Genomic DNA, 57,671 nt, shown 5'->3' on the forward strand with positions numbered 1-57,671 from the left:
CGTTCCCGAAACAGCTCCGTCACGAAACCGTTCCCGCCGATCCACCCCCATTAGTCTTCACAGTGCTCACCAGCCGGTGGCTCGGTAACCAGCGTTCCCGAAACAGCTCCGTCACGAAACCGTTCCCGCCGATCCACCCCCATTAGTCTTTTCGGAGGTCGGGCCCGCCGAAAAGACGCACGAGCGGCGTAGCCGCATCAGAGAACGGCGATGAGCACCAGTGCGATCAACGGGGTGCTGCCCTGCATGATCGCGGCGCGGAAATACTTGGCCCCGCCGACCGCGAGGACGAGCGCGGCGCCGACGATGCTGGCGCAGCCGAACACGACGAGGGCATGACCAGCGTCCCCGCCGATGATCAGTCCGACGACGATGCCGATCGCGAGAAACAGGTTGTAGAACCCCTGGTTGAATGCCATGGGCCGCAACACCTCTGCGTCCGCCTGACTGGCCACCGAGAACCGCTTCCAGACCTCGGGCTTGGTCCACAACACGCTCTCCATCACGAAGATGAGCACGTGTAGCGCGGCGGCGATGGCCGCGAAGATTCCGGCTGCGATCGGCATGTGACAAGGCTCTCACAACTGTGCGCCGAATTTGGTTTCTCAGCAGTGCTCGACGCCGTACCTTACTCTGGAGTAAGATAGCTACCGACCATGCCGGCCACCGAGAAATGGTGATCATGAGTAAGCAGAACAGCGCGACGAAGCGCAGGCCCCGCGACACGTCTGCGGTTGGCCTCACCCCTACGAAGCGGGATTGGATGGGTGCGGCAATGCGCGCCCTGACAACCATCACGGGATCGGAACTGGCTCAGAAGTACAAGCTGAGCGATCCGATCAACCGTGTCACCTACGAAGGCACCAAGACTGGTTTCCGCACCCTCGGTGCCGCGACTCGCGCATTCGAGAAGGTTGCAGGAAACGGCAAGCCGAACCGCCTCCCCGCGTCGGCGAGCAAGGGTGCCGACTACTTCGACATCACTCCTGACGAAGATCAGAAGATGATCGTCGAGACGGTCAAGGAGTTCGCTGCCGAGATCCTGCGTCCCGCCGCGCACGACGCGGACGCAGCGGCGACAGCCCCGAAAGACCTGCTCGAGCGCGCCGCCGAACTCGGCATCACGCTCATCAACGTCCCCGAGGAACTCGAAGGCGCAGCCAGCGAGCGTGGCGCAGTCACGAACTCCCTTGTCGCAGAAGCGCTTGCGCACGGCGACATGGGTCTCGCACTGCCGATCCTCGCACCGAGCGGTGTCGCCGTCGCCCTGACCCAATGGGGTTCGGAGACGCAGCAGAAGACCTACCTCCCCGCCTTCACAGGCGAGAACGTCCCGGCGGCAGCTGTCGTCGTCTCGGAGCCGCGTGCGCTGTTCGACCCGTTCGCGTTGCAGACCAAGGCCGTTCGCTCACCGAGCGGCTACAAGATCAACGGCGTCAAGAGCCTCGTGCCCGCTGCGGGCGATGCGGAACTGTTCATCGTCGCGGCAGCACTCGACGGTCGCCCGACCTTCTTCATCGTCGAGGCGAAATCCAAAGGTGTTGTCGTCGAGGCAGATCCGAGCATGGGCTTGCGGGCAGCCGGCCTCGGCCGTCTGATCCTCACCGACGTCGCCGTTTCCGAATCCGCGATCCTCGGTGACAGTGACGCCGACGAGCGTGCGCACGAGTACGCCGACGCGATCCGGCTTTCCCGTTTGGGTTGGGCGTCGATGGCAGTCGGCACCGGCCAGGCCGTACTCGACTACGTCATTCCCTACGTCAACGAGCGCGAAGCGTTCGGCGAGCCGATCAGCCATCGTCAGGCTGTCGCATTTATGGTCGCCAACATCGCCATCGAACTCGATGGCATGCGTCTGGTCACGCTGCGCGGCGCTTCCCGTGCGGAGCAGGGCCTTTCGTTTGCACGCGAAGCGGCGCTCGCGCGTCGTCTCGCATCCGAAAAGGGCATGCAGATCGGCTTGGACGGCGTCCAGCTGCTCGGCGGCCACGGCTTCACCAAGGAACACCCGGTCGAGCGCTGGTACCGCGACCTTCGAGCCATCGGCATCGCCGAGGGCGTTGTCCTGATCTGACGCCGTCGCTGCTGCTTGCCTACTAAGGAACCCCAAACATGATCAATCTCGAAATCCCCAAGAAGCTGAAGTTCTCGGCCAACCAGGCCCATCAGGTCGCGACCGAGATCTTCCGCCCCATTTCCCGCAAGTACGACCTCGGAGAACACGACTACCCCGTCGAGCTCGACACGATGGCCGCCATGATCGAAGGCCTCGGCGACTCCGGCACCCAAGACATCGGCGGCGCCGCCGGTGGCCGCAGCGACGAGACCGCCGAAGACAAGAAGCACGCGACGGAGCTGCTCGGCAACTCCAACGGCGGCAACATGTCTGCACTGCTGAACGCACTCGAAACCTCGTGGGGCGACGTCGGCTTGATGCTGTCGATCCCCTACCAGGGCCTCGGCAACGCCGCGATCGCAGCGGTTGCCACCGACGAGCAGCTCGGCCGCTTCGGCAAGGTGTGGGCCTCGATGGCCATCACCGAGCCGAGCTTCGGCTCCGACTCGGCAGCTGTCAGCACCACCGCGGTGCGCGACGGCGACGAGTGGGTCCTCAACGGTGAAAAGATCTTCGTCACCGCCGGTGAGCGCTCGACGCACATCGTCGTCTGGGCGTCGGTCGACAGGAGTCTCGGCCGCGCGGCTATCAAGTCGTTCGTCGTACCGCGCGATGCTCCTGGCCTCTCCGTTGCACGTCTAGAGCACAAGCTCGGCATCAAGGCGTCCGACACCGCGGTGCTGCTGCTGCAGGACTGCCGAATCCCGGCGGACAACATCCTCGGTAGCCCGGAAGTCAACGTGGAGAAGGGCTTTGCCGGGGTCATGCAGACCTTCGACAACACCCGTCCGCTCGTTGCGGCCATGGCAGTCGGTGTCGCACGCGCAGCGTTAGAGGAGCTTCGCAAGGTCCTCACCGATGCCGGCGTCGAGATCGACTACGACGCACCCGCCTACACCCAGCATGCGGCGGCTGCCGAGTACCTGCGTCTCGAAGCCGACTACGAGTCTTCCTACCTACTGTCGCTGCGTGCAGCGTGGATGGCGGACAACAAGAAGCCGAACTCGTTGGAGGCCTCGATGTCGAAGGCCAAGGCAGGCCGCACCGGCACCGACGTCACCCTCAAGGCGGTCGAGCTTGCAGGCGCGATCGGCTACTCGCAGCGCACCTTGCTAGAGAAGTGGGGCCGCGACTCGAAGATTCTCGACATCTTCGAGGGCACACAGCAGATTCAGCAGCTGATCGTGGCTCGTCGCATCCTCGGAAAGTCCTCGGCGCAGCTCAAGTAGAGCCGTCACGCTGCACCCAATCGGGTCAGGTTGCATCCAACTGGGTGCGGCCTGACCCGATTTCGTGCATTCTGACGCGATGGCTCTTCAGCGCATCGCGGCGCAATTGTCCGAAACGGTCGGCGCCCTCGGCGCGATGCGGCGAGCCGGATTGGTGTCGTTCGGCAAGCTCGGCCACGCCGCCGTCACAGCAAAGGCGGCGCGCGCATATGGACCGCTCGCAGGCCCGATCCATGCCCACGCGATCAACGGGATCGACCGCGTTGCCCTGATCGACGATCTCGGGTCACTCACCTATCCCGAACTCGACCAGCAATCGAACGCACTCGCGCGCGCCTGGCAGGAAGCCGGGTTCGACGACACCTCGGTCATCGCGTCGATCTGCAGAAACTCACGGTGGTTCGTCCTCGTCGGTTTGGCGGCTGCGAAGCTCGGCGCTCGACTCGTCCTGATGAACACAGGGTTCGCCGCGCCTCAACTTGCCGCTGTCGCGGAGCGCGAGGGGGTCGGCGTATTCGTCTACGACGCCGAATTCGCCGCCCTCGCAGCAGCGCTACCTGCGACGACGACCAAATATGTCGCGTGGGTCGAGGACCCGACGGACGACCCGTCGTTGGAGCACCTCATTGCAGGCCAGCCCACGAATCCGCTACCTCCGCCCGCCAAGGCCGGCGTCGCCACTCAGCTCACCAGCGGCACCACCGGTACGCCGAAAGGTGTTCCGCGAGCGGTGGTGTCACCGCTTGCCTCGGCTCAGATCCTCGACCGCATCCCGTTGCGCACCGAGCAGACGATGTTCGCGGCGGCACCGGTATTTCACGCCACCGGGCTCGGCCTGATGGTGATGGGCTTCGCGCTTCGCAACACGATCGTGTTGACACGCCGCTTCGAGGCTCGCGATGCACTCCGCATCATCGCCGAGAACCGTTGCGACACTGTGATTGTCATTCCGACCATGCTGCAGCGAATCGTCGACCTCGGTCCCGATGTGATCGCCGAATACGACACGTCCGCACTGAAGGTCGTGTTCGCAGCGGGTTCGTCCATCTCCCCCGATCTGAGTCGTAAGACGTCGGAATACCTGGGTGAAGTCCTCTACAACCTCTACGGCTCGACCGAGTGCGCCGTCGTGACGGTCGCAACCCCGGCCGACCTCAAACGCTCACCGGGAACAGCCGGGCTCGCACCGGTGACCTGCCGTGTTGCTCTCTACGACGACGCCGGAACCAAAATCACCGAACGCGGAACGGTCGGCAGAATCTTCGCCGCCAACGGCGCGAGTTTCGCAGGCTATACCGACGGGCGCGACAAGGAACGGATCGACGGTCTGCTCTCGACCGGCGACCTCGGCCATTTCGACGACAACGGCATGCTGTTCATCGAGGGCCGCGACGACGACATGATCGTCTCGGGTGGCGAAAACGTCTATCCGATCGAGATCGAGAATCTGCTCGCCGACCGCGCCGACGTGCTCGACGTATGTGTCATCGGCGTCCCCGACCCGGAGTTCGGTCAGCGGCTGCGCGCCTTCGTCGTCGTCGCCCCCGGCTTCGAGCCCGATCCGCAAGGCCTCAAAGATCACGTGAAGGCGCACCTCGCGCGCTACAAAGTACCGCGTGACGTGGTGTTTCTCGACGAACTGCCACGCAACACCACCGGCAAACTCCTACGGCGAGTGCTTGTGGAGATGAACGAAAACCCCTGACCGCGGCCTTTGCTAGTCTGCGTTTGCTCACATTCTCATGACAACGCGGTCATCCTCGAGAATTCGAGGTCCGCCGGAGGTACCGACGTGACTGGATCTTTGCCCTCACCGTTAGCGAAACTTCGCACGGTCGGCGACCTCGTTCAGGGCGTCGGCGTCCTGCGACGCCGCGGAATGTTCAATCCCCTCCGTCCCGACGAGGCACTCAAGTCGACTCGCGACGCCCTCAAATTCGGTCCGACTGCCGGAGTCGTGATGCACGGCGTCCGTCGCCATGCCGCCGCACCGGCCATCGTCGACGAGCGTGGCTCGGTCAGTTTCGGTCAGCTCGACAAGCAGTCCAACGCGCTCGGCCGCGGTTTGCAGGCCGCCGGTGTCAAGGAGGGTGACGTCGTCGCCGTTCTGGCTCGCGACCACCGTGGCCTCGTCCTGACCATGCTTGCCGCGGGCAAGATCGGCGCACGCCTGGTGCTGATGAACACCGGCTTCGCCAAGCCACAGTTCGCGGACGTCACCAAGCGCGAAAACGTCAAGGCCGTGCTGCACGACAGCGAGTTCATCGACCTGCTCAGCGCCATCCCGACCGAGATCCCGCGTGTGCTCACGTGGGTCGACGAACAACACGAACTTCCTGCCGACTCGAAGACGATCGAAGACCTCACGGTGGGTCGCTCGACGGACGGCATCGCGGCTCCTGCCAAGCCCGGCGGCATGGTGATCCTGACCAGTGGAACCACCGGAACGCCGAAAGGCGCCCCGCGCGACAAGGTTTCGCCGTTGCAGTCGGCACAGTTCCTCGATCGTGTCCCGCTCCCCCAGAACGAGACCATGTTCATGGCCGCGCCGATCTTCCACGGCACCGGCCTCTCGCAGTTTCTGCTCGGCCTCTCCCTCGGCAACCGCATCGTGTTCCAACGCCGGTTCAACCCGGAAGCGACCGTGCGCGGCATCGCCGAGAGCAAGGCGACCGCGCTCGTCGTAGTACCGACCATGCTGCAGCGCATCATCGACCTCGATCCCGCGATCCTCGCCAAGTACGACACGTCGTCGCTGAAGGTCATCTTCGCAGCAGGCTCGTCGCTGTCGCCCGACCTCTGCAAGCGAACCAGCGAGATCTTCGGTGACGTCCTCTACAACCTCTACGGCTCCACCGAGGTTGCCGTCGCGACCGTCGCAACGCCGCAGGACCTGCGCACTGCCCCCGGCACCGTCGGCAAGCCGCCGGTCGGCTGCCGCGTTCAGCTCTACGACGCGGATCGCAACAAGGTCAGCACGCCGCACACCATCGGCACGATCTTCGTCTCGAGCGGCCTGAGTTTTGCCGGATACACCGACGGACGCAACAAGGAGATCGTCGACGGCATGTTGTCGAGCGGCGATGTCGGCCATTTCGACGAGAACGGCCTCTGGTTCGTCGACGGCCGTGACGACGACATGATCGTCTCCGGCGGCGAGAACGTCTTCCCGCTCGAGGTCGAGAACCTGCTCGCCGACCGCGCCGACGTCCACGACGCCGCCGTTGTCGGCGTCGACGATCGCGAGTTCGGAAAGCGCTTGCGCGCCTTCATCGTTCCTTCGCCGGACGCAAAGCGTGACGAGAAGGAGATCAAGGAGTACGTGAAGAACAACCTCGCGCGCTACAAGGTCCCTCGCGAAGTTGTCTTTCTCGACGAACTGCCGCGCAACGCCACCGGCAAGCTGCTTCGCAAAGTCCTCGTCGACATGGACATTTCGACCGACTGATCGACGGTCCCGGCGTCGTTGCGAACAGCAAACTGCCGGTAAAGTCCTCTCCGTGAATTCGGCATCCGGCGTGACGCGTGTTCGTGGCGCGTCCGTCGGTGCCGTTTCGGGATCGTTCTCCCTTGCGGCACATGCTGCTGCGTCCAGCGAAGCCCCGTCCGAGGGCGCAATCACCCTGCTGCTCGCGATGAGCGCCGGCCTCGGCGCGCTGGTCGCCACCCGGTCGAAACGCCACCGATCGCTGCGCGACAGCTCTACGGCGCTGGTCGGTGCCCTTGTCCTCGGCCAGGCGCTCGGTCACCTCACGCTGTCGGTCGCTTCCGACCACCACCACGGTCCGTCGCTGCCACCGACCATGCTCGGCGCCCACGCGGCAGCAGTGCTGGCAATCGCCGTCGTCATCCGTTACGCCGAGCAGGGCTACCGGGTTGCGGCCAATACGCTCGCCCGGATCGTGCCCCGGCTTGTGGCACCTGGACCGATCGCGGGCCCGGCCCGCAGGTTCGACACCGACTACCGCGATGACATCATCGCGCGTCTACTCGTCGCACCGACGCTGCGCACCCGGGCACCGCCCGCCCTCGCCTGACCGGATCGAAGTCCATTCACCTCGCTTCGAGGTAACTCTTCCCTGCGCCAACCAGCGCACAGCGCTGCGCGCACACACCTGAATCGAGCATGTTGTGACGACCCCTGAACTCGACCGGAAAGCACCGGTCGAGCAACCTGACGTACCTCCCCCGACCCCGAAATCCACGACCCGATCCAGATCCACCCTTCCCGCCTGGCGCGGCCTGATCTACCGCCTGCATTTCTACGCGGGAATTGTTGTCGCACCGTTCATCCTGATCGCCGCGCTGAGCGGCGGCCTCTACGCGATCGCGCCGACGATCGAGAACATCGCCTACCGCGACTACCTGCACGTCGACTCGACCGGACCTGACGTTCCCGTCGATCAGCAGGTGCGCGCGGCCGAACAATTGCGACCCGACCTCGAACTCGTCGCGGTCCAGCCCGCGACCGAATCGGGTGCCACCACGCGAGTCCTCTTCGCGGACCCCACACTCGGCGAATCCGAACGGCACGCGGTGTTCGTCGATCCGACGACGGCGAATCCGGTCGGCGAATCGACGGTGTACGGCAGCTCCGGCGCACTCCCTTTCCGGGCGTGGGTCGGCCAACTGCACAGACATCTGCACCTCGGTGAGCCCGGCAGGCTGTACAGCGAATTCGCAGCGTCGTGGATGTGGGTGATCGCGCTGGGAGGTCTCTTCCTGTGGGTCGTTCGTTACCGTCGGCGGCGCACGGCCAACGCTGCCGAGGCCAGGTTGCTGACCCCGGGACGCGGCGGCAAAGGGCACTCTCGGACCGTCAATTGGCATGGTGCGGTAGGGGTCTGGATTCTGCTACCGGTGCTGTTCCTCTCGGCGACCGGTCTCACCTGGTCGACCTACGCGGGCGCAAACGTCGACGAGATGCGGGCCGCGTTCAACTGGAAGACGCCCGTCGTGGATTCCAGTCTTGGCACCGGCGCTGCTGCACCGGCACACGGTGATCACGGTGGCGCGAAGGCAACCGGCACCGGTCCCTCGGAAACCACTGTCGCACAAATCGACTCGGTGCTCCGAACTGCCAGAGCGGCCGGTATCGACGGACCCGTCGAGGTGAGCATTCCCGCTGCCGAGTCGACAGCGTTCGTCGTGAAGGAGCAACGGTTGTCCGGGGTGTTGGCCATCGACTCAGTCGCGGTCGACGGCGCTACCGGCCAGATCAGCGACGAACTGCGATTTGCCGAATGGCCACTCGCCGCGAAGCTGTCCTCGTGGGGCATCCAGCTGCATATGGGCATGATGTTCGGCCTGGCGAACCAGTTGTTGCTGCTCGCGGTGATCGTCGCCTTGGTCAGCGTGGTGATTCGGGGCTACGTCATGTGGTGGCGTCGCCGCCCGACCCGCGGTTCGACGCTCGCCGTCGGCCGAGTTCCCACCCGCGGCTCGATTCGCAAGATTCCACCACTCGGCATCGCGGCGATCGTCGTCGTCGGTCTCGGCGTCGGCTATTTCGTACCTCTGCTCGGTCTCGGGTTGCTTGCGTTCCTGTTCGTCGACCTCACGGTGTCGGCCTACAAGTGGGCGGCGTCGACGTAGCACGGACGAAGAACACACGACCGCGCACCCGCTGGATGAGGGCGGGTGCGCGGTCGTTGTGCTTCGGTCGTGTGCCGAAGGCTCAGAGCAGCACTGTCAAACCAGTGAGGTGATCTCGAGTTCACCCTCGCCGTACTGGGCGCGCAGTCGCTTCTTGTCGAATTTGCCGACGCTGGTCTTCGGAACCTCTTCGATGAAGGTCCAGCGTTCGGGCAACTGCCACTTGGCAACCTTGTCGGAGAGGTAGTCGCGCAACTCTTCCGCGGTTGCGGCCTGCCCGGGCGACAGTACGACGCTCACCAGCGGTCGCTCGTCCCACTTCTCGTCCGGCACCCCGATGACAGCAGCTTCGGCAACGGCGGGATGGGACATCACCGCGTTCTCCAGATCGACGGAGGAGATCCACTCGCCACCCGACTTGATGACGTCCTTCGAGCGGTCGACCAGGGTGAGGAAGCCCTTGGCGCTGATCTTGCCGACGTCGCCGGTGCGCAGCCACCCGTCGTCGAACTTGTCGGGATCGATCGTCGCGCCATCGGGCGAATAGTAGGACGCGGTGATCCACGGACCGCGGACCTGCAGTTCACCGAGTGCCTCACCGTCGTTGGCGACGACCGTGCCGTCGTCGTCGACCAGACGCGCCTGGACGTTGGACGGGAAGCGGCCCTGGGTGTAGCGGTAGGGCCACGCTTCCTCGTCGGACAGTCCCGCGGGCGGCCACGCGACGCTACCGAGCGGCGAGGTCTCGGTCATGCCCCACGCGTGCAGGATGTCGACGCCGTGCTTTTCCTTGAACGCATGCATCAGCGACGGCGGAACTGCCGAGCCGCCGACGACCACGTTGCGCAGATGGGTGATGTCCTGCGGGTTCGCATCCAGGTGTTGCAGCAGACCGAGCCATACGGTCGGAACCGCAGCGGCGAACGTCGGCTTCTCGGCGGCAAGGATCTGGGCGATCGGGCCGGGCTGCAGAAAGCGGTCGGGCATGACAAGCGATGCACCGACCATCAGCGCCGCATGCGGCAGACCCCACGACATGGCGTGGAACATCGGAACGATCGCGAGCGTCTTGTCCGCGTCGGAGAGCGCCATGCCGTTGGACGTGCAGACCTGCATCGAATGGAGGTACATCGACCGGTGTGAGTAGACGACGCCCTTGGGATCGCCGGTCGTCCCGGACGTGTAACACGCTGCTGCAGGGGCTCGTTCGTCGATCTCGGGCCACTCGAAGGTGTCCGGCTGTGCCGCGAGCAGGTCGGTGTAGGAGTGCACCTCGACACCGGCGGGTGCCTCGAGCGCACTTGCGTCGCCGTTGGCCACGATCACGTGCTGGACCGTTTTCAGCGACGGCAGATATTTGCCGAGCAGCGGTATCAGGGTGCCGTCGACGATGACGACCTTGTCCTCCGCGTGGTTTGCCACGAAGATCAGCTGCTCGGGAAACAGCCGAATGTTCAGCGTGTGCAGAACGGCGCCCATCGCCGGAACGGCACCGTAGGCAGCCATGTGCTCGTTGTTGTTCCACATGAAGGTGGCGACGCGATCACCCTCGCCGACGCCGAGTCCACGCAGGCCGTTGGCGAGCTTGGCAGCCTCGACGCCGAGTTCGCCGTACGTCATCCGTCGCAGGTCGGTACCCGTCCACGTGGAGACTTCGGAATCGCTGTGAAAGGTAGTGCCGTACTTCAGCAGTGTCGCCAGAGACAGCGGCTCGTCCTGCATTGTGCTGATCATCGATTAAGGCTCCTCGGTGTGTGTGACGCACGCCTCGTGAATATTGCCAGTGACCCCCACCCCCCGCCATACCCCACCCCGGTCGCTATCGAACACGACGGGCGGCCGCCGCTGCCGCTGCAACGAGTGTTCGCGGATCGGCAAACCCGGCGGATCGGAATGCCGCTGTGACAGCGTGGTCGATCGCAGCGACGTCGGCCACCTCGACCAGCGCGATGACGCTACCTCCGAAACCACCTCCGACCAGGCGAGCACCGTGGGCGCCCGCTGCGGTCGCGACGTCGACCGCGGTGTCGAGTTCGGGCGTGGAGACCTCGAAATCGTCGCGGAGCGAGGCATGCCCCGCGGCGAGCATCGGCCCGATGATGCGAGGGTCCGCGCGTGTTGTCAGCGCATCCGCGATTGCGAGCACCCGAGCACTTTCGGTGACGACGTGTCGTGCTCTGCGCTCGAGCAGGGTTGGCAGTCCGGCCAGATCGTCGGTGTTGGTCACCTCCCGCAGCGACCCGACGCCGAGCAGCGCCGCGGCCCGTTCGCATTCCGATCGGCGCTCGGCGTAGGCGCCCGCGGCGAGTTCGTGTTTGGTCATCGTGTCGATGATCAACAGTGCAAGTCCTCGCTCGGCAAGATCGAACGGCACCTGCGTGCGGTGATCGTCGGCGAAGTCGAGAAGCATCGCGTGGCCCGTCGTGCAGTGCATCGCCGCGGACTGGTCGAGTTTCCCGGTCGGTGCGCCGACGTAGAAGTTCTCGGCCGTGTGCGCTATGTCGACGAGTTCTTCGCGCGTAGTGCCGAGGGAAAACAGATCCGAGACGGCAAGCGCGACAGAACATTCGACTGCGGCGGAAGACGAGACACCCGCCCCGATCGGCAAATCGCTGTCGAGCAGTAGGTCGATACCTCCGATCGAGTGACCGCGGCGCACGAACTCGTGCACGACGCCGAGCGGATACCGTGCCCAGCCGTCGATGTTCGCAAGCCCGAGTTCCGCGATCGACGCGTCGACGACTTCACCCGGATACTGCTGCGATGCCACGCGTACCCGGTCGCCGGCTCGAACCGCGGCGTAGCAGCGCACAACTTGGGGCAGCGCGATAGGAAGTGCGTAACCGCGGTTGTAGTCGGTGTGCTCGCCGATCAGATTGACCCGGCCGGGAGCGTCCCACCTGCCATCGGCACTGTCGCTGAACGCCGCCGCGAAGGCAGCGGCCGCTTCGGGATCCGAGGTCATGGCGTCACCGCGCGAAGTTCGGCTGCGACGTTCTCCGGTGTCGTGTCACTGATGAAAACGCCCATACCCGATTCTGCGCCTGCCAGATATTTGAGCTTTCCCGGCGCGCGCCGAATCGAGAAGATCTGCAGATGCAGCCACCAGAAGTCCTCCGCACCCTTCGGCGCCTGATTCCACGCAGCGATATACGGCATCGGCTCGTCGAAACGCCGCTCGAATCGACCGAGTACATCGAGATACAACTCGGCGAAACGGGTGCGCGCGTGGTCGTCGAGTTCTGGAATGTCTGCGACGCGGCGATTCGGAAACAACAACACCTCGTACGGCCAGCGCGCAGCGGTCGGCACGAATGCCGTCCATTCGTCGTTCGCGCACACAACTCGTACACCGGAGTCCCGCTCGGCCGCGAACATATCGCCGAACAGATTGCGGTTGTGCTCGTCGCGATAACGCCGTGCGTTGGCTTCGATCTTTGTCGCACGTGGACTGGTGAACGGAAGCGCATAAATTTGTCCGTGCGGGTGCGACAAGGTCACCCCGATCTCTGCGCCGAAGTTCTCGAAACAGAACACCTGCGATATCGCGGGCATCGCCCGCAGCGCCGTGGTCCGTTCCGCGAGCACATCGATCACCATGCGGGTGCGCTCGACGCCGAGTTGCGCGGAGGTCGTGTCGTGTTCGCTCGAGAAGCACACCACCTCGGACCTGCCGGACTTTTCTGTCGGGCTGGTTGGCGCCGAACCAGCGACGTGGTCGGCGAGGGCGGACGAGTCGGTCGATACGCCGGGGAGGGCAGCAAAGCGGTTTTCGAAAACGACAACCTCGTAGTCGGACGCCGGAATTTCCGTCGGACTGCCCGGGCGCGACGGGCACAGGGGACATTGTGTCCGGTCCGGCAGTTGTGTTCGGGTTTGGCGGTGTGCGGCGATTACGACCCATTCCCCGAGAAGGCGATCGAATCGTATTTCGGAATTGACATTGCGATCCGGCAATTGCCTGACATCGATCGAATCGGGGCGCGTGTGTTGGACCGCGTCGAAATAGAGAATCTCACGTCCGTCCGCCAACCTCCGACCAGTCCGAATCATTCTTCGCATTCCTTTCGGACCTGTTTCTTCCAGTCATGGGTGACGTAACAAGTTGTACAGTCGACCACATAAAGGAGCTGGACACCGAACGTGTTCAATCGTGCAGTACGCGGCGAGTCTCGCGGCCGAATGCACCATCGCAGCAAGGACCCGACATCGTGCGCGAGCGTAGAGGACCACATCCGGATACACCGCAGGGCTACCTCGCGCAGCTGCCCGCACTCGTCCTGCTCGACAGACTCCCAGTCCCTCTGCTTGCCGTCAGCTACGACGGTGTGATCGTGCATGCCAATCCCGCATTCGAAGAGATGCTCGGCTACGAGACAACGGTGTTGCACGACCAACCGATCGAGACCGTCATGGAGACTGCGGACGCACCTCGGACCGCGACGAGCAGCCTTATGTGCGGCCACCGTGGGCGCGTCATCACGCTGCGGCACGTCGACGGCTCGGCTGTGCGCGCGGTGGCGAGCGAGTCGGTGTTGATGCGGAAGGACGACCCGCTCTCGCTGGTGGTGTTTCACGACATCACGGAGCAATTGTGGATGGCGGGCGCCGACCATCTCTAGACATTCCAGACATTCCAGGCCATCGGACTGATTGGTTTGTTACTCCGACCGAGTATCGAAAAGGTCACGAATGTGTCACACTCTTACTTGGGTGTGGCATAGGCCACTCCCGCGCGTCGAGTAACGGTGGACGTCCGGGGGATCGCGCCACCCACACCGCCCATGTGGGTGATCGAGCGCGGAACGGGGTTAACAATGGACTCGCAAACTATCTCTCTGGTCCGGACGACTTTCAAAGCTGTCGCGGCGGTCGACGGCGGCCCCGAACGGCTGACCAGCTCGTTCTACGCGACGCTCTTCACCGACTACCCCGAGGCGCGCGACTTCTTTCCCGCAGCCATGGAGACTCAGCGCGACCGTCTCCTTCGCGCGCTCGCCTACGTGGTCGATCGCTTGGAAGATCCGGACACGCTGCTGCCGTTCCTCGCCCAACTCGGACGCGATCACCGTAAGTACGGCACCCAGGCCGCGCACTACACCGCGGTCGGGCTCTCGCTGATCAAGGCGCTCAGGAACTTCGCGGGCGCAGAGATCTGGACCGACGACGTCGACAAGGCGTGGAACGACGCGATCGGCGTCATCGCGTCGACCATGATCGGTGCCGCGGACGACGACACCAACCCCGCGGTCTGGGGTGGAACGGTGATCGAGAACCGCAGGGTGCTCCGCAATCTGTCCGTCATCAGGCTGAAGCTCAACCAACCGATGGACTATCGCGCCGGTCAGTACGTAAGTGTGCAGATCCCGTCACGGCCCCGGATGTGGCGCTACATGTCGCCTGCCAATCCCGCGAACCGCGACGGCATCGTCGAATTCCATGTGCGTGGGGTCACCGGCGGCTGGGTAAGCCCGTCGATGGTCGGCCACACGAGTGTGGGCGAGCAATGGCTGCTCGGTTCACCGCTAGGCGCACTCGGCGTACCGGCGAATCCGGCCCGCGACCTGCTGATGATCGGTTGCGGAACCGGCATCGCTCCCCTGCGCGCCCAGGTTCTCGAACTGGCCGAATGGACGACGAGCCGAAGGGTGCACCTGTTCGTCGGTGGCCATCACCCCTGCGACCTGTACGACCTCGAAGCGCTCTGGGAACTACAGCTCGACAACCCTTGGCTCACAGTCACACCCGTCACCGAGAGCGAAGACAACCCGTGGTGGCACGTCGACGATTTCCGAAACGCGCCGGCGGGCATGTCGACTCGCTTGACCGGCCAGATCGGCAAAGTCGTTGCCAGCCTTGGTTCTTGGGAAGACCGTGACATCCAGATCGCCGGATCGCCGTCGATGATCCAAACGACGAAATTCAGATTGATGGCAGGCGGAACTCCGACGGAGAACATTCGTCACGATCCGCTGTACTGAGCGGGAGCAATCGAGCAAGGCCACTGCCTGCGCCCCGGCTCCTTTGATCTTGGTCCGGGACCCGCGCCTTCGTGCGACGATACGTTCGACTTCTCGCACCAGGAGGCGCCGATGTCGGATGCGTTGTCACCCATGGACAGATCGTCGCTGGTCGGCGAGGCAGGGCCGGTCAACATGACGATCGGCAGCCTGGTCTTCATCGAGCGCGGGTCCGGCGTCGACTACGACGCGATCTGCCAAAGGTTCCGCGAGCGAATACATCTCGTGCCGCGCTGCCGCCAACGCCTCGACGAAGGTCGGACCGGACTGTCGAACGCCGTGTGGGTCGACGACGAGAATTTCGACGTCGAATGGCACATCCGAACCTCAGCGCTTCCCTCCCCTGGCGGCCGTGCCGAACTTATGCGCCAGGTCGGCAACGAGATGTCGCGCCGCCTCGACCGATCCCGCCCGCTCTGGGAACTGCATCTGATCGAAGGGTCGGCCGACGGGCGGTTGGCGTTGCTGATCAAGATGCATCACGCGCTCGTCGACGGTAGCTCGGCCCTCGGCATCGGGATGGTCGTCCTCGACCTCGGCCCGGAAGCCGAAGCGGTGGAACCGGTCCCGACCACCGAGGAGGAGCGACCCGGTCTGCTCGCGAGGCAGGCGCGGCGGTTCACTCTCAAACCACTGTCGAAGGCTCAGGCACTCGTCGTCGAAGGCACGTCACGCGTGCTGGAGACATCACCGATTATCGCGGCGGCCGACCTGCGCGAGGCCGGCCAGGTGTTGCGGGAATTGCTCAGAAGTCGCGAACCTGCGGTCGCAACGCCGTTCAATCACACGATCAGCGCGAACCGATCCTACGAATGCACCTCGGCGCCTTTGGATTTGCTCAAGGCGATCAGCACGGCGACCGGACACACGATCAACGACGTATTGCTGACGATCGTGTCGGGAATGGTCGCGGAATACCTCGACGCAGCAGGGGTGGACCCGGCTTCGCTGGAACGTGAACCGACGACACTGGTTCCGGTGAGCATCCGCCGCGAAGGTGATGTCGGCGGCAACCGGATATCGGTGGTGATAGTCGAACTGCCGGTGAGCGAGCCGGATCCGTTGCAACGCATCGCCATGATCTCGGGGCGAATGGACGAGTTGAAGAGTGCAAGCGGCGTCATGGCCGGTGCGATCTTCGTCGTCGCAGGCGGTATGGCACCGCCGTTGTTGTCACCTGCGTTGACCACCGTGCTCAGTGTCGGTATCGACTTTCCGTCCCACAACCTGGTCGTCTCCAACGTGCCCGGTCCAACCGCTCCCCTGTACCTCAACGGTTCTCGGGTCCTCGAGATGTATCCGATCGTGCCGCTCAACCCGTCCGATCAGGGACTCAACGTCGGCGCGTTCTCCTACGACGGCACCGTGTACTTCGGGTTCCACGCGGACCGCGAGCTCGATCCTCCGGTCGAACGAGCGCGACAGGCGTTCGAGAATTCGCTTGCAGCGCTGGCGGCCGCCGCCGGGGTTCCGAGCTAGTCGATCTGTGTAGCTCTCTCGCCGACCACGTGCGCTCAGGTCTTCCGGGGCGCAGCGCCACCCAGTTCTTCGTAGTGCGCACGCATGGACTCGATGAGTGCCACAAAAACGCGATGCGCGGTTGCAAGGTCGGCATCGGGCAGGTCCGCCAGAGCCATGCGGGTACGCACACCGAGTGGCGTGAAGAACCCCCGCGCAACCTCCATGCCGTGATCGTCGTATCGGAGGATCACTTTTCTTCTGTCCGATGCGTCTGCTTCGCGTCGAATATGGCCCGAGGTGATCATGCGTTCGACCAGATAGGTCATCGCGGCAGAGGACATCCCGAGCAGGCGGGCAAGATCGCCCGCCGTCAGGGGCGCGCCCTCCACATCGGCGACCATGATGTGCAGCAGGGCTCGAAAGTCGTTGGCACGCAGATCGTGTTGGGCGGCGAAGACCTGGCCTATCTGTTCGGACACCGCCGCCATGGCACGAACGTCGGCTGAAATATCCGTCACCAGCGATTCGCGCACTGCGTCACCGTCCCTCCTGTTTCACGCGCAAGACTAGCGCCTGCACCGCTTACGGTCTCACATGATGATTAATTTGCTTAATATTTAAGTAAATGAGATTCTTTCAGCCATGGGCAATCGCACCTCCCCCTGGGACGTAGTAGCGGCAGCAGTGACCGGACGCAGGTCCTGGGCGATACTGATCGCGCTTCTCGTGCTGACCGGCGCGCTCATCGGCGGGATCGGCGCCAACGACTCCGCGGGTCAGTCGCCGACGTCACTGCCGACGTCGGCCGATTCCGCCTTCGTCGACGACGCGCTCGAACAGTTCCCGAACTCGGCCGTCGCACCTGTTGTTCTTGTGGTCAGCCGGTCCGACGGCGGCGAACTCACCGATCCGGATCTTGCCTCCGCCGCCGCGGCCCGCGATCGTATGCGCGCCGTCGATCGATCCGTCGATCCGGCATTGGACGTCGCGGCGGTCCCACTGGAGACGGCGCCCGACAAGCGAGCCGCTATCACACCGGTCCTGATCGATGCCGAGCTGTCCGGCTTCGACCTCAGCGACCTGGTCACCGAACTTCGTTCTGCGGCAACAGAAAATCAGCCAAACGATCTGACCATGCAGGTCACCGGCGGACCCGCCTTCGGTGCGGATATCGCGAACTCGTTCTCCGGTGCCAACGTGACATTGCTCGGCGTAACCGCTCTGGTCGTCGCGGCGCTGCTGATCGTCACCTATCGGTCGCCGATTCTCTGGCTGGTGCCCCTGATCGTCGTCGGGGTCGCCGATCGCCTCGCATCCAGTATCGGCACCGCCCTTGCGCAGCTCACCGGAGTCAGTTTCGACGGCTCGACTACGGGCATCACGAGCGTGCTGGTCTTCGGCGCGGGGACCAACTATGCGCTCCTGCTTGTGTCCCGCTATCGCGAAGAACTGCGGCATGAAGCCGACCATCGAACCGCGCTGCGTCATGCCGTGCGCCGCGCTGGGCCGGCGATCGTCGCAAGCAATGCCACCGTGGTTCTCGCACTTCTGATCTTGCTGCTCGCCTCGGTACCGAGCACTCGCAGCCTCGGAGCATGTGCGGCCGCCGGACTGATCGTCGCTGCGGTATTCGTGCTGTTCGCGCTTCCACCTGCGCTCGCACTGTGCGGAAAGAAGCTGTTCTGGCCCTACGTGCCTCGAATCGGCGACCGCGATACGACGACCGACGGCGTGTGGTTCCGCGTCGCTACAGGCGTTGCGCGGCGCCCGGCAACAGTTGCGGTCGCATCGATCGGCGCTCTCGCGGTGTGCGCTGTGGCCCTGCTCGGCACACAGATCGGGCTTTCGCAGAGCGACCAGTTCCGCGTCACCGCCGAATCGGTCGATGGCTTGGACACTCTCGCGGCGCACTTTCCCGCCGGCCGCTCCGATCCGGCGGTTGTCGTCGCGCGAACGTCGGCGGCGGCGGACGTGCAGCGCGCGCTCGACTCGACCGCAGGCGTCGTCTCCGCCACCGAGGTCGGCCGCTCCGATACCGGCCTCACCCGATGGTCCGTCGTCACCACAGCGCCACCAGCGTCCGAATCCGCATTCGACGTCGTGACAGCGATGCGGTCGGAACTCGCGAACATTCCCGACGCCGACGCACTCGTTGGTGGTAGCGACGCCAAAGCATTGGACACTCGTGACGCCGCCAGTAGAGACCGCAGCGTGGTGATACCTCTCATCCTCCTCGAGGTGCTCGCGGTGCTCGTCCTGCTCTTGCGTGCTCTCGCAGCGCCTTTGGTCCTGGTCGGGACAACGGTGCTCAGCGCGTTGGCCGCGCTCGGTATCGGCAGCTGGGTCAGCGCCAACGTCTTCGGATTTCCGGCACTCGACACCAACGTCCCGCTGTTCGCCTTCCTGTTCCTGGTCGCACTAGGCGTCGACTACACGATCTTCCTGGTGACCCGCGCACGCGAAGAAACACCGCCCCATGGCACCAGGACAGGAATCGTGCGGGCTGTCGCATCGACCGGCGCGGTGATCACAAGCGCGGGAATTGTGCTGGCGGCGGTGTTCTGCGTGCTCGGCGTACTCCCGCTGATCACCCTCACCCAGCTCGGTATCGTTGTCGGCCTTGGCATTCTGCTCGACACGTTCGTCGTTCGAACCGTCGTGGTTCCTGCCCTCTTCACCCTCATCGGTCCCCGCATCTGGTGGCCGAATTCGATCGATCCCGTTCCAACACAACGAGAAGGAGTTCGAGCAACGTGAACCTGTCACCGAAAGTCGATTCAGCACAACGGTTTCGGCGCATTCGAGGGCTGGCCGTGGCCGGTGCCGTACTGATCGGTGCCGCGCTCGCTGCCGCCCCGACCGCCTCCGCAGCGCCGGGAACGGCAGCGGGGCAACCACTTGCGCCGATAGCCTCGTTGAATGTCGAACGCTATCTTGGTGATTGGAATCAGGTAGCCGCCGTTCCCCAGCCGTTCAACCTGGTGTGTGCCCGCGACACGAAAGCCAACTACCAACTCATCGATCCGACCAACGTTCGGGTAGAGAACACCTGCACCACGTGGACAGGGCAGACCAATCGCATCGTCGGCAACGCGCGCGTCACCGACCCGATCACCAATGCACAACTGCACGTGAGCTTTCCGCAGATACCGCTGCAAAATTCCGCCGACGGACCGCCCAACTACATCGTCACCTACATCGCCGACGACTACTCGTGGGCACTGGTCGGTAACCCGGGCCGCTCCGCAGGTTTCGTCCTGTCGCGGTCGCCGGCTGTAGACGCCGCGCAATGGCAGAAGATTCGATCGGTCGTAGAAGACCGCGGCTACAACTCGTGCCTCGTTCTCACCGCGCCGACGCCAGGCGGAGCCACCGACATTCGGCCACTCTGCACTGTGTGACCCGTAGTAACGGCGCCGGCCGTTCGGATGCTGTTTCCTCGTCGATCTCGAGTTGGTTCACGGCACGGCATCGGCGGTCGCTAGGTTGACGGCACAGTCGACCGAAGGACAGCGATGGCACACGAGTCGATCCGGCGGCACCCGCTGCACGCTGCGCAGCGAGTAGCTGCGTTGGCGCGGATCGGTTTTTGGCATCCTCGCAGCCGATCGCGTGTCCTCGAATTCGATCGACACGACAACTCCGACGACCTGATCTCGTCGTTGCAGGCAGCTCGCGGGATGCCGTTGCTGCTGTCCGACCAACTTCTGCTCCTCGGCGGAAATCCCTCGGCCCGTGGCAGATTCGGCCCCACCAACAAGCCGACACTGGTCGGGGGGCGACTGTCGACGCCGCGGCCGATCGATGCCGATCGCCACGAGATCACGTCGACGACGGCCGTCGATCCAGGAATCGGCATCGACAGCAGAATCGCCGAGAAGGTGCTGCAGCACGTCGGCTTTCTCGCACCGAGCGAGCAATTTCTGGCGACCTCGATACTGCAGCAAGCTGTGCAGGACGTTGCCGTCGACTCCGATCGCAAGGCTGGCGAGCGGGCGATCCGTGCCGTCGCCATGCTGGATTCGACGCACGCTGCTCGTGCGACTGTCGCGACGACCGCTGCAGGCGATCCGGTCTACCACCTTCCGTCTCGCAGCGCGTCCTGGAATCCGACGACGGCGCGGGTGCTCGCCCGGGCGTGGCTCGGGCTGCTCGTCGAACACGGGACCGTCCTGCGGCACCTCACGCAGCGCACGGTCGCGCCGTCCGGCGACGAGGTGTGGTTCAGCTGCCTCGACTCCGTCCGTCGACTGCCTGCCACCGCCGTCGACGCCGGCCTGTCACTGATCGACGCCGCCGCAGGTGACGACGAGGCCATGGCACGACTTGTCGACCACCTCCACGCCGTCAGCGACGGCGCAGATACAGCCGCCACCTACGCGGGCGCCGCGCGTCGAGTGGTCGCGCGTACCGGAGCTGATCTGGCACAACTGGTTCCGAAGACCTCACCCACGACGGTCGACGACGTGCCGCCCATTCACGAACCGTTCGCAACCTGCTTGGTGATCGGTCAGGCCGTCTACATATCGCGTGTACTCACAACGAGCACCGGGCATCCTCCGGAGGGGTCTTCAGGTTGATCAGGTAGTCGGCCACGATGTCGTTCACACACTTGTCGGTGCCTGCGAAGGCGATCGTGTGCTGTTCGCCGTCGACGGTCAGTACCGAACCGCCGAGGGTCTCGGCCAGGCTGAGCCCGCCCGCGTACGGCGTGGACGGATCACCGGTGATCGAGATCGTCAACGTCTCGGGCAAGCCCTCGATGTCCGTCGCGTACGGGTAGCCGAGAGTCGGTTCGGCCGGCCAGAACTCACACGGATCCCGCGCACCGTCAGGACCCTGCCCCGAGTCGGTGTAGGGCGCGACTTCCTGGATGCGGCGTTTGAGGTCGGTCTCCTCTGCGGGGGTATGACGTTGCTCGTCCAGACAGTTGATCGCGAAGACGGCTTCGCTGAAGTTGGCGTAGCGCCCGTCGGCATCGCGACCCGCGAAGGCGGCGCCCAACGCAAGCAGTGTGTCGCCTCGGCCCGTTTCGATCTCGGCGATACCTTCGATGATCTTCGGCCAGACCGCGGACGTGTACAGCCCTGCGGTAACCGCGCCGTACGCGGCGTTGAAGTCGAGTTTCGTTCCGTTGGCGTTGACTATCGGCCGCTCGGCCAGCGGCCTGACGATGCTCTGAAACTTCTCGGTCGCCTTGCTCGGGTCGGTACCCAACGGGCAGTCCGGCCGGGTCGCGCAGTCCGCGGCCATTGCGTCGAAGGACCGCTGAAAGGCGGTCCACTGCGAGATTCGACGGTCGTCGGTGCCTGCGCGCGGATTGATGGCACCGTCGAGGACCAGAGCTCGTACGTTCTGCGGAAACATCTCCGCGTACACCGCGCCGAGACGGGTTCCGTAGCTCTGACCCAGGTAGCTCAGCTTGTCGTCGCCGAGCACCGCACGCAGAATGTCCATGTCTCGCACAGCATCCCGGGTACCGACATGGGCGAGCACGTCCCTACCGCCGGATCCATCTGCACACCGGTCGACGATGCGGCGGGTGTCCTCTTCGGTCAGTGTTCCTGCGCCTACCACCACCGAGGTCGTGCTTTCGCCAGCATCGATCTCAGCGTCGGTGAAGCAGTCGATTGCCGGCGTGGAGGCGCCGACCCCGCGCGGATCGAACCCGATCAGGTCGAACTTCTCGGTGACAGCGCTGTCGGCGAGTGTCTTCGTTGCCGCTGCGGCCATGCTCATACCCGGCCCGCCGGGTCCGCCGGGATTCATCAGCAGCGACCCGATCGGTTCGCCTCGCGCGGGCACTTTGAGCACGGCGATCTGCGCGGTCGGCCCGCAGCGTCGTCGTAGTCGAGCGGCACTTCCAGTCGCGCACATTGGGCCGTTGGACTGACGGCGAAAGCTTGCGCGTCGGCAGCGGTCGTCGCGTAGCCATCGCATGAGCCGAACGCCAACTCCTGATCGTAGAAACGTTGCAGGTTCGCGGCCGTGTCCACAGACTCGCCGTCGCTGCACGCAGCGAGACCGAGCACCAGCAGAACAGCCACGGCCAGGGATGACGTCCGCTTGTGGCCACGTCGGCCTGTCGTCGACGAACTCATTGTTGGGCGACTCCTATCTCTCGGGGATCGACTGGTCACGACAAGGCCTTTGCACTGTCGCGAAGCTGCTGCCCGACGCGCCGCATGACGTCGCGCTGGGCGGAGTTGTAGAGGTCCGTGACGGCCACGTCGACCGCATGTGCGGCCGTCGACGCGTTTGCGACGGCACCGGCGTCAAGTAGGTCCGGATACTCGGTGTAGAGATCGCGGATCTGAGGCAGCAGCCGAGCGGCCAGTTCACGTCGGGTCCCTTCGTCCGCGTCTGCTGGCAGGTTGTCGAGTTCGCGACCGGCAGGAACGACATCGGGCGACCGCAGCATTCGCGCATAGGCGGCGAGGGCAGCCGGGCTCAGCACCCGTGACATGACAACGACGAACGTACGGTCGGCATCGGTGAGATCGGCATCGGCCGCCGCCATCGCCAACTCCGGAGGTAGGTCGGTCGGGGCCGAGGCGCCCAACAACCGGGCAACCTCGACACGTGCGCGCTGCAATCGCTCGATGGTCGCGGCCAGTTCGGCATCCAACGCCCGCAACGCCTCGTCGGGACGCTCGTCGGCAGCGCCCATGTCAGCGATGCGGGGCAACGAGAAGCCGAGGTCCACCAGGCGCCTGATCCGCAACAACCGGACGAGATGTGCGACTCCGTAGCTCTTGTACCCGTTCGGTGCTCGTTCCGGCTCGGGGAGCAGACCGACCTCGTGGTAGTGCCGAACGGACCGCAGTGTCGTGCCGGCGAGCTCGGCGAGCTGGCGGGTACTCCAGCCCACGGCAGCCACTCCTCCCCTGCGGTCGACTACGCAAGGTGCGCAGTACCGACTGCCAGTCTGAAGTATGCCGCAGCGGCACAGTCAAGTTTGCGGCATTTGCCGGGTAGAGGACGCTGGGTACCAGGGTGCTGGGCACACAACGAAAACGGCCCCGGAGACAAAGTCTTCCGGAGCCGTTCTCTTTAGTAGCGGGGACAGGATTTGAACCTGCGACCTCTGGGTTATGAGCCCAGCGAGCTACCGAGCTGCTCCACCCCGCGGTGGTGAGACCGAACGGTACAGCGAGTTCGGATGCATATGCAAATCGCCCCCGGAAGTGCAGACAGGTGTCGGACTTGCCGAGCGCTACAGCGGATGAAGACAAAAATCAGGCCAGGTGACGAGTGTCACCTGGCCTGATCTGTAGTAGCGGGGACAGGATTTGAACCTGCGACCTCTGGGTTATGAGCCCAGCGAGCTACCGAGCTGCTCCACCCCGCGTCGGTAAACCCAACGTTACAGGCAGGTGGAGCGCAAAGGCAAATCGATTGCGGAACAGAGCCTTTCGTTTCGCTGACAGCGAAACTCGGGCCGCATCGAGTGCATAGATGTGCAGGTCTGGGGCCGCTTGTTTGCCTGCACACCTATGCGCTCGACGTCCCCTGGGGCACATAACGACAAACGCGCTGCCAGCCGAAGTGGCTGACAGCGCGTGCGTCGTACTCGATTAGCCTCCCGCGGCCTCGTAGGCGTCGATCGCCTGCTGCAGCCTGTCGAACGCCGTACCCAGGTCGGAGAAGTTACCGCTGCGTTGAGCGTTGCGGACGTTCTCCAGCGCCGAATCAAGATCGACGACGGCCTGTTGCAGATTCCCCGACGGCGGCGGCGTACCTGCCGGCGGCGGCGTCCCACCTTCGGGTGTCGTCGGAGGAACTACCGGCGGAACACCGACGGCGGGCGGTTCGCTGCTCGCATCACCACCCGGCGTTGTCGCCGCGGCACCGATACCTTCACCGAACACGACGTCCAATGCTGCCTTCAGGGTCGGCTTGTAGCCGATCTTGATGATGCCGTTGTCTCGATAACTCACCAGGACCCTGGACAACTGCGGGAACGTCGCTGCGTTGCCCTGAGCCAGTCGTTCCGTATACAGCGGTTCGACGTACAGGATCCCGCCGTCACCGATCGGCAGCGTCAGCAGGTTGCCGTAGAGAATCCGGTTCGATCCGACGATCTGCGTTCGCTCGGTCGACACGTCGGTGTTGGTCGTCATCGAGTTGTGCGCCTGACCGGGTCCCTGTGTCTGAGACTCGGTCGGCAACTGTCTGACGGTGAACTGCCCATACCCGTCGGGGTCCGATTTCACCGATATGTAGGCCGACAGGAAGTCTCGGTTATAGCCGACCATCGCGCTGGTGAGATTGAAGGAGGGCTCGCCCGTCTCCGGATCACCGAGCAACACGTAGTACGGCGGCTGATTGCCCGCACCGCCCGAGTCGATCGTCGGATCGCTCGGCACCGACCAGAAGGCGTTGTTGGTGAAGAACTCTCGCGGATCGTCGACGTGGTACTTGGCAAGCATTTCGCGCTGCACCTTGAACAGGTCTTCCGGGTACCGGAAGTGCGCTCGCAGTTCGGGACTGATCTCGCTTTCCGGCGTGACGGCATCCGGGAAGACTCCCATCCACGCCTTGAGGACGGGATCGTTCTTGTCCACCTCGTAGAGCTTGATGGTGCCGTCGTATGCGTCGACGGTCGCCTTCACCGAGTTGCGGATGTAGGACACCTCTTTTCGAGGCAGCAGGCGTCCGGTGTTCTGATCGATGCTGTCCTCTACCAGGCCTTCCAGCGAACTGCGCTGCGCATACGGATATGCGTCCAGGGTGGTGTAGGCGTCGACGATCCAGACGATCTTGCCGTCGACGACGGCCGGGTAGGAATCGCCGTCCGTGGTCAGCCACGGCGCGACTGCCTGCACCCGCTCCCGCGGATCGCGGTTGAAGATGATCTTGGATTCCGGTCCGATCACACCTGAGAACAGAATGTTGCGCTCGGTGTACTTCGCGGCGAACGCGAGACGGTTGATCCAATTGCCCAGTGGGACACCGCCCGAACCGGCGTACGTCGAGCTTTCGGTGTCGCTGTCGTATTCACGAGGCTGCGAACCCTCGGAATTGCCCACGATGGAGTAATCGGGATCGTTCTCTGCGATGACTTCGCCGTAGTAGATGCGAGGCTGGTCGACCTTGATGATCTGATCGCCGGACTTCTGCGTCGCGAGGTCACTGACGGTGAAGATCGGGTAGCCGCTGTCGTTGTTCGCACTCGCATCCGACGTCGGCGCGGCGTTGACCCTGTTGGCCGGCGCCGCGATGAAGCCGTTGCCGTGTGTGAAGACGGTGTGCTGGTTGATCCAGTCCTTCTGGTTGTCCTGGAAGTTCTTCGGCGACAGTTCACGTGCGGCGACCACGTAGTCCTGCAATTTGCCGTCGATGTTGTAGCGGTCGATGTCGAGCGTCGCCGGGAAGCCGAAGACGTTCTTCAGGTTCTGGAACTGGGTGAAGGTGCGCGAGAGCACGTTCGGGTCGAGCAGACGGGTATTGGCGATCGTCGTGATATCCGCGGGAACGGTTGCGGGGTTCTTCGTTGCGACGCCCGAATAGTCCTCGTAGGTGACTTTGTCGTCGGTGATCCCGTACGCAAGTCGAGTCGCTTGAATATTTCGCTCGATATACGTTCGCTCTTTGTCCGCGGCGTTCGGGCGTACCGAGAACTGCTCGACGACGAGCGGCCATACCGCACCGACCAGGATCGACGACAAGACGAGCAACGCGGTTGCCATTGCCGGGATACGCAGGTCTCGCAGGAAGATCGCGGCAAAGAAAGCAAGGGCGCAGATAACTGCGATCGAGAGCAGGATCAACTTCGCAGGCAGTACTGCGTTGTCGTCCGTGTAGCTCAAACCTGTGAACGTCGGTTCCTTACGGTCACTGGAGAGCAACGAATAGCGGTCGAACCAGTACGCGATCGCCTTCAGCAGGATGAACGTTCCCGCCAACACCGCGAGCTGGATTCGCGCCGACCGCGTCAGCGCACCTTCACGCCCACTCAGCCGCAAACCGCCGAAGACGTACTGCGTCACCAGGTTTGCGAGGAACGCGACGACGACCGCGACGAACAACCAGTTCAACACCATGCGATAGAAGGGCAGATCGAAGGCGTAGAAGCTGACGTCGAGGTTGAATTGGGGATCTCTTGTCCCGAACTCGGTGCCGTTGAGGAACAGCTGTACGACAACCCAATTCGACTGTGCGACAAGCCCGGACAACACACCGATGACCAGCGGGATACCGAGCCCGAAGAGCCGCAGACGCGACATCACGGTGGTCCGGTAGCGCGCGATCGGGTCGTTCGGACCTGCGACCGGAACGAATACCGGCCGAGTGCGATAGGCAAGAACCAACGCCGCGAAGACGATCAGGCCGACGAGGAGTCCGACGACAAGGAACAAGATGATTCGGGTGACGATCACCTTCACGTACACGCTGCGGTAGTCGACTTCGCCGAACCACAGCCAGTTCGTATAGGTGTCCACAATTCGGGGACCGATCAGAAACAGTCCCGCTATCACCAGGGCAACCACCAGAAGTACCCGGCTACGCCGCGACAACGAAGGTAAACCGGTGGGAGGCCGCATGCCCACGTGCCACGCTCCAGAGTGTTCGGCGACGCACAGTGCGCGTCGCGATCGTTCGCTACCGGTCGCGGGTTCCCGTGACCGTTTCGCCCCACTCTACGGAAGAGTGCGTAGCTGGCGAGCGGCGGCAACTGCCCGCGGTGCGGTGTTCGCTCTCGGCACAGCGCGGAGCCGCCCGCACGGCGGCATCGGCGTGGATGAAATGATGCGTCCGTGACCCAATTCGGCCCAACGGAAGATGATTTGGCCCGCTGCCTCCGCGAGGTCGCCGAGCACGTCGACGCACGAGGCTGGGACCAACCGCCCCATTTGTTCGCCCTGGTACCGACGGCCGACCTCATCGCGGCCGAACCTGCGCTGCACGATCAATTGGCCGACGGACCGTCGATCACACCGATCGAGCAGGAAGCGATGCCGCACGACATCGACGGCGGCAGCCGAGCGCTCGACGAGTTCCTCGCAACGACGACATGGCCGCCTGCCGTCGTCGGGTGTGTGCTTGCTCAGGAGATAGTCGTGCTTCCGCCCGAAGCCGAAACCGACCTCGACGAGGCACTCGCGCCGCTGCTTGCGGATCGCGACGCTGCCGACGAGGCCGCGCGAGCTGCTGCCGAAGCACATCCGGAGCGGCGAGCAGGCAGGTTGTTCGCGGCGGTCCTGCGCGACGGTCAGTCGTTGGCGTTGCTGCAGCTTCGGCCCGACGAGGAGGACGAATCCTACGGTGACCTGGAGCTGCTGACCTATCCCGACCTCGCGCCCAACATCGTCGAGGCATTGCACGCGACGCTCGAAAGCGAGTAGGGCGCTTCGCGCCTCGTGAGTCCTTTAGGAGGGCGCGACCTCCTAAAGGACTCACGAGCGGCGTAGCCGCCTAGCAGCCAGGGGCGTCCCGACCGTCACGAATCGCCTCGAGCGAACCGACCGCATCGTCCAACGTTGTCACCTTCACCAACCGCAAACCGTCCGGTGCCCGCTGCTTGGCCTCGTCGCAGTTCTCGGCAGGCACGAGGAAGGTCTTCGCACCCGCCTCCTGAGCGGCGATCATCTTGTAGGGAATGCCACCGATCGGGCCGACCGCGCCACACGAATCAATGGTGCCTGTGCCTGCGATGAACGTCCCGCCGCTCAGCTCGAGCGGACTCATCTTGTCGATCACAGCGAGGCTGAACATCAAGCCCGCCGACGGACCGCCGACGTCTGCGAGGTTGAACGTCACCTCGACGGGGCCGTCCGGCTTCTCGACCGGGGTGATGCCGAGGTAGCCCTTCTCCGGGTCTCCCGGGCGAGCACCGAGTTTCACCACAGCCGAGGTATCCACGCCGTCGCGACGAAAGCGAATGGTTGCGTCGCTGTCGGGACCGGAACCTGATACCGCCTTCTGGACTCCGCACACCGAGGCGACGTCGACGCCGTTGATGCTGATCAGCTCGTCGCCCTCCCGCAGCGTGTCTTTGGCCGGGCCGTCGGTGCCGACTCCCCCGATCGACAACTTCATCGGGTACTTCAGGTATTGCAGGGCGGCGAGCTCGGCGCTGTCCTCGGACTGTTCGAAGTCGGCTTTGTTGTCGGCCTCGGTTTCTTCCTTCGTCTTGTCCGGCGGGTAGATCTCGGAGCGGGGTACGAGACCTTGGCGACCGCTTGCCCAATACGCGAACGCCTCGAAGATCGTGAGGTTGTCCCGCACCGAGACCGTCGTCATGTTCAGGTTGCCGGACGTCGGATCGAGCGGCACGCCCTCGACGTCGACGATCGGCTTGTCCGGCTCGACCTCACCGAGGGTGTTGAAGGTCGGACCGGGTCCGAGCGCTGCGTACGGCACCGTCAGAACACTGCCGAGGACACCCAGCGCGATAACAGGCACCAAAGCCACAAGGAGGGTGAGCATCCGTCGATTCACCTGGCCAGAGTAACCAGCGTTCGAGATCACACCCTGTTCGCCCTCAGCGCATCGCAACGTCGCAATGTGGCTGCGCAGCCTTGTACCGTTGAGATATGAGCGATGTGCCGTTCGGCTTTTCGAATCCAAACGACCCGGACAAAGATAGGAACCGAAAAGAAGGCAGGGAAGGTTCCGACGGTGGTCAGGGCGCGTCGGACCCGTTCGGTTTCGGCCTCGAAGGGTTCGATCCCGCGCAGCTCGGTCAGATGCTGTCCCAGTTCGGCGCAATGCTGAGCAACATGGGAGCCGGCGCGGGTCCGGGCGCGTCCGCCGGTCCCGTCAACTACGACGTGGCGAAGCAACTGGCCCGCCAGCAACTCGGGAACTTCAAACCGGTGTCGGCCGGCACCACCAAAGCCGTTGCCGATGCTGCCCACCTCGCCGAACTATGGCTCGACGGAGCAACAACGCTGCCTGCGGGCGCTGCCAAGACGGTCGGGTGGACACCCAACGATTGGCTCGAAAACACCCTCGACACCTGGAAGCGGCTATGCGATCCGGTCGCGCAGCAGATCTCGGGCATGTGGACCGCAAGCCTGCCTCCCGAGGCGCAGCAGGTCGTCGGGCCGATGATCGGGATGCTCGGCCAGATGGGCGGTCTGGCCTTCGGGTCGCAGTTGGGTCAGGCGCTCGGTCAGCTCGCCAAGGAAGTTCTGACGTCGACCGACATCGGACTTCCCTTGGGCCCCACCGGGACCGCCGCTCTCCTTCCTGAGGCGATCGCGGCATTCAGCGAAGGTCTCGAACAGCCCGAACAAGAAATTCTCGTCTTCCTCGCAGCTCGTGAAGCCGCTCACCAGCGACTGTTCCATCACGTCTCCTGGCTGCGGCAGCGTGTCCTCGGCACCGTCGAGGACTACGCACGCGGTATCCGGATGGACTTCTCCGCGATCGAACAGGCTGCCGCGGGCATCGATCCGGCCGCACTGATGGACCCGTCGAAGATCGAAGAGATCCTGCAGCAGGGTGCTTTCGAACCGCAGACGACGCCGGAACAGAAGCAAGCTCTCGAACGCCTCGAAACCCTGCTCGCGTTGATCGAAGGCTGGGTGGAGACGGTCGTCGCAGACGCGGTCGGTGACCGCTTGCCCGGTGCGGCCGCGCTCAGCGAGACACTACGCCGACGTCGTGCAACAGGCGGACCCGCCGAACAGACCTTCGCCACCCTGGTCGGGCTCGAACTGCGACCCCGAAAGGTGCGCGAAGCGGCGACGCTGTGGCGCAGGCTCACCGACGAAGCCGGTGCGGACGTTCGCGATGGCGTGTGGGCCCACCCCGACCTGCTGCCCGACTCTGCGGACGTCGACAACCCGACCGGATTCATCGAGCGCCTGACCGGCGGCGAGGCGACCGCATTCGACGATCCGATGGCGCAGCTCGAGGAGACCGAAGCGCGCGAACGCGCCGAGAAGGGCGAGCAGCCGAAGGACGACTCGGCATAGTCGCGCAGCGAGTCGGGCCTGTGGATAACTACCGCGCCTGGGGATAACTGCGCTCTGCGAGGGCCTGAGGAACACGCCGCCACCGCATACTCGCTCCCATGCCGTCTTCTCAGGTTTCCGATTCCGCGCACCGCCGGGCACTGCACCGCCGCGGCAACCTCGTACTCGATCCGCGATTGACCATCCTGCAACGTCGGGCGAGCGTGCAGCTCGGCTGGGACCCCGAGTCCGCGCTGCTGCTGACCCCGCCCGACGGTGTCACCCCGGCGACCCTCGCCACGTTGCTTCGCGCCCTGGACGGCACGGTGACCCGACCTCAGTTCATGTGGCGCGCGTGCGAGAACGGCATTGCGCCTGCCGACATGTCGGCAATCCTCGCCGAACTCGACGACGTCGGTCTGCTCGACGAAACCGAGACGGCCGCGCCGCCTGTCAGAGCGATTCGGATCCATGGTCGGGGTCCGTTGTCGGACGCGCTGTACGACAGCTTGACTGGCAATGCTGTCCGAGTGAGCCGGTCGGGCAACACGGTCAGCTACGACGTCGCAAAGTGGCGAGTCGATTTCGTCGTTCTCGCCGACGACCTGGTTGCAGATCCCCAGCTGGTGAGCACTCTCGTCGACAACCGCATTCCACACCTTCAGGTCCGCATTCGCGATGGCAAAGGCATCGTCGGCCCACTTGTCGTGCCGGGGCAGACGAGCTGTTTGCGCTGCGCAGACCTCATTCGCTGCGCCCGAGACAACGAATGGCCGCACCTGTCGGCACAGATGCTCGGGCGAGTGGGCAGAGCAAGCACGGCAGCCGTGCTGGCAACAGCCGCGATTGCACTCGGTCAGCTGGAGGCAATTCTGACGAATCATCCGCGCGAACTGCCCGCGAGCATCGACGCCACGCTGGAACTCGACCTCGCGACACACCAGGCAAACATCCGGCGTTGGCCCCGTCACAATCTGTGCGAATGCTGGCAAACGGCACACCCGGTGGCCGAGCGGGCGCTTGGTCAGCCATGATGGGAAGGTGTCCGACATTCCGCGCAAGAGTTCGACGCGCACCCGAAGGCTCGCCAGCATCCCTCTAGGCATCGCGGGTCGAGCCGCCGTGGGGTACGGCAAGAAGCTCGCGGGTGGCGATCGTGGCGAAATCAATGCCGAGCTTTCCGCCAAGGCTGCCGATCAGTTGTTCAAAGTTCTCGGCGAACTCAAGGGCGGCGCGATGAAGTTCGGGCAGGCCCTGAGCGTCATGGAAGCCGCGATCCCGGACGAGTACGCCGAGCCATACCGCGAAGCACTCACAAAACTGCAAGCGGCGGCACCACCGTTGCCTGCGAAGTCGGTGCACCGAGTCCTCGATCAACAGCTCGGCACGAAGTGGCGCGAACGGTTCGTATCGTTCGACGACACCCCGACCGCATCGGCAAGTATCGGACAGGTCCATCGCGCCGTGTGGGCAGACGGTCGCGACGTCGCCGTCAAGGTTCAGTACCCGGGAGCCGACGAGGCTCTCCGCGCAGACCTCAAGACATTGTCTCGTTTCGCGTCGATGATGGCGTCGATGATGCCCGGCACCGACGTCAAGCCAGTGCTCGCCGAACTCACCGAGCGTATGGAGGAGGAACTCGACTACCGCATCGAGGCTTCCAATCAGCGCGCGTTTGCCAAAGAGTTCGATGGCGATCCCGATTTCGCAATCCCGAAGGTTGTCGCGAGTGCGCCGAAGGTCGTCGTGACCGAATGGATGACCGCAACTCCACTGTCGACGATCATCTCGAAAGGCACTGTCGAACAACGTAATCGCGCTGGCGAATTGTTCGCACTCTTCGCATTCTCCTCACCGACTCGGGTCGGACTACTCCACTGCGATCCGCACCCGGGCAACTTCATGTTGCTCGACGACGGCCGTCTCGGTGTGATCGACTTCGGAGCGTGCGCGCCGCTGCCCAAGGGTTTGCCGTTCGCGCTCGGCCGGATGGTTCGTCTCGCATCGGAGGAACGGTTCGACGAACTGACTCAGCTGCTGTACGACAACAATTTCGTCATCCCGGGCCGCACGGTCACCGATCGCGAAATCGACGAGTACCTAAGGCCTTTCACGGATCCCATCAAGACCGAATCGTTTCATTTCACGCGCTCGTGGCTGCAGAAGGTTGCGGGCACGGCGGCGGATTTCAACGGTTCACAGTTCAAGACCGCACGTTCGCTGAATCTCCCGCCCGAGTACCTGATGATCTTCCGCGTTCTGCTCGGCGGTGTCGGCATCGGCGCGCAACTCGATGCCGAAGCCCCGTACATGCGGATTCTGGCCGATTGGCTTCCCGGGTTCACCGAAGACGACGAAAGAGCCCTACCCGCGGGCGGGTAGAGCTCTTTCGGATCGTCACGCAATCTTGCGAGGGCGGCCACGCGGCCGCTTGCGTGCGATGACGGCACCCTGATCGAAGATCTCGCCGCCCCACACACCCCACGGCTCGGCGCGGTCGAGAGCTGCGCTGAGGCACTGCTTCCGAATCGGGCAGTCGACGCAGAGCGCCTTCGCCTCCTCGAGCTGTGCGGGGCTGTCGGCGAACCAGAGGTCCGGGTCGGCTACCCGACACGGCAGCTCGTCCAAGCGAGGCTGGGCCGCAACGTCGTTCGCACCGAAGGCTGCGTATTCGCTTGTGACGACACGGCTTTCGATTTCTACTCGGCATGTCGTCCGGATTGTCGCGGTAGACACGTCGTTCTCCTTAGCTCTCGTGCGGCATTTTGTGGATGCTGGGTTCGAAGTTCTGTCTCGAGATGCGAACCGGTGCCGAGAGCCAAGGACCTGGATGTCCTAAGAAAAAGGCCACGATTCGCGTATGCGATCCGTGGCCGAGAAGTGCGCTGAAGCTGTCTACCGAAGTGGACTTCGGATCGAGCCTCTGATCACGGATGCGCGTGGTGCGTAGCGAAGGCGGAATGCCTGCGGAGCTGCTGCGTGCGGTGCTGCCGCTGCCATAGCGGCTGCTTCGCCTTGCTTGGCGGACCAACCGACGATGGGATCGATAGCTGCGGTGCACAGAGCTGTCCCACGGGCGGCGAGCAATGCATGGTTCATGCCAGCGGTTTTCGTCACGCCGAGCTGTGAATTACCCATTTTCCTCGCCACCTCCTTCGGGTTAGGTCTGTATGTCCTTCGTACGCACACGAGCGTCGTGCTCAGGTGTGATTACTACAGTAAACAATGCTTCCAAGATTGCACAACTTATTTTTGACCTGCGGTTATGTAACTTCTGCCGCAAGCGGTTTCTCGCCTCGAACCACAGCGAGAACGTCGGGACCGAACCGTTCGAGCTTCTTGGCGCCGATTCCCGGTATCGCGACTAGAGCACGATTGTCCTGCGGCTGCTGCTCGGCGATCGCCGTCAACGTGTTGTCGGTGAAGACGACGAAGGCCGGAACGCTGAGCTCTCGGGACTTGTCCAGACGCCATGCCTTCAGTGCGTCGAGCAATTCCATGTCGATGTTGGACGGGCACTCGTCGCATCGGCCGAGCATCGTCGCGCCCGCTCCGGCGAGCGGTTTACCGCACACTCGGCAACGTGGTCGCTTCTTGTTGTGCGACGACGCTTGCGGTGCGATGCGTGCGGCAGGTGAGTCGTCCGGAATCAAACCGTTCAGGAAGCGGGAGCGACGACGAGACTTGCGTCCACCCTCGTTGCGAGCGAGCGCCCACGACAGCTGCAGGTGCTCGCGAGCGCGCGTCACTCCGACGTAGAGCAGGCGCCGCTCCTCTTCCAATGCGGCTTCGTCGTCCGCAGCGCCACCATCGCCGAGGACGTGAGCGATCGGCAGTGTGCCGTCGCACAGCCCGACGAGGAACACCGCAGTCCATTCCAGCCCCTTCGCCGCGTGCAGCGATGCGAGCGTCACGCCCTGTACCGACGGTGGGTGCCGTGCTTCAGCGCGCGCGGTGAGCTCACGTAGCAGGCCTGCGAGGTCGAGTTGGTCGTCGTGGGCAGTCAGTTCTTCCGTGAGCTGCACGAGCGCAGTCAGCGATGTCCATCGTTCGCGCGCTTGCGCACCGGTCGGCTCGGCAGCGGTGAGACCGAGCGGCGCCAGCACCGCACGCACGACCGACACCAAGGCGTTACCGACTGCCTCGGCCGGCAAGTCGTCACGGCCGGCCGCCTGCCTGAGCGCACTCACCGCCTGGCGAACCTCGGAGCGGGTGAAGAACCCTTCGCCACCGCGCACCTGGAAAGCGATGTCCAGTTCGGTCAGTGCTTGCTCGTGCACCTCCGATTGGGCATTGATCCGATACAGCACAGCGATTTCGGCAGGCGGCACACCCTTGGCGATCAACCTCTTGATCGACCGTGCGACGCCCGCAGCCTCGGCAGGTTCGTCGTCGAACTCGGCGAAGGTCGGATCGGGACCCGGTGGGCGCTGGCCGATCAGTTGCAAACGAGTACCAGCGATTCGACCGCGGGCGGCCCCGATCACCCTGTTCGCCAGCGACACGACCTCCGGCGTCGACCGGTAGTCCCGTTCCAGTCGTACAACCGTCGATTCGGGAAAGCGGCGAGAGAAATCGAGCAGGTACTTCGGCGTCGCACCCGTGAAGGAATAGATCGTCTGGTTGGCGTCGCCGACGACGGTGAGGTCGTCGCGGTCGCCGAGCCAGGCATCGAGTACGCGCTGCTGCAGCGGCGTGACGTCCTGATACTCGTCGACGACGAAGCAGCGGTACCGATCGCGGAACTCGTCGGCGACGGCCGCGTTCTCCTCCAGCGCCGCTGCTGTGTGCAGTAGTAGATCGTCGAAATCGAGCATCACACCGTCGTTGCTGACCTTCGACGACTCGTAGCCTTCGTAGACGGCAGCGATCTTGGCGGCGTCGGTCGGTATCTCGCGACGTAATCGAGCGACCGCAGACGGGTAGTCCTCGGGCGCGATCAACGACGCCTTCGCCCATTCGATTTCGCCTGCGAGATCTCGCACGCTTTCGGTCGAGGTCGACACTCCGACCCGATTGGCCGCCTGCCCGACCAGACCGAACTTGCGATCGAGCAACTGCCACTGGACATCGCCGACGACTTGCGGCCAGAAGTAGCGCAACTGCCGTAGTGCGGCAGCGTGAAAAGTTCTCGCCTGCACCTGCGTCGCTGCGCCGCCGATACCGAGCGCGCGAAGCCTGCCGCGCATCTCCCCGGCCGCTCGGGCCGTGAAGGTGACCGCAAGCACCTGGCCCGCGGAGACGTGACCGGTCGACACAAGATGTGAAATGCGGTGCGTAATCGTCCGAGTCTTGCCAGTGCCTGCACCCGCAAGTACACACACAGGTCCGCGAGGGGCGAGGACGGCAGCCGACTGCTCCGGATCGAGCCCGGCAACGATCGCTTCTCTCGGCATGGCGACCATCATTGCAGGACCGTCCGACATGTGTGCCGCCCCGGCTGCGCGGTCGAAACCTCGGCCCGCCCGATCGGGAACATCGAAGACCGACCCGACGTTGTACGGGCCGTGACTGCTACCGCGCCTGAATTGACGATGTACTCCACCACGTGGTGTGGGTACTGCCGCCGCCTGAAGACCCAGCTGAAAGAAGCGGGCATCAGCTATGTCGAGGTCGACATCGAGCAGGATCAGGAAGCAGCCGACTTCGTCGGCAGCGTCAACGGGGGCAACCACGTCGTCCCCACCGTGAAATTCGCTGACGGCAGCACAGCAACCAATCCGTCGCTCGCAGCGGTCAAGCAGGCAATCTCAGCTCTGGCCTAGTCGCTCGCCGCCCACGCTGTGACGATGCCCCGAGCTATCGAAATCGAGCCTGGTAACAAGAGGCGCACACCCGCGGACGACGTCCAATCGCCCGCGGCCAGCGCTTCCCGTACTTCGGCACGGGTGAACCAGTGGGCCTCGGCAATCTCGCCGTCGGAAAAGGCAAGCGCCTGATCGGGATCGCCGATTGCTGCGAATCCGATCATGAGCGATCGAGGGAACGGCCATGGCTGGCTGCCGAGATACCGAACATCGGTGACGTCGAGACCGACCTCTTCCCGGATCTCCCGCACGACGCACGTCTCCAACGACTCCCCCGCCTCGACGAACCCCGCAAGGATCGAGAACATCGTCGACGGCCACACCGTTTGACGAGCAAGCAGAACGCGGTCGGCACCATCGTGGACCAAGCAGATGACCGCCGGATCCGACCGCGGGAACTCTTCGTGACCACTCGATTCGCTGACGCGTGACCAGCCGGCGTTGGCGGGCTTCGTCGGGCTGCCGTCGATCGAGCTGAACCGAGCCTTGTTGTGCCAGTTGAGCAATGCGACGGCGGTCGTCAGCATGCCTGCACTCGTGTCGTCGAGGACCGCACCGACCATCCGCAGGTCCGCGAGCTCGCCGACCAGCTCTTTCGTATAGACGGCCCACACGTGTCTGCCGTTGTCCACACCGAGAAAAACCGCGTCGGCGGGCGGTTCCGTACCGAGATCCAGCGCTTCGTCGAGCACAAGCTGCTTGTCGACGACTCGCACCTGACCACCACGGGTGACACGCAGCAACGCTGCATCCGACCAGCCCTGCGTCAGTGCCTGTGAATCGGACCGTAAGTGCTCGGCGCGATCGAGTGTCGAACGGGACAGTAGCGGAATCTCGGACAGCTCGAAGTTGGCCACTCCACCGAGCCTAGCGTCACCTGCCACGCCTCGAACGTCGAGCCGGGATCAGCCCTTCACGCGTCGAACGTAGAGCAGTTTGTCGCCGTCCTCGAGCGCATCGACCTCTTCTTCGCCGACTCGAACGAGTTGGCCGCCGCGCACCACACCGAGCACGATGTCGCCGAGATGCCGTGGCGAGCCGCCGATCTCCTGCGGTTCGACGTCGCGCTCGGCAATCGCGAAACCTTCTTCGGGGGTCAGCAGGTCTTCGATCATCTCGACGACGCTCGGTGTGGTCGTTGCGATACCGAGCAGACGGCCCGCAGTTTCCGAGGAGACGACCACCGAATCGGCGCCGGACTGACGCACCAGGTGCGTGTTCTCCGCCTCACGAATGGCAACGACGATTTTTGCCTTCGGCGAGATCTCGCGAGCGGTGAGCGTGACGAGGACAGCGGTGTCGTCGCGATTCGCAGCTACGACGATCGACGAAGCATGCTGGGCACCCGCCAACCGGAGTACATCCGATTTCGTTGCCGAACCGTGCACGGTCACAAGACCCAGTCCGGACGCTGCCTCCAGCATGCCGGCATCGGTATCGACGACGACGATGTCGGACGGAGAGACACCATCGCCGAGCATCGCGTCGACGGCGGTGCGACCTTTCGTGCCGTAGCCGATGACGACCGTGTGATTGCGCACGCTGCGCCTCCATCGTTGAATCTTGAAAGCTTGGCGGGATCTCTCGGTGAGCACAGCGAGCGTCGTGCCGACCAGCAAGATCAGGAAGAAGATCCGCAGCGGCGTGATGACCAGGATGTTGATCAGGCGCGCAGACGGAGTGAGCGGAGTGATGTCGCCGTAACCGGTGGTCGACAACGACACGGTCGCGTAATAGAGGGCGTCGAGGTAGGACAACCCATCCTCTTGGGAGTCGCGATAGCCGTCGCGATCCAGATACACGATGGTTGCCGCGAGGAACAGCAGGCCGAAAGCGAGCACAACGCGTCGACTGATGGCCACCCAGGGACTCGTTGCGCCCTCTGGGATCCGCAGAATTCCTACCAACGCAAAGTCGGGCCGATCGGTCAATGCTTCGGGCGCGCGCAACCGCAGTCTGCTCGGCATCGTTCACACCCTTCGTCTGTCGTCGTGTCGGCGAAGATCGACATCGGCTGGCAGCCTAGCCTCGAATTCGCCCTCGCGAGTCGGTGGCCGTCAAATTGCCACCAGCCGGGGTCAGCGCGCGCAGTGCAAGCAGCGGTCAGGCATTGTGGGCAGATGACCTCAGCAGCACACGCCGCGCCTGCGCGCCGCAGCCAAGCGGCGGCAACGCGACTCGCCGTGATTCTCCTCGGCGCGGGCACAACACACTTCGTCCTTCCGAAGTTCTACGACGTCATGGTTCCCCCGGTGCTACCAGGCGAGGCTCGCACGTACACCTACGTGTCCGGTGTCGCCGAGATCGCTCTCGGCGTCGGCGTCGTGGTTCCCAAAACTCGACGTCTTGCCAGCGGCATGGCCGCATTGCTGTTCATCGCAGTGTTTCCCGCCAACGTGCAGATGGCCGCCGACTGGTGGCGCAACGAGAAGATCCCGCTTCCCTTGAAACTCGGCGCAATTGCGCGGCTCCCCCTGCAAATACCCCTCGTTACCCAGTCCCTGAAGGCACGCCGAGAGGCGTGAAGGGTTCGGATCACGCAATGTCGCGATCGACCTCCTGACCCGAGCGGCCTGCCGATTCGATGAGCTGGTGCAGGTCGTTCGCGTCCGGCAGGTCGCGCGGCGCGATGGTCCGATTCGCACGGACGTAGTGGAACGCAGCACGGACCTTCTGCAGGACCTGTGCCTCGGACTCACCTGAGCGTGCGGAAACCAAACGCGCCCAGGCCAATCGGTACGCGGCGAGCTGAACTGCGACCGTGGCCTCCTCCGCAACCGACGGCTCGGCTCCGGTCTTCCAGTCGACGACGGTCCAGCCGCCGTCCCTGTCACCGAAGATCGCATCGATTCGACCCCGAACGACCGTTCCCGCGACCGATATCTCGAACGGCACCTCCACCTCGATCGGGCTGCGGTCCGCCCACACCGAAGCGAGGAACTTCTCCTGAAGCCTGGCGAGTTCGGAATCGGCGCTCGCACCGGTATCCGCGGCACCGGGGAGCTCGTCGAGATCGAGGAGCCGTGTCGCACCGAATCTGCGCTCCACCCAGGCATGGAAGGCGGTACCGCGTCTGGCCAGCGGATTCGGGGGGAAGGGCAACGGACGTCGCAGACGAGCGGCGAGCTCGTCGGGATCGGCCTTCAGCTCGACCAACTGGCTCACCGAAAGCTGCACGGGTAGAGCCACTTCCGCGTCCCCGGATCCACTGGCCCGCTCGGCGAGTAATGCGTCGACGTCGGCGGCCCAGTTCTCGGGGTCGAAAATCGCAGCTATCGGCGATTCGTTGCCAGCCACGTCGGGGTCGGAATCGGGCGCTTCGACGACCTCGTTACGGGTCGATTCCAGGTGAATCCGCGCTGCTCGCACCGCATCTCGACCGCCGAGTACCGCAGCACGGCGAGCACCGAGCGGATCTCGCGGCCACCCGGCCGACGTCGGCTTGTCGGTCAGCGGATTGGTACTGCCCGCATCCGGAGCCGGATCCCAGCGGTCGATGATGCCGTAGCCGTTGCCGCTGACCGCCGCGGCCAGCTCGTCGAGGAACTCCGACGGGCCCTTCGGCTCGGTGCCGGTCTGCGCCCAGTGGTGCCCTGAGACATACAGGGCCCGTTCGGTTCTCGTCACCGCTACGTAGAAGAGCCGGCGATCTTCCTCCAGCTTTCGTCGAGCGAGGGCCTCCTTGTGCCGTTTGATCGCCTGCTCCAGTGCGGCGCGATCGTTGACGTCGTCGAGGTCGAGAACGGGTACGCCGTCCGCGCCTTCGCCGTCCATTGCTCGATCCCCACGCAATGCAGGAGGCAACTCCCCCACCGCGCCGAGCCACGTGCCCGACGCCGTCGACGACGGGAACACCCGGGCGACGACATGCGGCACGGCAACAACTTCCCATTCGAGACCCTTGGCCGAATGCACCGTGAGAATCTGCACGCGGTCGGGCGCGACCTCGACTTCGCCCGGCTCCAAACCGTTCTCGACCGACTCTGCGGCAGCCAAGAAGGTCAGGAGACCGCCGACTGTGGCCGTCGGATCGTTCGAGTAACCGGACACGACGTCGGCGAATGCATCCAGGTGTTCGCGACCTACCCCGACGCCGTGTGCGCTCCGGCGGGCCTGTGCCTCGACCCCGATACCGATCACACGTTCGGTTTCGGCGACGAGCTCGGGTATCGGTTGTCCGATCCGCTCGCGCAGCGACGCCAATTCCTTTGCCAGGGAGCTGATCCGGTCGAAGCCCGCCTGCGAGTAACGTTCCGGCCTGCCCGGATCGGAGATGGCATCGGCGAGTCCGGCGTCGTCGGCCTGTTCACCCGGCAGCGTCGCACCGAGCGCGTCGTGCAGTTCGGCCGTGTCCGTGACGGTCGAGCCTGCTCTCCCGTGGCGGATGGACAGTTCGCCTGCACGGCGATACAGCGCGCGCAGGTCCGCGACGCCGAGGCGCCACCGCGCTCCCGTGAGGATTCGCACAGCCGCGCTACCCGCCGACGGTTCGGCGATCAGCCGAAGCATCGCAACGACGTCCGCTACTTCGGGTGTCGACAGCAGACCGCCGAGTCCGACGATCTCGACGGGAAGGCCTTTGTCTCGCAACGCTTCCGCGAGAGGTGCCGTATCCGCGTTGCGTCGAACAAGGACGGCGGCGGTCGGCGGAGCAACACCGGCCTCGAGCGCGTTCGTGTACTCGCGTGCAATCTGCTCGGCAATCCAGACCCGCTCCGATTCGACGGTGTCCGTCAGCGCGAGCCTGATATCACCTGCACCCGCATTGGGTCGCGCGCGTAACTCCGCAACCGGAACTCCCTTGTAGCGCAACGGCTCCGCGACAAGATTTGCAATGCCGAGCGCCTCCGGTGGGTTGCGCCAACTCGTCGACAGGGGCAGGGTGCGCGCGGGTTTGCCTGGTGCGCGCGGAAAGTCGGTCGCGAAGCGCGGCAGATTCGCCGCCGAGGCACCTCGCCAACCGTAGATCGACTGCATCGGATCGCCGACCGCCGTTACCGCAAGGCTGCGTTCCTCACCGCCGCCGAACAACGCAGACAACAACACTCGTTGCGAATGACCGGTGTCCTGATACTCGTCGAGCAGCACCAATCTGAAGCGCTGCCGTTCCGACCGCCCGACATCGGGGTGCTCCGCAGCGACCCTGGCGGCAAGTGCCATCTGCGCACCGAAATCGAGTGCGCCACGACGACGTTGCTCGGCTGCGACCCGCTCGACGAGCGGCAGCAATTCGGTTCGCTCCTCCTGCGTTTCGAGTATGCCGAGCAGCTCGCGTGACGGCCCGCCACGCTGGCGCGGACCTGCGGGCAGCGTGTGAACCAGCTTTTCGAGTTCGGTGTGTGCCTCGCGCAGGTCGTCGGCCTCCACCATGTGCTCGGCAAGCTGCCCGGACAGGGCGAGGACGGCCTCGGTCACGCCGGCGGGTCCGCGATCGGTGTCGAGTTCGCCGTCCCACGCACAGACCGCGCGGTAGGCGAGCTGCCAATACTGCGTCTGGGTCAGCAGGGTCGCCGACGGCTCGATCGGCAGCAGCAGGCCGTGTTCGGCAAGCAATCGCCCAGCGTAGGAGTGGTACGTGCTCACCTCCGGATCGCCGCTGAGAATGGTCGTCCGCAATTCGCCGGACGGGTCCAATTCCCGTAGTAGGGGCGCACCGGCGAGCCGCAGCAGACGGGTTCGGATTCGACTCGTCAGCTGCTGAGCGGCCTTTCTGGTGAACGTGAGCCCGAGCACCTGATCCGGAGCGACCAACCGATTTGCGACCATCCACACGACCCGGGCGGCCATCGTTTCGGTCTTGCCCGCGCCCGCACCGGCGATGACGAGCGTCGGTCCCAACGGTGCCGAGATGACGGCGGACTGTTCGGCTGTCGGCCTAGGCAGTCCAAGTGCGTCGGCAACGACCTCCGGACTCACCAGGTTCGACATCTTGCGAGTCGCCATCAGCCGGTCACCGCCCGACCGCCGTCTTGGGCGGGGCAACTGGTCGAGACCGGGCAATGGCGACACCCGTCGTTGACGATCGCGAGAAATTCGGGTCCCTTGGTCGCCGCTGCAGCGTCATGAATGGTGTCGCGCCATTGGTCGAGTGCCTCCTGATCGAGTGCGGGCTGCAACCGTTGTGCCGCACCGTCCTTGTTGTGCGACTTAGCGACGAAAACCAATCGGCCACCACCGGGTTCTGCCGCTGGTTCGCCTTCGATGCCACCTTCGGCTGCGGCGACCTGATACGTCGCAAGCTGTGCGTGCCGTTGTGCTTCGTGCTTACTGACCGGCACCTTTCCGGTCTTGACGTCGATGATGACCGGACGTCCGTCGGGATCGTGTTCGAGTCGGTCGATCCGGCCCCTTAGGCGGACCGCTGGATCGTCGTCATCGCGCGGCGGCAGCACACAATCGACCCCGACCTCCACGGCAGCCTCGGTGAGTTCGAGCCGTGAATTAGCCAACCAGACGGAGAAGTTTTCCAACATCTGCGAGGTTCGGCGCAGTTCCTGCCGCGAGTACCAGTCCGATCCGAGATCCAGCGACTGCCATGCCTTTTCGAGGGCGCGCTGCACGTCTTCGGGCGGAATTTTGCCTGCGACGGCCTGCACGAGGGTGTGTACCAGCGTGCCTGCGATCGCGCGTGTGTTCTCGCCGTCGGTGCCGCCGTGCCGTTCGAGCGCCCACCGCAACGGGCAGGCGCGCAGTAGTTCGACCGTCGAGGGCGACAGCGAAACAGGTCCGTCGTCGAGCGACCACAAGGCTTGATCCGTTGTCGGTTCGGCGACGCCGTACCAGTGTTGGGGGTCCGCGAATTTCACGCCGGCCTCGGCGAGTCTGGCGAGCTGTGTTGCTGCCCGTGCGTGCTTGTCGGGGTCGTGCGCGGCGACGTCGGGATCGCATACGACGCTGCGCAATTCGGCGACGAGGGCGGGTAGTGCGAGGAGCCTGCCCGAGGACTCTTCGGCGCGTGATCCGTCGTCTGCCGATGCGGTGCTGCCGAATCCGCTGTCGGCGAGTTCGTCGATGAACCGGGAGGGCGTCAGATCTCGGTCACCGGAGGCGGATTCGACCGCAGTCACGAGCAATGTCAGGCGCGCACGGCTGCAGGCGACAAGCAGCAAGCGACGTTCTTCGGCCAGCAGCGGTGCCGTGCGGGATAGGTGTTTGCCCGCAGCCCCGATCCCGGCGCTTCCGATACCGGATGTCAGCTCGACCAATGCGTCGGTTCCGAGCAAACTTCCACGCGCCCGCAGACTCGGCCACAGCCCCTCCTGGACTCCTGCGACAGCAACGACATCCCATTCGCGGCCCGCTGCCGAGTGCGCGCTGACGATCGTCACGGCCTCGGGAACCACCCCCGACCGAGTTCGACTGTCGACCGGAATTTGCTGCTGCACAACATATTCGACAAAGCCGGCCAGCGTAGCGCGAGGCAATCTGTCGACGTAGTTCGCCGCGGCATCGAAGAGCGCAACCACCGCATCGAGGTCGCGGTCCGCCTGAGCACCGACAGCGCCGCCTCGAGACGATGCGGTCGTCCATTTACGTTCGAGACCACTTGCCTGCCACGCCGCCCATGCGACCTCTTCGACACTGCGGCTGTTGGCGGCAACGCTGCGAGCGCGAGCCAATACCTTCAGTACCCGCCGCAACGGCGCTGCTTCGACATCGGTGAGTTGATCGAGCAGCCACAGATGTTCGGTCGCTCCCGTCATCAGCACCCGCAGCAACTCGGTCGATTCGCGGTCGCCGTCGCGTTCGAGTTCGGCGCGGCGCAGACCTCTGCGCAATCGTCGCAAGCTGACGGGGTCGGCGCCACCGACCGGACTCGATACCAGCGCCGCTGCGTCGTCGCCGGTGAAGTCGTTCGAGGTCAGCGCACGCAGCGCGAGCAGCAGCCACGCGGCGCCACGTTGGCGCGCCAAGGGCAATTCCGACGCGGCGGTCGTAACCGGAACCCCGGCCGCCGACAGAGCGCGACGCAGCGGGGCGACCGACAGCGGCACCGACCGAACGATGATCGCCATCTTGGACCACGGGACACCGTCGCCGAGATGCGCTCGACGAAACGTGTCGGCGATAAGCGTGGCCTCTTTCGCGACTGTGCCCAGGATTCGCACGGACGCTGCGCCGACCGGTCTGTCGGGAGCCGCTCCAGCGCCTCGATGCGGCGGCAGACCTGGCAGCCTTCCGGCAATGGCCGACACCAACTCGGCGATCGGGGCCGAGCTGCGGTGGTTGGTACCGAGCACGATCTGCCGGTCGGACGATTTGTCGACGAGGTCGACCAGAAATGTGGAGTCCGCTCCACGAAACGCAAAGATCGCCTGGTCGGGATCACCCGCGACAGCACTCACCTCGGTCGCCGTGCCGATCAGCCGAACCAGCTGCGCTGCTTGGGGATCGAGATGATGCGCGTCGTCGACCAGCAGGTACCTGATCCGGGAGCGCTCCTTGGCAAGCAATTCCGGGTCGGAGGCGAACGCCGACAAGGCGGCACCGACCAACTCCGCCGCGTCGAGCGCCGGTGCGGTGGCCTCGGGAGCCTCGACCCCGACCGACCACCGGAGCAGGGTCGCCTGTTCGTACCGGGCGGCGAACTTGCCGGCGGCCACCCATTCCGGACGAGAATGCTTGCGGCCGAGTCGAACAAGATCTTCGGGACCGAGCCCACGTTCGGCCGCCCGCAGCATCAGGTCACGCAACTCCGCGGCGAAACCGGCCATGGCAAGCGCCGGACGCAACCGCTCCGGCCACGACTGCGCGTCGTGACCGTAGCCCGACGCGAGATCTTCCAGATCGCCCTGGAGCATTTCCCGAAGCACGGCGTCCTGTTCGGCGCTGGTCATCAACCGCGGCGGTTGGTTGCCATGTGCCGCGGCTTGCAGCCGCAGCACCGCGAATGCGTACGAGTGCACCGTTCGCACCAGCGGCTCCCGCGTCGCGCTCGGCCGCAGCTGCTCGGAGTGCCCGAGCAAACCGTTCGTGATCGCCGACCGAACCTCCGTCGCAGCGCGACGAGACTGCGTCAATACAAGGATCGACTCGGGATCGACACCCGCAGAGATCTGCCGGACAGCAATGTCGGTGAGCAGCGCCGTCTTACCGGTGCCCGGTCCACCGAGTACCTGCCACGGATTCCAGCCTCGATCTGCGGTTTTCGCAGTGAGCAACCGTTGTTCGTCGAACTCCCAGGTGCGATCGGGCACTTGGGAGGGCGCGCGACGGGTGAGCCGGACGGTCTGTCTGCTCGCTCGCGCTGTCTGTGCCATGTGACGATTTCAGCACGGGGGTCCGACACGAGCGCGTCGGGCGGTGGTGCGGCAAACTGGTCCGGTGCCGCAATCGCATGTCTACAACTGGGGACCCGACGACGGTCCCGTCGTACTCGCACTGCACGGTCTCACCGGTCACGGAAAACGATGGGCGAACTTCGCGTCCGAGCACCTGCCCGAGGCACAGGTCATCGCACCCGATCTCCGTGGGCACGGCCGCTCGCCGTGGCAACCACCGTGGACCTTCGAGCACCTGGTCGACGATGTTGCCGCGCTGCTCGATGCCGCAGGTCCCGCGATCGTCGTCGGTCACTCGTTCGGCGGCGCCGTCGCGACGCACCTTGCCGCACGCCGTCCGGAGTTGGTCACTGGGCTCGTTCTACTCGACCCGGCGATTGGGCTCGACCCCGACCTCGCGCTGGCGAACGCCGGTGCCGCGGCCGCATATTCCGACTACACCGATGCGGCAGAAGCGCGGTCGGAGAAGCTTCACGAGGCCTGGGGCGAGCTCGATCCAGCGCTGCTGGACGCGGAACTGGCCGAGCACCTGGTGCCTGCCGGAGACGGCAGAGTCGAGTGGCGGCTGTCCACGCCTGCCATGGTCACCTACTGGAGCGAACTGACACGCGACTTCGTGCTGCCCCCTTCCGGATTGCCGACCGTTCTCGTCCAAGCGATGCGGGTGCAACCGCCCTATGTGACGGCAGCTTTCCGATCGGCTCTCGTCGACCGACTCGGCGCGGCGCTGACAGTCCACGAATTCGACTGCGATCACATGGTTCCGCTCGCGAGAGGCGCCGACGTCGCCGATATCGTTCGCACGCTGCTTCGAACGGAATGAGCGTGGCGACAACCGACACACAGATCGAACGGGTGCGGGAGCTCGTCGCCTCCGTTCCCGCAGGCAGCGTCGTGACCTACGGCGACCTCGCCGCCGCAGCCGGTCTGTCGAGCGCCCGCACCGTCGGCTGGATCATGCGGACCGACTCGGCCGATCTGCCGTGGCACCGCGTGATCGGCGCCAGCGGACGGCCTGCGCCACATCTGACGAACAGTCAGCTCGCCAAGCTCGACGCCGAAGGGGTTCCGATCAACGACGGGCGAGTCGACGTCCGCCGTGCCAGATTCGCTCTGCCGGAATAGTTTTCACGCCCAGCCTGCGACGTCGTCGGAGTCGATGCCTGCCCGCTTGTAGGTCGTGTTGGCGCCGTCGAGGGATTCACGGATGATGTCGGCATGACCGCTGTGGTGGGCGATCTCCCGGAAGATGTGCAACACGATCCGGCGTACGGTCCACCATTCCCGTTCGGGACTCCACGGAGCGGTCGGCAAGGGGACCAGGTCGTCGAGGTTCGGTACCGAACCGATGATCGCCTCGGTCCGGGCGACTATTGCCTCCCACTCGGAAAGCAGCCCTTCGACGGTGACGTCGGCCCCCATCGAATACTCGTCACCGATCGCGGCCAGATCGATCTCGGCGGTTTCGTCGCGCTCGACAATCACACGCACCCAGTGCTTTTCGCAGTTCGACACGTGTCGAAGCAGACCGCCGAGGGTGAGTTCGCTTGCGGTCGTGCGCCGGCGCGCGTTGTCGTCGCTGATCCCGCTCACCGCGATGCGGAACAGGTTGCGCTGGTCGGCGAGCATTGCCAGCAGGTCGGTGCGTTCGGTCGTGAGCGTCATGTTCGTCATAGGAAAAACATTACGAGCAATTGCGGACAGTTCTATTCCTAAATCAAGCTCTGATTTCAACCCGACCGAGCGGGCCGAGCACCCGGACCGATCGAGGCGACCGTGTCGTGGGCGGTCAGCGCGCGGGTGGACCCGACCGGCGTGACGACCGCCTCGACGGCCGATCCTGTCGCCCGTTCGGTCACGATCAGGGCAGGTCCATCGTCGTCGGCGCAGTACCGATCGCCCCACTGCAACAACGAGATCAGCACGGGAAACAGGTCGAGGCCCTTCTCGGTGAGTCGGTACTGCTTGCGCGCGCGCATGCCTGCGACCTGGTAGGGCTCGGTGCGCAGCACTCCGACCGCGACGAGGGTGCGTAGCCTGTCCGCGAGAATCGGCTCGGATACCCCGATGTGTCGGCGCATGTCGTCGAAGCGTCTGACGCCGTTGAAGGCTTCACGCAGAACGAGCAGCGTCCATTTCTCTCCGATGACGTCGAGTGTTCGCTGCACGGAACAGTTCGCGGTACTCGTTTCCAACCACTCCATAGGTCCATCCTAGCTAACTTCTGAAACAACAGTTAGCATCGGCGTATGGAAACCATGGATCCGACCGAATTCAGTACCTTCGTCAAGGCATCGGGCCTCGACATCACCGAAGCGACAGGAACGCGTGTTGTGGGGCACATCGACCTCGACACCAACCATCACACTCCGTGGGGCGTTGTGCACGGCGGCGTGTATACAACTGCGGTGGAGACGGCTGCGAGCCTCGGAGCGAGTCTCGCCGTCGCCGAGCGCAAACACTTCGCGGTGGGCGTGCACAATGCAACCGACTTCATTCGCGCCACAAAATCCGGCCGCGTCGACGTCGTCGCCGAGCCGCTCCAGCAGGGTAGGACGCAACAGTTGTGGCTGGTCACAGTCACCGAGACATGTACGGGCAAGGCCATCGCCCGAGGTCAGGTCCGGCTGCAGAACCTGCCACTACCCCAGTGACCGCATGCGTACGTGTGACAGCATTGCGCACATGCACGCCGACGCCGTCATCCTCGCGGGAGGTCGCGCGAGTCGAATGGGCGGTGTCGACAAACCGGCAATCGAGATCGGCGGCCGCACGATGCTCGATGCGGCACTCGAGGCGGTTGCGGCCTGTGATCGCATAGTTGTCGTCGGACCACACCGCGCCGACATGGCCGCGAATATTGTTCAGACGCAAGAGGTTCCACGTGGAGGTGGCCCGGTCGCCGCGATCGGCGCTGCCCTTCGTGTGCTCGACGAAGGCGCTGACCTGATCGTCGTCGTCGCTGCCGACATACCGTTCATCGGGGCCGAGGCAATTGCGGCTGTCGCCGAGGAGTGCCGGCGAACCGGGACCGATGCGGTGTTCGCGGTCGACGAGTCGGGTCGCTCGCAGTATCTCGTCGGCGCCTGGCGTCGCGACTATCTCGACGAACGCGTGCGCTCGCTGGGATCTCTCGACAATCTCGCAATGAAGGCGCTCCTCCCTAGCCGCATGGGTACCATTGCGCTGCAGGGTATTTCGGATTGCGACACCGAGTCCGATATCGCGCGGGCACGGGCGTCTGTCACACCTGGCACCGCCCTCGAGCTGACCGTTGCGCGGGCGCTGCTTCGTAACGAGTTGTCTGCCTTGCCATCTCGGCGAAGACAGTTACGCGACGCCATCGGAGCCACCCTCGCCGAACCGGTGCGAAGCGCAGTGGCGTTGCCGCGCTTCGACATCTCGGCGATGGACGGCTACGCCGTAGCCGGGCCTGGACCGTGGCAACTGCGCGCCGAGGTCGGCTACGCGGGCGGGGAACGACCGGCGTTGCTACAACCCGGGGAGGCGGTCCGCATCGCGACCGGCGCCCACCTGCCCGATGGATCGACTGCCGTTCTCCGCGACGAATTCGCAGACGTGACCGGTGGCGAACTTACGCGTCGACCGCAAACCCCTGTCCGAGAAGACATTCGACGTGCCGGTGAAGACTGGCCGACGGGTCACGAACTGCTCCCCGCGGGCGCAGCGGTGACTCCGATGGTGGCATCCGCGGCAGCGAGCGGCGAGATATTCGAGGCCCTCGTTCGTGGACCGGTGCGAGCGCACGTCGTCGTCACCGGAGACGAAATTCGCAGCGAAGGTCCACTGCGACAAGGACAGACCCGCGACTCCGTCGGTCCGGTCGTATCGCATTTCCTGGCATGGTGTGGCATCGACGCTGCCGGCGCGACACACCTTCGCGACACAGCGGACGGCTTCGACACCCTGTTCGCCTCGGCAATCGACTGCGACCTCATCGTCATCGTCGGCGCCACAGGCGGTGGTGCCGCCGATCAACTGCGGGCCGCGCTCGATCGAGCGGGGGCCAAAATACTCGTCGAGCGAGTCCGGTGTCGCCCTGGCGGATCGCAGCTGACCGCCGAATTGGTCGACGGCCGTACCGTTCTCGGCTTGCCAGGCAATCCGTTCGCCGCGATCTCGACATTGCTTGTCACCGCGCCCGCGATCGTCGATGGCTTGACCGCACGAACAGCACGGCCACCGATCGTCGGCTCCCTCGCCAATGCATCCGCCTGCAGTGGCCCGGTCACCAGAATCGTCCCCGTCACCCGCACGCCGGACGGCACGTGGACAGCCGATGTTGCTACCAGGACAGCACATCTGGCCGGTCTCGTCGGTCGCGACGGCCTCGCGATAGTTCCACCGGCGGCAGCAGACGGCGATCTGATCGAGCTGATCCTTTTTCCATGACAACGCAAAAGGCCCCTGGTGATCGACAACCAAGGGCCTTTCGCTACTGCGAGATGTCTACTTCACGAAACTCACGTTGACCGGGTACTTGTACGGCTCACCCCTGTTGGCGGCGATCGATCCCATGATTCCGAAGACGATCGCTGCGATCCACGCGGCAAAGAACGTCAGGAAGCCGATGAGGATGATCATCAGGATGAAGGACACGAAGTACACGATCATCAGCAAGATCTGGAAGTTCAGTGCCTGCACCGAATGTCCACGTACGAACGGGTCACGGTCCTTGTACATCAAGAAGATGACCAACGGCGGAATGAAGCCGAAGAAGATGCCGCCGAGGTGGGCGAAGAGCGCCCACATCTTCGCGTCGCTCGCGGACACGGGAGCCTGGTAACCGGCGGGACCCGGCTGACCGTACTGCGGAGCCTGACCGTACTGAGGAGCCTGGCCGTACTGGGGTGCCTGGCCGTACTGAGGAGCCTGGCCGTACTGCGGCGGTGGCGCCTGGCCGTACTGCGGGGGCGCCTGGTACGGCTGGCCGCCTTGCTTGGAAAGGTCTAGCGGATCGTCGGTCATCGCCCTGCCTCGGTTCTAGTTTCACGCACTCTTGTTGAGTGCCCGTGACGAGCATAAGAGGCAGACGCCGTTCATGGGAGTGCGAAATTCCCACCATAGGTGTGAATTTTCGAAACCTCACCGGTAAAGACAACGGTGAGCGGGGAGTTCCGGTTCACTTCACGCAGCCCGTACGCGAGCGAGTCGGCTCGCACCCGCGTGATAGCGCGACACGAGCAGATCCACGATCTCAGTGTGCAAGCCCAGCGGCGCAGCCACGCCATCCGCTCCCGCGTGAGCGAGTCGCTCGTGAAACAGTCCATGCGCCAACAGATACGACGCCACGAACACACGCTGCTCCCCCGCCGCCCGCAACTGCGTCACGACGTCTGCTACCCGTGGCTCACCGGTCGCAACGTATCCGATAGACACGCGGCTACCGACTCGATCGGCAAGCAGCCCCGCCGCACGCCGAACGTCGTGCAGCGCACGCGCATCCGACGACCCCGCCGCTGCAAGCACAACCGCGTCACCCGGTTGCCACCCTGCTTCACGAAGCCGCAGTGCGAGAACCCGCGCCAAGGCCGGATCGGGGCCCATTGCCGAGGTCACCTCGACACCGTCGAAACCTGCGACCTCTCGTGGAACGTCGGTATGGACGTGATATCCCGAGGCCAGAAATGCAGGTACCACAACGGCTTCGCCGTCCATCGACGCCAATACCTCCGATGGCGATGGGCCGAGAACGTCGACGAAGGCAACCCGCACCGTCGCTACGCGTTCCGAAACAGCCTCTGCGAGAGCGGCAATCATCTCGACGCCACGCGGGTTGCGAGTTCCGTGTGCGACGAGAACCATAGCGGGATCGGCTACGCCGGAATCTGTTTCGCCGTGTTCGCGGGTCATGGTCGGTCTCCTGCGTTGTCGACACATTCGGCCGGATCGAGCGCAAGTCGGTACCCGCGCTTGACGACCGTCTGGATCGCCTTCGGTGTGCCGAGCGAGGACCGCAACCGTGCGATAGCGGTCTCGACGGCATGGGTGTCGTCGCCGCAACCAGGTAGTGCCGCAAGCAGATTCTCGCGCGACACGACCCGGCCCGGCTGCCTCGCGAGCGCGCGCATCAGGGCCATCGACGCGGGTGGCAACTGCTTCACCTCACCGTCGACGACGACACACGACCCACGGACGCTGAGGTTGTGCCCATCGGCGTGAATTCTGTTTGCACGCCTTGGCAATTCGTCCGCAATGTGTCGTGCGAGCGCACCGAGCCGCGCACGTCCCGGCATCGACGTAGCAACGCTGAGTTCCTCGAGTGGCGCCGCCGTGATGGGTCCGACGCACGCTGCCAGTACGCGCCCTCGCAGCGCGTAGAGCAACGGCTCGATGTGGCCCGTTTCCTTGGCGCGCATCAACATCGACGCAACAGCCGGAGCGCTGGTGAAGCTGACGCAGTCGAGGCCACCCGAGATCGTCAGATCGATCATGCGGTCCATCGCGGTCTGATCGGCAGGTGGGGTCCACCGATAGACGGGCACCGCTATCACCTCGGCACCTGCACATCGCAAGACCTCGCAGAAGTCGGGGATGGGCTCCCATTCCGTTGTCGCACCGTGCAATTGGACTGCGATCCGCACCCCTTCGACACCCTCGGCAAGCAGATGATCGAGCACCTCGGCCGAGGACTCCGATGCGGGCGACCATTCTTCACGTAGATCGGCAGCACGTATCGCACCCTTGGCCTTCGGGCCGCGAGCGAGCATTCGAGTCGTTCGAAGGGCTGCGGTCAACTCTTCCGCCAGACCCCAGCCGTCCGCTGCCTCCACCCAGCCGCGGAAGCCGATACCCGTTGTCGCGACACTGATGTCCGGCGGGTCCGCGACGATTTCGCGCGTCACCCGCTCGAGCTCGGTGTCGTCGGAAAGCGGAATGATCCTGATCGCGGGTGCGTGCAGCACGTTTGCACCGCGTCTGGTCAGCAACGTCGCGAACTCGTCGGCCCGGCGTGCGGCTGTCACCCCGATGGTGAAGCCTTTCAACGGTTCCGTGCTGTCAGCCCCTGGCCGGCCTGCCTCGCTCACGGGCTCGGGCATTCTTCGCGTTCGACGATGCTGTGGACCTGCACCATGCCACCCCAGACTCGCACGTCGTAGACCGGTAGCCGAACCGCATCGTCGTCGAGGCAACGACCGTCGACGAGTGAGAAGACCTGCTTGAGCAGCGGTGATGCCACGGTCGGTTCGCCACCGCGGTCGCCGACCAAACCACGGGACATAACCGCTGCCCGACCGAACGGATCGATGTTGCCGACGGCGTAGAGGTTGCCGTCGTCGAGCAGAAACACCGCGACCTGCTCGCCACCGCGGAGCAGTACGGCAACGCCGAGCCCGGGTATCAGCTGCCGCAGCGGGCACGCCGAAGTCCATTCGAGGCGACCGTCGCTGACGGTATTTCGCCGGGTTTCACTCATGGTTGGAAGCTTTGTGTCTACCGAGGTCATGGCTGGTACTCCTCCTGGAGTCATTTCTACGGTTGCGGTGTTACTTCGACGTTAAGGGCCGATGCCCTGGACGTAAGGCGCTCACACCTCTGGCAGCTTCGGCATACCCATCAACACCGGCACCTTTCGGACACCGCTCTCGTCGAACGCGATCGTCGGATCGGCTTCTTCGGGCGCGTTCACGAAAGAGACGAAGCGCGAGAGCTTTTCGGGATCGTCGAGTACCCCTGCCCATTCGTCTCGGTAGCCTTCGACGTGTTTGCTCATCGCTGCTTCCAATTCCGCGGCGATGCCGAGACTGTCGTCACACACGACGGCTTTGAGGTGGTCGAGCCCTCCTTCGAGCGCTTCGAGCCACGGCGCTGTGCGTTGCAGCCGGTCCGCGGTCCGGATGTAGAACATCAGGTAGCGATCGATGTAACTCACCAAAGTGGCGTCGTCCAGTCCGCCGGCAAGCAGTTGCGCGTGCTTAGGTGTCTGCCCGCCGTTGCCGCCGACGTAGAGGTTCCACCCGTTCTCGGTCGCGATGACACCGACGTCCTTGCCGCGTGCCTCGGCGCACTCGCGTGCACAGCCCGAGACGCCGAACTTCAGCTTGTGCGGCGACCGCAGACCGCGGTACCGGTTCTCCAGGTCGACAGCCATACCGACGGAGTCCTGCACGCCGTAACGGCACCAGGTCGACCCGACGCAGCTCTTGACGGTCCGCAGCGACTTGCCGTACGCCTGCCCCGACTCCATTCCGGCGTCGACGAGACGCTTCCAGATCGCGGGCAGCTGGTCGACACGGGCGCCGAAGAGATCGATGCGCTGCCCGCCGGTCACCTTCGTGTACAGACCGAAGTCGCGCGCGACCTCACCGATCACGATCAACTGCTCTGCTGTGCACTCCCCACCAGGCATCCGCGGCACCACCGAATAGGTGCCGTTCTTCTGGATGTTGGCGAGGAAGTGGTCGTTGGTGTCCTGCAGACCTGCCTGATTGCGATGCAGGATGTGGTCGGAATCGGTCGATGCGAGGATCGAGGCGACAACGGGTTTGCAGATGTCGCAGCCGGCTCCCCTGCCGTACTTCGCAATGAGCGAAGAGAACGTGCGGGTCTCGGTAGCACGGACGATCTCGAAGAGTTCGGCTCGCGACTGTTCGAAGTGTTCGCACAGTGCCTTCGACATGACGACACCGGACGATGCGAGCAGTTGCTTGATCGTCGGAAGGCAACCGCCGCAGGTGGTTCCAGCGTTGGTGCAGCCCTTGACCGCCGCGATGTCGCAGGCGCCACTCGCGATGGCTCCGCAGATCGAGCCCTTGGTCACACCGTTGCACGAGCAGACCTCGGCGTCGTCGGGTAGTGCTGCAGCACCGACCTTCTCACCGGTCGGTGAGATCAGCGCGGCAGGATCCCCCGGCAGCTCTCGACCGACGAGCGGACGCAGTGTGGCATAGGCGGACGCGTCGCCGATCAGAATGCCGCCGAGCAACGTCTTCGCATCGTCGGAGACGACGAGTTTCGCGTACGTACCTTTGGCCGCATCGTTCAGGACGACTTCGAGCGCACCTTCGGTCGCCGCGTGTGCGTCACCGAAACTGGCAACGTCGACGCCGAGCAACTTGAGCTTTGTCGACAAGTCGGCGCCAGGGAATTCGGCTGCGCCGCCGAGCAATCGGTCGGCGACGATCTCCGCGGTCGTGTAGCCGGGAGCCACGAGGCCGTAACAGGTTCCCTCGACGGCAGCACATTCGCCGATCGCGTAGATCGCCGGATCCGACGTCCGGCAGCCGAGGTCGGTGATGATGCCACCACGCGGACCGACCTCGAGGCCACCGTCGCGGGCAAGTTGGTCCTGCGGGCGAACGCCGGCCGAAAACACAAGCAGCGCAGCGTCGATCACCGAACCGTCCGACAGTTCCACCCGCAGCCCGTCTGGTCCCTCGGCGATTGCCGAGGTACCGACGCCCGTGTGGACTGTGAGACCCAGCTTGGTCACCAGCTTTTCGAGGATCGCTCCGCCACCCTCGTCGACCTGCAACGGCATCAGACGCGGTGCGAACTCGACGACGTGCGGCGTCATACCGAGAAGCTTCAACGCGTTCGCCGCTTCGAGGCCGAGCAGACCACCGCCGACCACGACACCGACCGCACCGGGCTGTGCAGCCTCTGCAACTGCGCGGATGCCGTCGAGGTCGGCGAGCGTGCGGTAGACGAAGCATTTGGACAGGTCGTGACCGGGAATCGGCGGCACGAACGGGTACGAGCCCGTGGCAAGCACAAGTGCGTCGTAGCCGAGCACTTCACCCGAGGTCGTCGTGATCTTGCGTGCCTGTCGGTCGATCGACTGTGCGCCCTCCCCGATCCGCAGATCGACCGACTCGTCACCGGTGTATTCGTTGCCGCCCAGCGCCAGTTCCTTCGGGTCCCACGCGCCGACGTAGGAAGACAGGCCGACCCGGTCGTAGGCGGGCAACGGCTCCTCGCACAGGACCGTGACCTTCCATGCGCCTGCGTCGTCCCTGGCTCGCAGGGCCTCGACAAAGCGGTGTCCGACCATGCCGTGGCCGATGAGGGCCACCGTCTTGGCGGTCACTGTGTTCGCGGTCATCGCTTGCTCGTCCTTTCTGCCGACGCAGGTGGATATTCGGTGCGTCGGGGTGATGTGTGGTGCCGAGAAACCGGTCTGGTCCCGCTTCGCGTCCAGTGCGGATGCGACGCGGGAAGCCGGTCAAACCGAGACGGACACCTTCTCGTCGCCGGAGTCGTCTACCGACGCGGCTGCGGGGGTTCGGTCGTGTGCCTTGTTCGACGGCCGCCGCAGGAACACTGCCCAGGTGACGAGTGCGCATGCGATGTAGAAGGCGAGGAAGACCCAGAACGCGTTGGTCGCGGACTTCGCTTCACCCTGGTAGGAGGCACGGAGCACCAGGTTGATGAACACGCCTCCGAGTGCACCTACCGCCCCTGCGAAGCCGATCAGTGCACCTGCCATGTTTCGCGACCATGCCTGCTGCTCGACCCGGGAGCCCTCGACGCTCTTCGACTTGGCCTCGAAGATCGACGGGATCATCTTGTAGGTCGACCCGTTGCCGATGCCGGACAGGATGAACAGTGCGATGAACGCGAGAACGTAGGTGAGCATGATGCCGCCGCTGGCGCCCTTGCGGCCGTCGTTGTCGTCGAGAACACCAGCGGTGACGAGCACTCCGGCGGCAACCATCATCGCGACGAAGGTGTACAGCGTGATCTTGCCGCCACCGATACGGTCGGCGAGTTTGCCGCCGAGCGGACGGAAGATCGAGCCGAGCAGCGGACCGATCCAGGCGATCTGCGCCGCGTGCAAGGCTGCCTGCGGGATCGTCTGACCTGCAGCGAGGTAGTTGATGTTGAGAACCTGGCCGAAGGCGAAGCTGAAGCCGATGAACGATCCGAACGTACCGATGTAAAGGAAGCTCATCGTCCAGGAATCGGAAAACTTCAGGATCTTCTTCATGTAGCCGAGGTTGGCCTGCTGATTGCCGAGGTTGTCCATGAACAGCGCCGCACCGACAGCCGCGAGACCACACAGCACCAGGTAGATCGCGCAGACCAACTCCGGTGCGGTGTTGCCGAGGGTCGCGATGACGATCAATCCGATGATCTGCATGGCCGGGACACCGATGTTGCCGCCACCAGCATTGAGACCGAGCGCCCAACCTTTGAGCCGCTGTGGATAGAAGGCATTGATGTTCGTCATCGACGACGCGAAGTTGCCTCCACCGAAGCCTGCGAACGCAGCCACGACGAGGTAGGTCGTGTACGACGTTTCCGGGTGCTGGATGAAGTACAGCGTCAGCAGAGTCGGAATCAGCAGCGCGAGGGCGCTGAAGATGGTCCAGTTACGGCCACCGAATTTCGCGGTCGCAACGGTGTACGGAATGCGAAGCAACGACCCGACCAGCGTCGGTACCGCGACAAGAAAGAACTTGCCGGCGGGGTCTATGTGATAGACGTTCTGCGGCATGAAGAGAACCATCACCGACCAGATCGACCACACCGAGAAGCCGACGTGCTCTGCGAAGATCGACCAGATCAGGTTCCGCTTGGCTACCTTCTTGCCGCCGGCTTCCCACGCGGCGACGTCTTCGGAATCCCAGTCGTCGATCCAGTGCTTGCGTGACGTTGTTGCCACCGAGGCCTCCTGATTTATTAGGTGACACAACGGTATGGAACTCCTATTGCCGACTTGCTGCGCGAAATGTCCTCGGCGTCAACTGCTGCTCACCTTCTCGGACTTTGCTCGGTGAGGGTTACCAACACATTTCGCGCCCGTTTCAACTAGTCGCGCGACGCGTCACCAAGTGTCTTCCAGCATCCTCGGTTTGCATGCGAACCACCCTGCTATGACGACGATCACAACAGCGACGGTCAGGAAGGCGAACGGAACGACCCAGTCCGACGTGGCGTCGTGCAGCACGCCGAACAGCAGCGGTCCGAGGCAGGCAATCGCGTATCCGAGCCCCTGTGTGAAGCCCGACAGCGACGCGGAACCGATCTGTGTGCGGGTGCGCAGGTTGATCAGCGTCAATGCCATCGGGAACGTGCTCGGGCCGAGTCCGAGGATCAGAACCCACACGATCGGCGCGGACATCGGTGCGATCAACAACCCCGTGAACGCGATCAGGTAGGCGACCGCGCATCCGACGACCACGGGGAACGGATTGCTCACGCGCGCGACGAGCGTCGGCGCGCCGAACGCCGACACCAGACCGATCAATGCGAACAGCCCGACCATGCTGCCGCCGAACGCTGCACTCG

The 57,671-nt window shown here is 64.4% G+C and carries 47 protein-coding genes and 2 tRNA genes (1 of these 49 running past the window's edge); 22 read left to right on the plus strand and 27 right to left on the minus strand.

The genetic code is table 11. The features are described from left to right. Nucleotides 1-197: 197 nt before the first annotated feature. Nucleotides 198-566, minus strand: coding sequence for a DUF1304 domain-containing protein (locus ACHIRB_RS26685; protein ID WP_199703015.1), 369 nt, complete (start codon nucleotides 564-566; stop codon nucleotides 198-200). Nucleotides 567-676: 110 nt separating this feature from the next. Here ACHIRB_RS26685 and ACHIRB_RS26690 point away from each other — a divergent pair, with 110 nt between their 5' ends. The 6 genes from ACHIRB_RS26690 to ACHIRB_RS26715 all read left to right on the plus strand — a co-directional run bounded on the left by ACHIRB_RS26690 (nucleotide 677) and on the right by ACHIRB_RS26715 (nucleotide 8,940). Then, the gene (locus tag ACHIRB_RS26690) at nucleotides 677-2,074 is read left to right on the plus strand and encodes an acyl-CoA dehydrogenase family protein (RefSeq protein ID WP_395114249.1); all 1,398 of its coding nucleotides are present in this window, start codon (nucleotides 677-679) and stop codon (nucleotides 2,072-2,074) included. A gap of 38 nt (nucleotides 2,075-2,112) precedes the next feature. Then, a complete protein-coding gene (locus ACHIRB_RS26695) occupies nucleotides 2,113-3,345 on the plus strand; it encodes an acyl-CoA dehydrogenase family protein (protein ID WP_395123212.1) in 1,233 nt (410 codons plus the stop codon). 79 nt (nucleotides 3,346-3,424) lie between these two features. Further along, nucleotides 3,425-5,050, plus strand: coding sequence for an AMP-binding protein (locus tag ACHIRB_RS26700; RefSeq protein ID WP_395123211.1), 1,626 nt, complete (start codon nucleotides 3,425-3,427; stop codon nucleotides 5,048-5,050). 87 nt (nucleotides 5,051-5,137) lie between these two features. Continuing rightward, a complete protein-coding gene (locus tag ACHIRB_RS26705) occupies nucleotides 5,138-6,793 on the plus strand; it encodes an acyl-CoA synthetase (protein ID WP_395114252.1) in 1,656 nt (551 codons plus the stop codon). 52 nt (nucleotides 6,794-6,845) lie between these two features. After that, the gene (locus ACHIRB_RS26710) at nucleotides 6,846-7,382 is read left to right on the plus strand and encodes a hypothetical protein (protein ID WP_395123210.1); all 537 of its coding nucleotides are present in this window, start codon (nucleotides 6,846-6,848) and stop codon (nucleotides 7,380-7,382) included. 94 nt (nucleotides 7,383-7,476) lie between these two features. Further along, the gene (locus tag ACHIRB_RS26715) at nucleotides 7,477-8,940 is read left to right on the plus strand and encodes a PepSY-associated TM helix domain-containing protein (protein ID WP_395123209.1); all 1,464 of its coding nucleotides are present in this window, start codon (nucleotides 7,477-7,479) and stop codon (nucleotides 8,938-8,940) included. Between the two features lie 96 nt (nucleotides 8,941-9,036). Here ACHIRB_RS26715 and ACHIRB_RS26720 read toward each other — a convergent pair whose 3' ends face one another. From ACHIRB_RS26720 to galT, 3 genes are all read right to left on the minus strand, one after another. Continuing rightward, a complete protein-coding gene (locus ACHIRB_RS26720) occupies nucleotides 9,037-10,674 on the minus strand; it encodes a long-chain fatty acid--CoA ligase (RefSeq protein WP_395114256.1) in 1,638 nt (545 codons plus the stop codon). Nucleotides 10,675-10,759: 85 nt separating this feature from the next. Further along, the gene (gene galK, locus ACHIRB_RS26725) at nucleotides 10,760-11,905 is read right to left on the minus strand and encodes a galactokinase (RefSeq protein WP_395123208.1); all 1,146 of its coding nucleotides are present in this window, start codon (nucleotides 11,903-11,905) and stop codon (nucleotides 10,760-10,762) included. After that, a complete protein-coding gene (gene galT, locus ACHIRB_RS26730) occupies nucleotides 11,902-12,972 on the minus strand; it encodes a galactose-1-phosphate uridylyltransferase (protein ID WP_395123289.1) in 1,071 nt (356 codons plus the stop codon). The genes galK and galT overlap by 4 nt, the downstream gene beginning before the upstream one ends. 179 nt (nucleotides 12,973-13,151) lie before the next feature. Here galT and ACHIRB_RS26735 point away from each other — a divergent pair, with 179 nt between their 5' ends. From ACHIRB_RS26735 to ACHIRB_RS26745, 3 genes are all read left to right on the plus strand, one after another. Then, complete coding sequence (locus ACHIRB_RS26735; protein ID WP_395114258.1) at nucleotides 13,152-13,562, plus strand: PAS domain S-box protein; 411 nt, start codon at nucleotides 13,152-13,154, stop codon at nucleotides 13,560-13,562. Nucleotides 13,563-13,757: 195 nt separating this feature from the next. Beyond that, nucleotides 13,758-14,921, plus strand: a complete 1,164-nt coding sequence (locus tag ACHIRB_RS26740) for a globin domain-containing protein (protein ID WP_199703025.1) — start codon at nucleotides 13,758-13,760, stop codon at nucleotides 14,919-14,921. A gap of 111 nt (nucleotides 14,922-15,032) precedes the next feature. Continuing rightward, nucleotides 15,033-16,439 carry a wax ester/triacylglycerol synthase family O-acyltransferase gene (locus tag ACHIRB_RS26745; protein ID WP_395123207.1) on the plus strand — a complete coding sequence of 469 codons (1,407 nt, stop codon included), beginning with the start codon at nucleotides 15,033-15,035 and terminating at the stop codon, nucleotides 16,437-16,439. 35 nt (nucleotides 16,440-16,474) lie between these two features. On the opposite strand, the gene ACHIRB_RS26750 is transcribed toward ACHIRB_RS26745, so the two are convergent. Continuing rightward, a complete protein-coding gene (locus tag ACHIRB_RS26750; RefSeq protein WP_199703581.1) occupies nucleotides 16,475-16,909 on the minus strand; it encodes a MarR family winged helix-turn-helix transcriptional regulator in 435 nt (144 codons plus the stop codon). Nucleotides 16,910-17,063: 154 nt separating this feature from the next. On the opposite strand from ACHIRB_RS26750, the gene ACHIRB_RS26755 reads away from it, so the two are divergent. From ACHIRB_RS26755 to ACHIRB_RS26765, 3 genes are all read left to right on the plus strand, one after another. Then, nucleotides 17,064-19,178, plus strand: coding sequence for an MMPL family transporter (locus tag ACHIRB_RS26755; RefSeq protein ID WP_395123206.1), 2,115 nt, complete (start codon nucleotides 17,064-17,066; stop codon nucleotides 19,176-19,178). Beyond that, a complete protein-coding gene (locus tag ACHIRB_RS26760) occupies nucleotides 19,175-19,822 on the plus strand; it encodes a lipocalin family protein (protein WP_395123205.1) in 648 nt (215 codons plus the stop codon). Before ACHIRB_RS26755 ends, ACHIRB_RS26760 begins: the two co-directional genes overlap by 4 nt. Nucleotides 19,823-19,936: 114 nt before the next feature. Then, on the plus strand, nucleotides 19,937-21,001 hold the full coding sequence (locus tag ACHIRB_RS26765; RefSeq protein WP_395123204.1) for a hypothetical protein: 1,065 nt from the start codon (nucleotides 19,937-19,939) through the stop codon (nucleotides 20,999-21,001). On the opposite strand, the gene ACHIRB_RS26770 is transcribed toward ACHIRB_RS26765, so the two are convergent. The 5 genes from ACHIRB_RS26770 to ACHIRB_RS26790 all read right to left on the minus strand — a co-directional run bounded on the left by ACHIRB_RS26770 (nucleotide 20,958) and on the right by ACHIRB_RS26790 (nucleotide 26,974). Then, complete coding sequence (locus ACHIRB_RS26770; protein WP_395127803.1) at nucleotides 20,958-22,235, minus strand: alpha/beta hydrolase; 1,278 nt, start codon at nucleotides 22,233-22,235, stop codon at nucleotides 20,958-20,960. The two genes, ACHIRB_RS26765 and ACHIRB_RS26770, sit on opposite strands and share 44 nt — an antisense overlap. A gap of 322 nt (nucleotides 22,236-22,557) precedes the next feature. Beyond that, a complete protein-coding gene (locus ACHIRB_RS26775) occupies nucleotides 22,558-23,292 on the minus strand; it encodes a MerR family transcriptional regulator (protein WP_395123202.1) in 735 nt (244 codons plus the stop codon). A gap of 186 nt (nucleotides 23,293-23,478) precedes the next feature. After that, nucleotides 23,479-23,552, minus strand: a tRNA-Met gene (locus ACHIRB_RS26780). A gap of 146 nt (nucleotides 23,553-23,698) precedes the next feature. Then, nucleotides 23,699-23,772: transfer RNA gene (locus tag ACHIRB_RS26785), tRNA-Met, on the minus strand. Nucleotides 23,773-23,998: 226 nt separating this feature from the next. Continuing rightward, complete coding sequence (locus ACHIRB_RS26790) at nucleotides 23,999-26,974, minus strand: UPF0182 family protein (protein WP_395114271.1); 2,976 nt, start codon at nucleotides 26,972-26,974, stop codon at nucleotides 23,999-24,001. A gap of 207 nt (nucleotides 26,975-27,181) precedes the next feature. On the opposite strand from ACHIRB_RS26790, the gene ACHIRB_RS26795 reads away from it, so the two are divergent. Further along, nucleotides 27,182-27,769 carry a PPA1309 family protein gene (locus tag ACHIRB_RS26795; protein WP_199703032.1) on the plus strand — a complete coding sequence of 196 codons (588 nt, stop codon included), beginning with the start codon at nucleotides 27,182-27,184 and terminating at the stop codon, nucleotides 27,767-27,769. A gap of 70 nt (nucleotides 27,770-27,839) precedes the next feature. On the opposite strand, the gene ACHIRB_RS26800 is transcribed toward ACHIRB_RS26795, so the two are convergent. Then, complete coding sequence (locus ACHIRB_RS26800; RefSeq protein WP_395117137.1) at nucleotides 27,840-28,865, minus strand: YlbL family protein; 1,026 nt, start codon at nucleotides 28,863-28,865, stop codon at nucleotides 27,840-27,842. 95 nt (nucleotides 28,866-28,960) lie between these two features. Here ACHIRB_RS26800 and ACHIRB_RS26805 point away from each other — a divergent pair, with 95 nt between their 5' ends. The 3 genes from ACHIRB_RS26805 to ACHIRB_RS26815 all read left to right on the plus strand — a co-directional run bounded on the left by ACHIRB_RS26805 (nucleotide 28,961) and on the right by ACHIRB_RS26815 (nucleotide 32,710). Next, nucleotides 28,961-30,349, plus strand: coding sequence for a zinc-dependent metalloprotease (locus tag ACHIRB_RS26805; protein WP_395117135.1), 1,389 nt, complete (start codon nucleotides 28,961-28,963; stop codon nucleotides 30,347-30,349). Nucleotides 30,350-30,447: 98 nt separating this feature from the next. After that, nucleotides 30,448-31,362, plus strand: coding sequence for a hypothetical protein (locus tag ACHIRB_RS26810; protein ID WP_395117133.1), 915 nt, complete (start codon nucleotides 30,448-30,450; stop codon nucleotides 31,360-31,362). Between the two features lie 7 nt (nucleotides 31,363-31,369). Next, nucleotides 31,370-32,710 carry an ABC1 kinase family protein gene (locus ACHIRB_RS26815; protein ID WP_395117131.1) on the plus strand — a complete coding sequence of 447 codons (1,341 nt, stop codon included), beginning with the start codon at nucleotides 31,370-31,372 and terminating at the stop codon, nucleotides 32,708-32,710. A gap of 15 nt (nucleotides 32,711-32,725) precedes the next feature. Here ACHIRB_RS26815 and ACHIRB_RS26820 read toward each other — a convergent pair whose 3' ends face one another. The 3 genes from ACHIRB_RS26820 to ACHIRB_RS26830 form a co-directional block, all read right to left on the minus strand. Further along, a complete protein-coding gene (locus ACHIRB_RS26820; protein WP_395117166.1) occupies nucleotides 32,726-33,025 on the minus strand; it encodes a WhiB family transcriptional regulator in 300 nt (99 codons plus the stop codon). Nucleotides 33,026-33,223: 198 nt separating this feature from the next. Continuing rightward, on the minus strand, nucleotides 33,224-33,466 hold the full coding sequence (locus tag ACHIRB_RS26825; protein ID WP_395117129.1) for a hypothetical protein: 243 nt from the start codon (nucleotides 33,464-33,466) through the stop codon (nucleotides 33,224-33,226). Between the two features lie 125 nt (nucleotides 33,467-33,591). After that, complete coding sequence (locus ACHIRB_RS26830; RefSeq protein ID WP_395117127.1) at nucleotides 33,592-35,754, minus strand: ATP-dependent DNA helicase UvrD2; 2,163 nt, start codon at nucleotides 35,752-35,754, stop codon at nucleotides 33,592-33,594. An 81-nt stretch (nucleotides 35,755-35,835) separates the two neighbouring features. On the opposite strand from ACHIRB_RS26830, the gene ACHIRB_RS26835 reads away from it, so the two are divergent. Beyond that, the gene (locus ACHIRB_RS26835) at nucleotides 35,836-36,093 is read left to right on the plus strand and encodes a mycoredoxin (protein WP_395117125.1); all 258 of its coding nucleotides are present in this window, start codon (nucleotides 35,836-35,838) and stop codon (nucleotides 36,091-36,093) included. On the opposite strand, the gene nudC is transcribed toward ACHIRB_RS26835, so the two are convergent. Beyond that, on the minus strand, nucleotides 36,090-36,992 hold the full coding sequence (gene nudC, locus ACHIRB_RS26840) for an NAD(+) diphosphatase (protein ID WP_395123201.1): 903 nt from the start codon (nucleotides 36,990-36,992) through the stop codon (nucleotides 36,090-36,092). The two genes, ACHIRB_RS26835 and nudC, sit on opposite strands and share 4 nt — an antisense overlap. Before the next feature lie 48 nt (nucleotides 36,993-37,040). Further along, nucleotides 37,041-38,102 (minus strand): potassium channel family protein, encoded by a 1,062-nt coding sequence (locus ACHIRB_RS26845; protein ID WP_395117121.1) that lies wholly within the window; start codon nucleotides 38,100-38,102, stop codon nucleotides 37,041-37,043. A 153-nt stretch (nucleotides 38,103-38,255) separates the two neighbouring features. Here ACHIRB_RS26845 and ACHIRB_RS26850 point away from each other — a divergent pair, with 153 nt between their 5' ends. Next, complete coding sequence (locus ACHIRB_RS26850) at nucleotides 38,256-38,660, plus strand: DoxX family protein (protein ID WP_395123200.1); 405 nt, start codon at nucleotides 38,256-38,258, stop codon at nucleotides 38,658-38,660. Between the two features lie 10 nt (nucleotides 38,661-38,670). Here the strand turns inward: ACHIRB_RS26850 and ACHIRB_RS26855 are convergent, their stop codons facing one another. Both ACHIRB_RS26855 and ACHIRB_RS26860 read right to left on the minus strand, forming a co-directional pair. Further along, nucleotides 38,671-42,063, minus strand: coding sequence for an ATP-dependent helicase (locus ACHIRB_RS26855; protein ID WP_395117164.1), 3,393 nt, complete (start codon nucleotides 42,061-42,063; stop codon nucleotides 38,671-38,673). Between the two features lie 14 nt (nucleotides 42,064-42,077). Continuing rightward, nucleotides 42,078-45,395 carry an ATP-dependent helicase gene (locus ACHIRB_RS26860; protein ID WP_395117119.1) on the minus strand — a complete coding sequence of 1,106 codons (3,318 nt, stop codon included), beginning with the start codon at nucleotides 45,393-45,395 and terminating at the stop codon, nucleotides 42,078-42,080. Between the two features lie 64 nt (nucleotides 45,396-45,459). Here ACHIRB_RS26860 and ACHIRB_RS26865 point away from each other — a divergent pair, with 64 nt between their 5' ends. Together ACHIRB_RS26865 and ACHIRB_RS26870 are read left to right on the plus strand one after the other, a co-directional pair. Then, complete coding sequence (locus ACHIRB_RS26865) at nucleotides 45,460-46,239, plus strand: alpha/beta hydrolase (RefSeq protein WP_395123199.1); 780 nt, start codon at nucleotides 45,460-45,462, stop codon at nucleotides 46,237-46,239. A gap of 2 nt (nucleotides 46,240-46,241) precedes the next feature. Continuing rightward, entirely contained in the window at nucleotides 46,242-46,541 is a 300-nt protein-coding gene (locus ACHIRB_RS26870; RefSeq protein ID WP_395117115.1) for an MGMT family protein, read from the plus strand. Between the two features lie 3 nt (nucleotides 46,542-46,544). Here the strand turns inward: ACHIRB_RS26870 and ACHIRB_RS26875 are convergent, their stop codons facing one another. Both ACHIRB_RS26875 and ACHIRB_RS26880 read right to left on the minus strand, forming a co-directional pair. Next, nucleotides 46,545-47,081 carry a DinB family protein gene (locus tag ACHIRB_RS26875; RefSeq protein WP_395117163.1) on the minus strand — a complete coding sequence of 179 codons (537 nt, stop codon included), beginning with the start codon at nucleotides 47,079-47,081 and terminating at the stop codon, nucleotides 46,545-46,547. A gap of 65 nt (nucleotides 47,082-47,146) precedes the next feature. Beyond that, nucleotides 47,147-47,620, minus strand: a complete 474-nt coding sequence (locus tag ACHIRB_RS26880) for a winged helix-turn-helix transcriptional regulator (RefSeq protein ID WP_395117113.1) — start codon at nucleotides 47,618-47,620, stop codon at nucleotides 47,147-47,149. A gap of 54 nt (nucleotides 47,621-47,674) precedes the next feature. On the opposite strand from ACHIRB_RS26880, the gene ACHIRB_RS26885 reads away from it, so the two are divergent. Together ACHIRB_RS26885 and ACHIRB_RS26890 are read left to right on the plus strand one after the other, a co-directional pair. Further along, on the plus strand, nucleotides 47,675-48,070 hold the full coding sequence (locus tag ACHIRB_RS26885; RefSeq protein WP_395117161.1) for a PaaI family thioesterase: 396 nt from the start codon (nucleotides 47,675-47,677) through the stop codon (nucleotides 48,068-48,070). A 31-nt stretch (nucleotides 48,071-48,101) separates the two neighbouring features. After that, on the plus strand, nucleotides 48,102-49,829 hold the full coding sequence (locus tag ACHIRB_RS26890) for an NTP transferase domain-containing protein (protein ID WP_395117111.1): 1,728 nt from the start codon (nucleotides 48,102-48,104) through the stop codon (nucleotides 49,827-49,829). A gap of 57 nt (nucleotides 49,830-49,886) precedes the next feature. On the opposite strand, the gene ACHIRB_RS26895 is transcribed toward ACHIRB_RS26890, so the two are convergent. The 7 genes from ACHIRB_RS26895 to ACHIRB_RS26925 form a co-directional block, all read right to left on the minus strand. Then, on the minus strand, nucleotides 49,887-50,405 hold the full coding sequence (locus ACHIRB_RS26895) for a DUF4870 domain-containing protein (protein ID WP_199703045.1): 519 nt from the start codon (nucleotides 50,403-50,405) through the stop codon (nucleotides 49,887-49,889). 159 nt (nucleotides 50,406-50,564) lie between these two features. Then, nucleotides 50,565-51,290, minus strand: coding sequence for a sirohydrochlorin chelatase (locus ACHIRB_RS26900; RefSeq protein ID WP_199703046.1), 726 nt, complete (start codon nucleotides 51,288-51,290; stop codon nucleotides 50,565-50,567). Continuing rightward, on the minus strand, nucleotides 51,287-52,477 hold the full coding sequence (locus ACHIRB_RS26905) for a uroporphyrinogen-III synthase (protein WP_199703047.1): 1,191 nt from the start codon (nucleotides 52,475-52,477) through the stop codon (nucleotides 51,287-51,289). Before ACHIRB_RS26905 ends, ACHIRB_RS26900 begins: the two co-directional genes overlap by 4 nt. Further along, complete coding sequence (gene nirD, locus ACHIRB_RS26910) at nucleotides 52,462-52,854, minus strand: nitrite reductase small subunit NirD (RefSeq protein WP_233528794.1); 393 nt, start codon at nucleotides 52,852-52,854, stop codon at nucleotides 52,462-52,464. Before nirD ends, ACHIRB_RS26905 begins: the two co-directional genes overlap by 16 nt. A 111-nt stretch (nucleotides 52,855-52,965) precedes the next feature. Next, on the minus strand, nucleotides 52,966-55,482 hold the full coding sequence (nirB, locus tag ACHIRB_RS26915; protein ID WP_395117108.1) for a nitrite reductase large subunit NirB: 2,517 nt from the start codon (nucleotides 55,480-55,482) through the stop codon (nucleotides 52,966-52,968). A gap of 120 nt (nucleotides 55,483-55,602) precedes the next feature. After that, a complete protein-coding gene (locus tag ACHIRB_RS26920; RefSeq protein ID WP_307829516.1) occupies nucleotides 55,603-57,045 on the minus strand; it encodes a nitrate/nitrite transporter in 1,443 nt (480 codons plus the stop codon). Nucleotides 57,046-57,207: 162 nt separating this feature from the next. Then, a protein-coding gene (locus ACHIRB_RS26925) for an MFS transporter (protein ID WP_395117106.1) crosses the window boundary here: on the minus strand, nucleotides 57,208-57,671 show its 3' portion. It continues 772 nt past the right edge of the window; the window shows 464 of its 1,236 coding nt (coding positions 773-1,236); its start codon lies off the right edge, out of view; its stop codon occupies nucleotides 57,208-57,210.

Origin of the sequence: Antrihabitans spumae, from assembly GCF_043944905.1 — a bacterium.
Lineage (GTDB): Bacteria > Actinomycetota > Actinomycetes > Mycobacteriales > Mycobacteriaceae > Antrihabitans > Antrihabitans spumae.

Bases quoted from the DNA above. Each gene is read 5' to 3' on its own strand.
- ACHIRB_RS26685 (WP_199703015.1), bottom strand. From the start codon at position 566: ATGCCGATCGCAGCCGGAATCTTCGCGGCCATCGCCGCCGCGCTACAC.
- ACHIRB_RS26695 (WP_395123212.1), top strand. From the start codon at position 2,113: ATGATCAATCTCGAAATCCCCAAGAAGCTGAAGTTCTCGGCCAACCAG.
- ACHIRB_RS26700 (WP_395123211.1), top strand. From the start codon at position 3,425: ATGGCTCTTCAGCGCATCGCGGCGCAATTGTCCGAAACGGTCGGCGCC.
- ACHIRB_RS26720 (WP_395114256.1), bottom strand. From the start codon at position 10,674: ATGATCAGCACAATGCAGGACGAGCCGCTGTCTCTGGCGACACTGCTG.
- galK (WP_395123208.1), bottom strand. From the start codon at position 11,905: ATGACCTCGGATCCCGAAGCGGCCGCTGCCTTCGCGGCGGCGTTCAGC.
- ACHIRB_RS26740 (WP_199703025.1), top strand. From the start codon at position 13,758: ATGGACTCGCAAACTATCTCTCTGGTCCGGACGACTTTCAAAGCTGTC.
- ACHIRB_RS26745 (WP_395123207.1), top strand. From the start codon at position 15,033: ATGTCGGATGCGTTGTCACCCATGGACAGATCGTCGCTGGTCGGCGAG.
- ACHIRB_RS26750 (WP_199703581.1), bottom strand. From the start codon at position 16,909: ATGGCGGCGGTGTCCGAACAGATAGGCCAGGTCTTCGCCGCCCAACAC.
- ACHIRB_RS26755 (WP_395123206.1), top strand. From the start codon at position 17,064: ATGGGCAATCGCACCTCCCCCTGGGACGTAGTAGCGGCAGCAGTGACC.
- ACHIRB_RS26765 (WP_395123204.1), top strand. From the start codon at position 19,937: ATGGCACACGAGTCGATCCGGCGGCACCCGCTGCACGCTGCGCAGCGA.
- ACHIRB_RS26805 (WP_395117135.1), top strand. From the start codon at position 28,961: ATGAGCGATGTGCCGTTCGGCTTTTCGAATCCAAACGACCCGGACAAA.
- ACHIRB_RS26810 (WP_395117133.1), top strand. From the start codon at position 30,448: ATGCCGTCTTCTCAGGTTTCCGATTCCGCGCACCGCCGGGCACTGCAC.
- ACHIRB_RS26825 (WP_395117129.1), bottom strand. From the start codon at position 33,466: ATGGGTAATTCACAGCTCGGCGTGACGAAAACCGCTGGCATGAACCAT.
- ACHIRB_RS26830 (WP_395117127.1), bottom strand. From the start codon at position 35,754: ATGTCGGACGGTCCTGCAATGATGGTCGCCATGCCGAGAGAAGCGATC.
- ACHIRB_RS26845 (WP_395117121.1), bottom strand. From the start codon at position 38,102: ATGCCGAGCAGACTGCGGTTGCGCGCGCCCGAAGCATTGACCGATCGG.
- ACHIRB_RS26850 (WP_395123200.1), top strand. From the start codon at position 38,256: ATGACCTCAGCAGCACACGCCGCGCCTGCGCGCCGCAGCCAAGCGGCG.
- ACHIRB_RS26855 (WP_395117164.1), bottom strand. From the start codon at position 42,063: ATGTCGAACCTGGTGAGTCCGGAGGTCGTTGCCGACGCACTTGGACTG.
- ACHIRB_RS26860 (WP_395117119.1), bottom strand. From the start codon at position 45,395: ATGGCACAGACAGCGCGAGCGAGCAGACAGACCGTCCGGCTCACCCGT.
- ACHIRB_RS26875 (WP_395117163.1), bottom strand. From the start codon at position 47,081: ATGACGCTCACGACCGAACGCACCGACCTGCTGGCAATGCTCGCCGAC.
- ACHIRB_RS26880 (WP_395117113.1), bottom strand. From the start codon at position 47,620: ATGGAGTGGTTGGAAACGAGTACCGCGAACTGTTCCGTGCAGCGAACA.
- ACHIRB_RS26885 (WP_395117161.1), top strand. From the start codon at position 47,675: ATGGATCCGACCGAATTCAGTACCTTCGTCAAGGCATCGGGCCTCGAC.
- ACHIRB_RS26890 (WP_395117111.1), top strand. From the start codon at position 48,102: ATGCACGCCGACGCCGTCATCCTCGCGGGAGGTCGCGCGAGTCGAATG.
- ACHIRB_RS26895 (WP_199703045.1), bottom strand. From the start codon at position 50,405: ATGACCGACGATCCGCTAGACCTTTCCAAGCAAGGCGGCCAGCCGTAC.
- ACHIRB_RS26900 (WP_199703046.1), bottom strand. From the start codon at position 51,290: ATGACCCGCGAACACGGCGAAACAGATTCCGGCGTAGCCGATCCCGCT.
- ACHIRB_RS26905 (WP_199703047.1), bottom strand. From the start codon at position 52,477: ATGCCCGAGCCCGTGAGCGAGGCAGGCCGGCCAGGGGCTGACAGCACG.
- nirD (WP_233528794.1), bottom strand. From the start codon at position 52,854: ATGAGTGAAACCCGGCGAAATACCGTCAGCGACGGTCGCCTCGAATGG.
- nirB (WP_395117108.1), bottom strand. From the start codon at position 55,482: ATGACCGCGAACACAGTGACCGCCAAGACGGTGGCCCTCATCGGCCAC.